Below are 57,671 nucleotides of genomic sequence, written 5' to 3' on the forward strand. Positions count from 1 at the left end.
TATTTACTTTGGTGTTTTGAGCGGCTTTAAACGCAAGTGCGTGTTCGCGGCCGCCGCTGCCAATGACTAAAACATTCATGGCGAAAATTCCTATTTAAAGCGGTTTCTTAAATTTCAGCGTCATGCGGTCGCTTTCACCAATGGCTTTATATTTGTCAGCATCTTGTTCGCCGAGTCTTAAGCTTGGTGGTAGCGTCCATACACCTTTAGGGTGATCGGCTGTATCTTTTGGATTTGCATTTATTTCACTGCTTGCTACTAATTCAAACCCAGCTTGCTCAGCAAGGTCTACTACGTAGCTCTGCTTCATATAACCTGATGTTTTTTGATCTTCGTCAGCACGCTCTTCAGCTAAACGGTGTTCAACTAAACCTAATGTACCACCTGGTTTAAGGGCTTTATAAAAAGCTTGGAATGCACTTAATGCACCGCTTTTATCTTTGCCCATATACCAGTTATGCACATTACGGAAAGTTAAAACCATATCGGCACTGCCAGCTGGCGCAATATCTAAATGTGTTACAGGTGCAAACTCAGTAATTTTAACGCTACTAAAGCGCTCATCTTCAGCTACTTTTTGTTTAAAGCCCGCAAGAGAGCGTTGGTAGTAGCCAACTGATGAATCAGCAGGAAAGTGCGCGGCATAATAAGTGCCTTGCTCTTTTAGTGCTGGCGCTAAAATTTCACTATACCAACCACCGCCTGGCGCAATTTCAACAACTGTCATAGTTGGTTTAAAGCCAAAAAATGCCAGTGTTTGAGCTGGGTGACGATATTCGTCACGAACGCTGTTTTTAGCGCTACGTTCGCTTGATTGAAGTGCATGCTCAAGGCTCGATTCGTGGTTATGGCTAAGCGCCATAGTCGATGTCATCGTTAGTGTGGCTACAAGTAGCGATTTTAGCGCAAATTTCATTGTTTGTTCCTTCACATTATAATTTTAAATAGGTTATTGAATAATCAGAATACGTGAATTTATAGCAAACAAAAAGGGTTAAACCAACGTTTAACCCTTTGTGTGATTAGTGGCGGAAATGGCGCATACCAGTAAGTACCATTGCCATGCCAGCTTCATCAGCAGCTGCAATCACTTCTTCATCACGCATTGAGCCACCTGGCTGAATTACCGCAGTAATACCTGCGGCTGCTGCTGCGTCAATTCCATCACGGAATGGGAAGAACGCATCAGACGCCATAACTGAGCCTTTAACTTCAAGGTTTTCGTCTGCAGCTTTTATGCCTGCAATTTTAGCTGAGTATACGCGGCTCATTTGGCCTGCGCCTACACCAATGGTCATACCGTCACGGGCATAAACAATTGCGTTTGATTTAACAAACTTAGCTACTTTCCAACAAAATAGTAAATCTTTAAGTTCTTGCTCTGTAGGCTGGCGCTTAGAAACAACTTTTAAGTCGCCTTGCGTTACCATGCCTAAATCGCGGTCTTGAACTAAAATACCGCCGTTAACGCGTTTAATATCTTGGCCAGCTGCTTTACCTGTCCACTGTCCACATTCTAATAAACGAACGTTCTTTTTAGCTTCAACAATTTTTGCAGCGTCGCTCGAAATACTAGGTGCGATAATGACTTCAACAAACTGACGATCAACAATTGCTTGTGCAGTTGCTGCATCTAGCTCTCGGTTAAAGGCAATAATGCCACCAAATGCTGATGTAGGGTCTGTTTTAAAAGCGCGCTCGTATGCTTGTAGAATATTGTCCCCAATTGAAACACCACACGGGTTAGCATGTTTTACAATTACGCACGCAGGTACGTCAAATTCTTTAACACATTCAAGTGCTGCATCGGTATCTGCAATGTTGTTAAACGAAAGGGCCTTACCTTGCAATTGAGTTGCTGTTGCAACTGATGCTTCAGCAATGTCACTTTCAACATAAAAAGCAGCATCTTGATGTGAGTTTTCACCGTAACGCATATCTTGCTTTTTAGTGAACTGCATATTGATAGTACGTGGGAATTTAGTCTCTACAGCAGCTTCCTCGGTGTAATCAGGAACCATTTTACCGAAGTAGTTAGCAATCATGCCATCGTATGCGGCAGTGTGCTCGTAAGCCGCAATCGCTAAGTCAAAACGTGTTTTATACGTAGTAGAGCCATTGTTGTTTTGCATTTCGCTAATAACACGGTCGTAGTCGCTCGCGTTTACCACGATTGTTACGTCTTTGTGGTTTTTAGCGGCTGCACGAACCATTGTAGGGCCGCCAATATCAATATTTTCAATAGCATCTTCAAGGCTGCAGTTTTCTTGAGCGACTGTATTCGCAAAGGGGTATAAGTTAACTACAACTATGTCGATAGCAGAAATGTTGTTATCTGCCATTACGCTTTCATCTTGTCCGCGACGGGCTAATATGCCGCCGTGAATTTTTGGGTGAAGAGTTTTTACGCGACCATCCATGATTTCAGGGTGGCCTGTGTGATCTGATACTTCAGTCACTTTTATGCCGTTATCAGCAAGTAGTTTACATGTGCCGCCAGTTGATAATATATCAACGCCTTGCGCTTCTAGTGCGCGGGCAAATTCAACAATACCGGTTTTATCAGACACACTTAATAGTGCGCGACGAATGGGACGATGAGTATCCATTGTAGTTTGATTTCCTCAGTTAATGAGCTAGCTTAGAAGCGGGCATTTTAACTGATTACAACTCAAAAAACGACTTATAAAGCGCCGATGAGGGTGAGCATTTTGCAACACGGCTATTAAACTACGGGCATAAAAAAAGCACCCTAGGGTGCTTTTTTAATAATTAGCTGTGATAAATCACAGCCAGCATATTAGTTCATGCCGTATTTTTTAAGCTTTTTACGTAAAGTACCACGGTTGATACCTAGTAAAATTGCTGCACGAGTTTGGTTACCACGTGTATATGTCATCACTTCTTCAAGTAATGGCGCTTCTAGCTCTGAAAGAACAAGGTCGTAAACGTCTTGCACATCTTGACCGTTAAGCTGCTTTAAATAGTGGTGAACAGCTTTTTTTACTGCATCACGCAATGGCTGCGGTTTCTCGTGTGACTGAACATGAGGGTTAGTGATAAATGGAGAAGTCACGTTTTGTTCGAACATTATTAAGTCTCTTTCTTTCTTAGTTAGCTGCTAGTGTTTTAAAGTATTGCTCTAATGCGACGACCTGTGCTTGTGGGTTGTCGAGCGCATTAAATACTCGCCTAAACTGACCATCACTGTCATGGGTTTGCAAATACCAAGATACATGTTTGCGAGCAATTCGCGCTCCCATTGGCTCACCGTAAAACAGATGGAGGTTTGTTAAATGCTCCATTAAAATACTGCGCACCTCTGCAATAGCAGGCGGCTGTAAGTGTTCCCCAGTTCGCAAATAGTGGTCTATCTCCCTAAATATCCAAGGGCGACCTTGGGCGGCTCGGCCAATCATAATGGCATCTGCACCCGTATAGTCTAAAACCTGTTTTGCTTTTTCTGGTGATGTAATATCACCATTGGCAACAACAGGGATCGACACTGAACGTTTTATATCCCTAATCGTGGCGTACTCAGCATCACCTTTGTACATACATGCGCGCGTACGCCCATGTACAGCAAGTGATGCAATGCCATAACGTTCAGCTATTCTCGCAATCTCTACACCATTACGGTTATCCGGATCCCATCCTGTACGGATTTTAAGTGTCACAGGTATATCAACAGCATTAACGACTGCATCAATAATCTCTTCCACAAGTTCAGGAAACTGTAATAAGGCAGAGCCTGCGAGTTTCTTGTTCACTTTTTTTGCTGGGCACCCCATATTGATATCTATGATCTGTGCACCGTTAGCAACATTGAATTGTGCGGCCTGCGCCATAAGCTCAGGATCTGCTCCTGCAATTTGCACAGCGCGTATACCCGACTCACCGCTGTGATCCATACGGTTCATCGACTTTTCCGTTTTCCAAACCTTAGGATTAGACGATAGCATTTCAGAAACAGCTAGCCCTGCGCCTAAACGACGGCAAAGTTGTCTAAATGGTCTGTCTGTAATGCCAGCCATTGGCGCGACAATTACATTATTCTCAAGTTGGTATTTACCGATACGCACTATATTCAATAGGCCTCTTTTCAAGGGGCGCTAAGTTTACGGTTTTTTTCACAAAAATCAAAGGCTATAAATTGAACAAAAGTAACTTTTTTTTGCCCTTTTCGTATTGACATTTGATAACCACATGACAAGTAGGTTGATTTGTTTGAAATTTATACAAGTTTTATTTTTTACACAATAATCAGAAAACTTTTAATATGTAAAAAAATAGTAAAGCCTGTTAAATACAGGCTTTACATGCAGGTTTTGAGTTAATGCTCTAAATTTGGTTGTGCAGTTTATTACGCTTTTTTAGTGCCACTTACTCGAGTCCAATCACCTTCAACGGCAATGTCATCTAGTTCAATAAACGGTGCATAAATATCAGCAACTGATTGTGCTTGTTCTTCTAAAATACCCGACATGGCAATTTTTCCACCTGGCTTTAATAAACCTAAAATTACACTGTGCAATTCGCGAAGTGGCTGGGCTAATATATTTGCCACTACTATGTCGGCGGTAAACTCAGGTTGGTTTTCTGGAAGGTATACTTCAAGTTTGTCTGCAACGCCATTACGGTTAGCATTATCGAGGCTTGCCTCAAGCGCTTGAGGATCAATATCAATCCCAATCATGCGCTCTGCGCCTAGTTTTATAGCTGCAATACCTAAAATGCCTGAGCCACAACCAAAATCAACAACCGTTTTACCTGTTAGATCTTGGCTTTCTAACCACTTAAGACATAAGGCCGTTGTTGCATGTGTGCCCGTACCAAAGGCAAGGCCAGGGTCAAGCAGTACATTTACTGCATCAGGATCTGGAATGTCGCGCCAGCTTGGACAAATCCATAGCCTTTCACCAAATTGAATAGGGTGGAAGTTATCCATCCATTCACGTTCCCAGTCTTTATCCTCAAGCTGCTCTATTTTGTATACTAAATTGTCTTTTAGTTCATCATGGCGTTTCAATAACGCAACGACTTCATTCATATCGTGATTAGCTTCAAACAAGCCAATTACTGTTGTATCAGCCCAAAATACAACGGTGCCAATTTTGGGTTCGTAAATAGGGGTGTCTTTTGCGTCAATAAAGGTTACTGAAGCACTACCCGCTTCCATTAATAGGTCACTTACTGCATCTGCTGTTGCAGCATTGGCGTTAATACGAATTTGGATCCAAGCCATGATTATTTCCTTCAAATAGAAAAAAGGCCGCTATAGCGGCCTTTTTAGTTTATATAGTAGCGCTAAATTATTTAGCGTCTAAAAAGCTTTTCAGTAAATCTGAGCGAGAAGGGTGGCGTAATTTACGCAGCGCTTTCGCTTCTATTTGACGAATACGTTCACGTGTTACGTCAAACTGTTTACCTACTTCTTCTAAGGTGTGGTCGGTATTCATATCAATACCAAAACGCATACGTAGTACTTTAGCTTCACGGGCTGTTAGGCCTGCAAGTACATCGTTAGTCGCGCCACGAAGAGACTCCATTGTTGCCGAATCAATTGGCGAATCAATAGTTGTATCTTCGATAAAGTCACCTAAGTGAGAATCTTCATCATCACCGATTGGTGTTTCCATTGAAATTGGCTCTTTAGCAATCTTAAGTACCTTACGGATTTTATCCTCAGGCATCATCATGCGTTCTGCTAATTCTTCTGGATTTGGCTCACGACCCATTTCTTGTAACATTTGACGAGAAATACGGTTAAGTTTATTAATCGTTTCAATCATATGTACTGGAATACGGATTGTTCTTGCTTGGTCAGCAATAGAGCGAGTGATTGCTTGACGTATCCACCACGTAGCATAAGTAGAGAACTTATAACCACGGCGATATTCAAACTTATCAACTGCTTTCATCAGACCAATGTTACCTTCTTGAATTAAATCCAAGAATTGTAAGCCACGGTTTGTATATTTTTTAGCTATTGAGATTACAAGACGTAAGTTAGCTTCAACCATTTCTTTTTTTGCACGGCGTGCTTTCGCTTCACCAATGCTCATTCGACGGTTAATGTCTTTAATACGCTCAATGCTTAAACCTGTTGTTTGTTCAATAACAGATAGTTTATTAATGCTACGAATGATTTCTGGCTTAACTTCTTCAAGTTTAGCTGAATACTTTTCGTTACCTGAAATTTCTAAATCTACCCATGAAGCGTCAGTTTCGTTGTTAGCAAAATGCTTAACGAATGTTTTCTTCGGTAATTTAGCAATTTGTACAGCTTGTTTCATGATTAGACGTTCTTGAACGCGAACACGATCCATCATTTCACGCATGTTATTTACCATGCGGTCAAACTGTTTAGGTATTAATTTAAAGGTTCTGAAAAGCTCACCAATTTCAAAAATGGCGGCTTGTGATTCAGGATGCGAACGACCTTTAGCTTCAAACGTATCACGTGCTTTATTGTATAAATCACGTAAATTTTCAAAATGAATGCGCGCTTCTTCAGGATCTGGCCCTGTGTCTACTTCTTCTTCATCTTCGTCATCGCTATCAGCATCATCTTTGTCATCTTTATCGTCATCAAGTTGCTTAGCACTTAATTCTGAACCGATATTAGTTGCTGAAATTGGCGCTGTATCTTCATTAGGATCGATAAATCCAACGATGATATCGCTTAAACGCATTTCTTCAGCTTCAAACTTATCCCACTGCTCTAGCAGGTAAGTGATTGCTTCAGGGTACTCTGCAACAGAAATCTGTACTTGGTTAATGCCTTCTTCGATACGTTTAGCGATTACAATTTCGCCTTCACGTGTAAGAAGTTCAACAGTACCCATTTCACGCATGTACATGCGAACCGGATCCGTTGTACGGCCGATTTCTTTTTCTACAGTCGCAAGGGCTGCAGCGGCAGCTTCAGCTGCGTCTTCGTCTGTCGTTGTTTCTTGCATCATTAATTCATCAGCATCAGGCGCGTTTTCGCTAACCTTGATACCCATATCATTAATCATGCTTATGATATCTTCTACTTGATCTGAGTCTATAATGTCTTGTGGAAGGTGATCATTTACTTCTGCAAAAGTTAAGTAGCCTTGCTCTTTACCTTTTTGAATCAGAAGTTTTAATTGTGACTGAGGAGTTGGATCCATAGAGATTGTTTCTTCCACTCTGATAAGTTGATACAACAGGCGCCATCATGTAGTTTGCATTAAAGCCAACTAGAATAATGTGACGCAGTGAATAGCACAGTATAACAGTTTAAATCAATTTTGACTAGGGTCTGTTGGTCTTTCAGGATTAAAGTTTGTTCTATCCAAGGGTGGTTTAATCGCGGCGCGAGGTTTGTAACCTAGTGGGCTAAGTAAAAACCGAGCAACAAAGAGTAAACCTCCCTTGGGTCGAACCCAAAGGGCAGCGCGTGTTTGGCATTTATGCTGCGTTATCGCCTATTTATGTGGAATAACCACACTACATAGGCTCTGCCTTGTCTAAATACCAAACACACTGCTGTAAACTTAACCTCGAAAGATAAACAGACCCTAACTGTTAGTGGCTTTTAACGCTGTCATTAACAAATGACACTCAAGTCTTTCGTCGCTACTAAGGCCTTGAGTCTTGTCCTTTATTAATAGGGTCTCGAGTCGATAATTTAAACACTGATCTTCAATAAACTTGAAAGTATTTTTAAAAACCGTCTCTAAACGCTCTTCATTTATGTCGTGTTGCCACGTTGCAAGCTTGATTAAGGGCTCGTAATCTTCAGTTCCTCTAAAAAATTCGAGTAGTTGCGCTGTGGTAATGCTTTCTTTTTCTAAAGCTTGCTCTTGTAAGCGTAATAATAGCCCTATACCAGCAATATTCATTTGTGCGAGTTCAGGCAAATATGGCACATTTTTAGCCAAATTAGGATGTTGAATTAAAATACCAATCGCTTGACGCATTGGTGTTATTTTAAACTTACGTTCAATCGAATGCTGTTGCTTTGGGGTTTTTAAACGGTTATTTAATTGCTCACGTGTTCTTCCGATTAAACGCCCTAATTGTTCAAGAATGTTTTCTTGATAAAATTCACTTGGGATTTTTTCAATGAGTGGAAGTGCTGCACTGAGTAATTTAGCTTTTCCTGAGTCGAGTGTTAAATCAACTTCTTGGCTTAATTTATTAAACAATACTTTGGTAAAGTCATCTGCTTGGCTTAGGCGCGATTCGAATTGCTCCTTACCTTCTTTTTGTACAAGAGAGTCAGGGTCTTCGCCATCGGGTAAAAAAGTAAATTGCAGTGCTTTACCGTCATTTAAATAAGGAAGTGCGTTTTCAAGCGCCCTCCAAGCTGCATCACGGCCAGCTCTGTCGCCATCGTAACAACAGATTACTTTATCTGTTGTTCTAAACAGCGTATGCATGTGCTCGCTTGTTGTTGCGGTACCTAGTGATGCAACGGCATATTCAATCCCTTGCTCGGCTAAGGCAACAACATCCATGTAACCTTCCACAACCATTACATGCTCAAGTTTTTTATGGGCTTGCTTTGCTTCATAAAGTCCGTAAAGCTCAAAGCCTTTATGAAAAATTCGGGTCTCTGGCGAGTTTAAATATTTTGGCCCTTGGTCGGCTTGCATTACACGCCCACCAAATGCAATAACGCGTCCGCGTTTATCGCGAATAGGGAACATTAATCGGTCGCGGAAAAAATCAAATTGTCTGCCTGGTGTTTTTTCTGAAGCTAGCTTTAATTCAACTAATTGCTCTTTTTGTTCTTTATTACGGCCAAGCTGAAGACATAATCCATCCCATTCGCTGGGGGCGTAGCCAATCATAAACTTTTTAACTGTTTCACCACTTAAACCACGGCCTTTTACATATTCAATAACGGCGGCAGAATTACTGTGGTGTTTTAATTGGTGCTGATAAAAGCGCGCAGTATGAAGCATTAAATCGTAATCAGAGCGCTTTTGCGCAGCAGTACGTTCTGGTGCTGAGTTTGTGCCTTGTTCTCGAGGTACTTCTAAGTTAAGCATGCTTGCTATTTCTTCAATAGCATCTACAAACTCAAGCTTTTCATACTCCATTACAAACGAAATAGCATTACCATTAGCGCCACAACCAAAGCAATGATAGAACTGTTTGTCTTGCGATACGGTAAATGAGGGCGATTTTTCGTTATGAAATGGGCAACAAGCTTGATAATCCTTACCTGCTTTTTTTAGACCTACTTTTGAGTCTATCAGGTCGACAATATCGGTTCTGGCAAGTAAATCGTCTATAAAGTTACGTGGGATCTTTCCAGCCATTAGTAAAATACAGTCCTGAAATAATAAGAAGAATAACGAATATGAAATTTACTTTTTTATACTTGCTTGATGCAGAGTATAACGTGCTTTAACTTACCAAAATGATAACAAAATAAATAGGGAAGCTATAAAAAATTTCATTTTAAAGTAACCTAGTAGGTGTACTTTTTATTAAAGTTAAAAACAAAGAAACCGAGCGCAAGGCTCGGTTCACTTCAATCATACTTTAATGTATGTGGGAGTATTAGGCAGTTAATCGTTGCTTAATTAAACCAGAGATTTTGCCCATATCGGCACGACCTTCGGCTTTGCTTTTGATTATACCCATTACTTTACCCATGTCTTGCATACCTGCTGCGTTAGTATCAGCAATAGCCGCATCAATGAGAGCAATGATTTCTTCTTCACTCAATTTTTGAGGTAAGAAAGTTTCAAGCGCCACTATTTCATTGGCTTCAATATCAGCTAAATCATCACGCCCAGCATCTTTGTACTGAGTGTAAGAGTCACGACGTTGTTTAACAAGCTTCACTATAACGGAGGTAATACCTGCGTCGTCTAGTTCTATGCGCTCGTCAATTTCACGTTGCTTGATTGCAGCAAGTACCATACGAATAGGGTTAAGACGTTGTTTGTCTTTAGCTCTCATCGCATCTTTTTGCGCATCTTTTAGCGTTATTAAAAGGCTCATTTATACAAGACCTAATATATTAGTATAATTTAACGCGACGTGCGTTATCACGAGAAAGTTTTTTCATGTGACGTTTTACTGCAGCAGCTTTTTTACGCTTACGCTCAGCTGTTGGTTTTTCATAGTGCTCGCGACGACGAACTTCTGAAAGGATTCCTGCTTTTTCACATGAACGCTTGAAGCGACGAAGTGCTACGTCAAACGGTTCGTTCTCTCTTACTTTAATTACTGGCATTAAAAATTCACCTACCTAAATTATGAGCGTTGCTCAAGTTGATCAAACATTGATCAAGTGGTTCAAAAATGGTGCGGTATTGTAATCCGAAGCAACACCACATGTAAAGGACAATATTAACAGAAACGCATCATGTAAAACAGTATTAATTTGCTTGGCGCTGGTAGAGTTTGCAAAACACTTGGCCTGCCTTTTTTTCTTTAATTAACAACCAGTTGCTCGGGTTCTTGAAGGTGGTTAACTCTGTTTCTACTTCAACATAAATTAATGCATCATCGCTTAACCATTGGTTTTTTTCTAATAAATCGCAGGTTGTTTGCGCTAAATCTTTACGAAATGGTGGGTCAACAAATACAAGATTAAACGCTTCGTTTGTGTTTTTTTGCTCTAAAAAGGAGAGTGAATTAGTATGTTTAACGTATGCGTTGTCGAGCTTTAAAGTGCTAATGTTTTGTTCTAATTGCTTGGCAGCTGACGAGTCGAGCTCGATAAATGTGGCGTTTTTTGCAAATCGAGATAGCGCTTCAAATCCTAACCCACCAGAACCTGCAAAACAATCAAGTACATTTGTGTCACGCGTATCTTGCATTAGCCAATTAAATACAGTTTCTTTAATTCGATCGGTAGTAGGTCTTAAGCCTTCTACATTTTTAACAGGGAGTTTTCGGCCTCGAAATTGGCCACTAATCACTCTAATAAAGCCATCACTGGGCTTGTTAGTAGCTTTATTTTGCATTGTTTTTTTTCTCATTTAGCTCACTAAAAAATGGTATATGGTATCTAGCTCAGATAATATTATGGGTGATTACGTGTAGCTTCATTTTTCAACCGTATTAAAAGTGTTACTATTGAACACTTACGTTTTGAATGGTTGTATTTATTAGCAACTATTGCTGGGCATTGCCAAGCTATTTCAAATTTTAGTTTATCAGATTTTTATAAGTGGTTATTAGCAAGTATGACAAAAAAAAGTAAATTCATGTCGTGGCTCGGTTTTGGCAAGTCAGATAAAAAAGAAGCAGAGCAAAAAGCAGCCGCTGATAAACAACAAGCATTAGCGCAAGAAGAAGCGCAGAAGCTAGAGCAAGAAAAGCTTGCGCAGCAGGCTGAAACTGAACGCTTACAAGCAGAAGCCGAAGCAGAGCGCTTAGAGCAGGAGCGTATTGCTGCTGAACAAATTGAAGCTAAACGTTTAGAGCAAGAAAAGCTAGCACAGGAGCAAGCTGAAGCTGAATGTTTAAAAGCAGAAGCCGAAACAGAGCGCTTAGAGCAGGAGCGTATTGCTGCTGAACAAATTGAAGCTAAACGTTTAGAGCAAGAAACGCTAGCACAGGAGCAAGCTGAAGCTGAACGTTTAAAAGCAGAGGCCGAAACAGAGCGCTTAGAGCAGGAGCGTATTGCTGCTGAACAAATTGAAGCTAAACGTTTAGAGCAAGAAAAGCTAGCACAGGAGCAAGCTGAAGCTGAACGTTTAAAAGCAGAGGCCGAAACAGAGCGCTTAGAGCAGGAGCGTGCTGAAAACGCAGAAAAGATTGCAATTGAGCAGGCCAATGCTGAATTACTTGCAAAACAACAAGCTGATGCAGAAGCGCAAAGACAAGAATATGCACAACGTTTAGCCGATCAAGAAACGCAGATGCAATTAGAGCAAGAGCGATTGGCTGCAGAAAAAGTAGAGACTGAGCGACTAGATCAAATACGCCTTGAAAAAAAGGATGAAGCTGTAAAGGCTGAAAAGCTTGCAATAGAGCAAGCGAATGCTGAGTTATTAGCAAAAGAACAAGCAGATGCTGAAGCACAAAGACAAGATCAAGCAAAACGTTTAGCAGAACAAGAAGCGCAAATGCGTTTAGAGCAGGAGCGCATTGCTGCTGATAAAGCAGAAAGCGAGCGCTTAGAACAAGAACGTATTGCGGCTGAAAAAACTCAGAGTGAGCGTTTAGAGCAAGAACGCATTACTGCTGAAAAAGTAGAAAATGAGCGTTTAGAGCAAGAACGTATTGCTGCTGAAAAAGCTCAGAACGAGCGCTTAGAGCAAGAGCGCATTGCGGCTGAGAAAGCAAAAAACGAGCTTTTAGAGCAAGAGCGCATTGCGGCTGACAAAGTTGAAAATGAACGTTTAGAACAAGAACGTATTGCGGCTGAAAAAGCAGAAAATGAACGTTTAGATCAAGAGCGCATTGCTGCTGAAAAATTAGAAAATGAGCGTTTAGAGCAAGAGCGCATTGCAGCGGGAAAAGCAGAAAACGAGCGTTTAGAACAAGAACGTATAACAGCAGAGCTTGCAATTGAAGAAGCTAAAAAAGCAGAAAAGCCGAAAAAAGAAGGGTTTTTCTCTCGTCTTAAAAAGGGCTTGTTAAAAACTCGCGTTAATATAGGTTCTGGTTTTGCATCTATTTTTAGTGGTAAAAAAATAGATGACGAATTATTTGAAGATCTTGAAACACAGCTGCTCACCGCCGATTTAGGCGTTGATACCACCATGAAGTTGATTGATAGCTTAACTGATGCTGCAAACCGTAAGCAGTTAAAAGATGGTGATGCGCTTTATGAGTTAATGAAACAAGAAATGGCGGCGATGCTAAAAACGGCTGAACAGCCTTTAGTAATTACCAAAGATAAAAAGCCATTTGTTATTTTAATGGTGGGCGTAAATGGCGTTGGTAAAACAACGACTATTGGTAAGATGGCTAAGCAATTTCAAAGCGAAGGTAAGTCGGTTATGCTGGCTGCTGGCGATACGTTTAGAGCGGCTGCTGTTGAGCAACTTCAGGTTTGGGGTGAACGTAACAGCATTCCTGTTATTGCACAGCATACGGGTGCAGATAGTGCATCGGTTGTTTTTGATGCATTCCAAGCTGCAAAAGCACGTAATATAGATGTGTTAATTGCAGATACAGCGGGTCGCTTGCAAAATAAAGATAACTTAATGCAAGAGCTTGAAAAAATAGCTCGTGTTATGAAAAAAATTGATCCTGATGCGCCGCACGAAGTGATGTTAACCATTGATGCTGGCACAGGTCAAAATGCAATTAGCCAAGTGAACTTATTTAATCAATGCGTTGGCTTAACTGGTATTACGCTTTCAAAACTTGATGGAACTGCAAAGGGTGGTGTTATTTTTGCGGTTGCAGATAAGTTTAATATTCCAATTCGTTACATTGGTGTTGGTGAAGGTATTGATGATTTACGCGCTTTTAAAAGCGATGACTTTATTGATGCGTTATTTAGCCAAGATGAGGACGACGTTTAATTTACCAAAAGAGGGAGCTTGCTCCCTTTTTAATTGCGAGGAATACCAATTTTATTAGTAAACTAATTGAATTGGCATAATAAAAAGATGATAAATTTTCAGCAAGTAAGTAAGACTTATCCTGGAGGGCACCGCGCCCTCGAAAAAGTTAATTTTCATGTTAAACCGGGTGAACTTGCCTTTTTAACCGGCCACAGTGGTGCGGGTAAAAGTACGTTGCTTAAGTTAATTAGCTTAATGGAACGTCCATCGGCAGGCAGTGTATTTATCAACGGTGTTGATTTAAATAAAGTAAACTCGCGTCAAATTCCTTATGCTCGCCGTGATATAGGTATTATTTTTCAAAACCACCGTTTACTAGAGCGCTATACTATTTTTGATAACGTGGCACTGCCTCTTATTATTGAGGGTACTCACCATAAGCAAATAGCTAAACGTGTTCATGGTGCGCTTGATAAAGTAGGCCTGATAGACAAAATAAAATGTCATCCGTCTATGCTCTCTGGAGGCGAGCAGCAACGTGTTGGTATTGCCAGAGCAATCGTAAATTCCCCGCCAATTCTGTTAGCCGATGAGCCTACAGGTAACCTAGACCCTGAGCTTTCAATGGAAATCCTAAAGCTGTTTGAGGACTTTAATAAACACGGCACCACTGTTCTTATAGCGACGCATGACTTAGGTTTGGTTGCACGTATGAAGTACCGCAGTCTAACCTTAAAAGATGGCCGCATGCTTCAAGATCCGCTCGCTGAGGGAGCACTATGAGTTTACTTTTTAAAAGTCGTCAAAATAGTAACGACAAGCAAAAAAAATCAGTATTAGCTGGCGGTTATTTTTTCATTATTAATATTTTTCGCCAAGGTGTTCATAGCTTAGGTGAAATGTGGCGTACGCCGCTTGCATCTATGATGACTATTGCTGTACTTGGTTTGAGCCTAACGTTACCTGCAACACTTTATCTCGTTGTTAAAAACGTCCAGCAAGTAAGTAGTGGTTTTGAAGAAGCGAGTGAAATATCGTTGTTTGTAAAAGAAAGTATGAACGAGCAAGAAACGCAAACATTAGTAAAGCGTTTAGCACTTTATCCAGAAGTGGAAAGCGTTGAATTTATATCAAAGCAAAAAGCATTAACTGAATTTAAAGACGTATCTGGCTTTGGGCAAGCTTTAGAGTACTTAGATAAAAACCCATTACCTGATGTGGTACTTGTTACTCCTACAAAACGTCACAGACACCCAAATGCCGCTAAAGTACTGCTAACTAAATTAGAAAGTGAACGTGAAGTTGATTTTGGTAAGCTCGATATAGCGTGGCTAGAGCGTTTAAATGCATTACTAGATTTACTGAAAGAAAGTGTAATAACCATCGCATTATTACTGCTTACCTCAGTGACGCTTATTATTGGTAACACCATCCGTTTGTCGATCATGGATAAAAAAGAAGAAATACAAGTAATGAAGCTAGTCGGCGCAACTAACACCTTTATACATGCCCCATTTTTGTGGACCGGTATTTGGTATGGTGTAATAGGTGGTTTATTTGCCTTTATATGCGTAGGACTAATGATGTGGTGGCTTTCAAGCGCTGTGAGCAGTGTAGCGGGTGTGTATCAAACAAGCTTCTCGTTAATTGGATTATCGCTTAATGAGCTCGGCTTTTTAGTGTTACTTGCAACAAGCTTAGGATTTGTAGGCTCGTACCTTTCTGTAAATCGATATATTAAAGAAATAGAACCCGATAAAGTATAAAAAATCCTGCAAACTATAAGTGAACCAACCCAGCTTGATATGCGTATCGTACCGAACTGGGTTGTACCTCCTGTTATTAAAACTGTCATATTTATGTACTATCCTCCCATGAAGTAATGAGTTGTAAATAAGGTGATGCAGCGAGGTTAACCTGCTGCAGCCCCTCAATTCATCACTTATTCAGTCGCTTGTAGTAGACTAAACACATACTAAAAACTGCTTGATTTATACTTTAAAAAAGTTTTAAATTGGGGTTAGCACTCTTAAAGAAAGAGTGCTAAGATAGTTTCAAATGTTTATCACCGAGGTGAAAAATGAGTAAAGATTTATACGCAATGGCACTTACAGTCGGACAACAAAGCGCAAGCATGGACGGTTACCTTCAAGCGGTAAGCACTATTCCTATGCTTAAAGTTGAACAAGAGCAAGAACTTGCTAAAAAACTTCAGGAAGAAGGCGATCTTAGTGCTGCCAAGCAACTCATTATGTCGCATTTACGCTTTGTAGCGCATATTGCTAAAGGCTACTCGGGATACGGCTTACCACAAGCTGACCTTATTCAAGAAGGTAATATAGGCCTGATGAAAGCGGTTAAGCGTTTCGACCCTAATGTGGGTGTGCGTTTAGTATCGTTTGCAGTGCATTGGATTAAAGCCGAAATTCACGAGTTTGTGCTTAAAAATTGGCGCATAGTTAAAGTTGCAACCACTAAAGCGCAACGTAAATTGTTTTTTAATCTTCGTAAAAATAAAAAGCGTTTAGGTTGGTTTAATCAAGCTGAGGTTAGTACCGTTGCTAGCGAGCTAGGTGTGAGTGAAAAAGAAGTACGTGAAATGGAATCGCGCATGAGCGGCCAAGACATGGGCTTTGACCTAACGGGCGACGATAACGACGACGCACCAACAAGCACGTACTCTCCAGTACAATATTTAACAGATGGCGCAGCTGATTTAGCTGACGACGTTGAACAAGAGCAGTGGAAAGAGCAAGCGCATACTCGTTTATTTAGCGCACTTAAAACACTAGACGAGCGTTCACAAGATATTGTTAGCGCACGTTGGTTGTCTGATGATAAGGCGACTCTTCAAGAGCTTGCACAAAAGTACAGTGTATCTGCTGAACGTGTTCGCCAGCTTGAAAAAACAGCGATGAAAAAGTTACAAAGCGCTATGAGCTAATATTGCTCAAGCAGCAAATTTAAAAGCCCTGCATTAAAATGCGGGGCTTTTTGCTTTCGCGTAGGTTGGTTTGAGCGAAGCGAAACCCAACGATAAAATATCTAATCAAGTAATACCGATGCGCTGCATATTGAATGGTTAGTTTATCATTCGGATATAGCTTTATTTAAAGCTTATATCACCGAGCACTAATCTCTTTTCCCTCAGCTTGCGCCAACTGAATGTATTTACGCTCAACCAGCTGCGAAACCGGCACGAGCTCAAAACCTTGCTTAGTTAGCTCGGGTAAGGCATGACGTAAAAATTCGATTGTTTCTGGGTAGGGATGAGCAATTGCAATAGCGGAATTATGGATGGTGGCTAGTTGTTTTAATTCTTCAAGCCTCAGCTGGAGTTGTTCTGGTGTAGTTATATTGTCTAAGAACACTTGGCGACTAATATTAGCAACACCTAAAAAGTTAGCAGCATTTTGTGCTTGGCTTAACTCGGTTGTACGGCTATCTAAAAAATATAAATGGCGCTTTTTAAGTACTTCCATTGTCCACTTCATAGCTTGGCTTTTTTGCGTAAGCGCTGAGCCCATGTGGTTATTAACGCCCTTTACTTGCGGTAAACTAGCGAGAGCTGTTCCTAGAGTTTGCTGAAGCTGCTCTTTATTCATATTTAAAGTAAGCGCGCCAGGTCCGAGTTCTTTACCGTTAAGTGCCTGCATAGGTACATGAAGTAATAACTCTTTATTTGATTGACTAGCAAGCGTTGCAAAAATTTGCGAATAAGGAGTATGGGGCAAAATTGAATACGACAATTGCCCTGGTAAGGAAAGGAACTCTAAGTCCCGTTGATGATAGCCTATATCGTCTATCACTATTGCTATTTGTTTAGCGCTAATTGTTGTTGAGCTAAAACAAATAGCTAATATTAGCCATTTTATTATTTTCACGTTTATAGTTTTTATTATCTTTTTAGCTTTGTTTAACAGCTTATACAAGCTATTGCATGCTGAGTAATTGTTTTGCTTTAACTAATTGTAAATCTGCTAAGTTACCAGTAAGTAATTGCGCTTTACTGTTAGTGTGTTCATTTTTTATTATAACGGCTTTATTACTTTGTGAAAGGTTTGTTTGATTAACCGCCACATCTGGGGTTATTCCTATACCATCAATCGATTTACCTAACGGTGTGAAGTATTTAGCTGTGGTGAGCTTTAATGCAGTGTTGCCGTCACCTAGAGGAATGAGCGATTGTACAGAACCCTTCCCAAAAGATTGACTGCCAACAACGGTTGCTCGTTTATTATCTTTTAGCGCTGCTGCAAGTATTTCGGCTGCAGAGGCTGAGTTTTCGTTTATAAGCACAACAATGGGGGCATTTTTTAGAATGTCTCCACGCTTTGCATAAAATGCTTGGTTGGCATCGTAAAAACGTCCTTTAGTAGTCACTATAGTGCCACTTTGTAAAAATAGGTCTGATACCGCTACTGCGCTTTGTAATGTACCCCCTGGGTTATCACGTAAATCAATTACTAAGCCTTTAAGTGGGTAACCAAAGTGGCTTTGCAGGGCAGCAACTTGCAGAGCAACCTCATGTAATGTGTGGTTAGAAAAATTATTGATAGCTATATAACCAGTACCAAAATCTAGAAGTTCGCTTGTTACGCTTTCGAGGTTTATTTGGCGGCGTGCTACATGAAACGTGAGTGGGTTTTTATTGTTATCACGACTTATAATTAGCTCTATATTTGAAAATTTACTGTCTCTTATTAGTGTTGCTACTTCATCGATTGTACGGTTTTGGGCTGCTTGGTTGTTTACACTGACAATAATATCGCTTGGCAAAATACCCGCTGCTTTTGCGGGGGAGTTATTAACTACATTAACAATAGTCATATTCTCGTCGATATTTTTAACCTCAATACCAATACCTGTATAGCGCCCGTTTGTGTTATCAAATAATGAGGTTAGTTCGTGCTCATTTAAGTACTTAGAGTAAGAGTCGAGCTTTGAATATAAGCGCTCAAACTGTTGGCTATTATATTTAATGTGGTGGCTATTTTGTAAGGTGAGATCTTCAACATAGTAGGTATGGATGTTAAAGAGTATTTCGTCTATTTGTTGTCTTTTAAGATCTTTAATCGAGCTTGCTAGTGCGTTACTAGAAAAAGCGATTAAGGTTAGTAGTACAAGTAAATACAGACTTTTATAAAAGCCTGTATTTTTTTTATCAATAGTAATTACTGCAGTTTTTTTAGTTGTCATCAGCTGCTCCAGAGCGGTGCAGCGATTTATTTAATTAAATGCGTTTGCACCATTTTACAGGATTTACTGCGCGTCCTTTGTGGCGTATTTCAAAGTATAGACCAGAACTAGCTTGTCCGCCGCTTTGGCCAACTAAAGCAAGGGTTTCGCCTTCGCGTACCATGTCGCCTACATCTCTTAGCAGTGTTTGGGCATGACCATATAGGCTCATAAAACCTTCACCATGGTCTACAACAATTACCCAACCATAGCCCTTTAGCCAATCGGCAAATACAACTTGGCCATTATGTACGCTATTAATATTAGTGCCTTCTTTTGCACCAATTAATACGCCTTTCCAATCAATACCACCATGTTTACGTTGGCCGAATGTGTGCTCTAACTTGCCTTTGCTCGGCCAGTCCAATTTACCTTTGTTTTTATTTAGGCCCAGTAATTCAATTTTCTGTGTTTTTTCTTTTTCGAGCTCTTCAATTGTTGCTACCAAAGTTTGTTGGTTTTCTTTTAAATAGTTTATTGAACTTTTGGTGCTGTTGAGCTGAGCTTGTAAATTTTTAAGATTAGCTTGGCGTTCACTTTGTGCATTAAGCAATGCAGTTTGACGTCTTTTTTGCTCATCAAATAAAAGCGCTAGTTTTTCTTGTGTTTTAACAAGCTCTTTTTGGTTTTGTACTATTTGCTTTTGAAGGTCTTTTAGATCTTCAATTTGTTCAATACGGGCTTTATTTAAGTAGTTGTAATAACTAAGTGTGCGCTCAAATTTTGCAGTGTCTTCTTGATTTAACAGCATTTTAGAGTAGTCGTCGCCACCGGCCATATAGGCGCTTTTAAGTTGCGCGGCTAAAATTTTCTGAAATTGAGTGTGCTTTTTATCGAGCTCATCGGCTTTATTTTGTAGCTCTTTTTGCTGTGTTTTAGTTTCTTTTACTGATTGCTCTGCCATGTTAAGTGCTTTAGCATTTTTAGCTATATCGAGTTCATGGCTTTTTAGGTTTTTTTGTAGCGACGCTATTTTTTTTCTTTGGGCGTTATACTCAGCTTGGCTTTGCTCAAGTGCATTTTGAACTTCTGATAAGTCTTTTTTAGTACGATCTTCATTAGCAACTGCAGATGCAGTCACTAATGAAGTTAGTATTAAACCGCACTTAATTAACCGGTTAATACGTCTATTCATGTGTTATTTCAACATCATGATAGGCGTACCAGTCATTTCGCTTGGTTGCTCCATGCCCATTAAGTGAAGCATTGTAGGGGCTACATCGCTTAATGCTTTACCTTGCATAGGCTCTGCATCGCGACCAACATATATAAAATGTACCGGTTCACTAGTGTGGGCAGTATGCGCTTGGCCTGTTTTAAGATCAGCCATCTGCTCAGCATTACCATGATCGGCTGTTATTAGTGCTTCACCACCAAACTCTTCAAGTGCATCAACAACACGTCCGATACAGCTATCTACAGCTTCACAAGCTTTAACAGCAGCTTCAAATACACCAGAGTGACCAACCATATCGCCGTTAGGGTAGTTACAAATAATAGCATCGTATTTACCGCTTTTAATTGCTGCTACTAGTTTGTCGGTTAGCATTTCTGAGTTCATTTCAGGTTGTAAGTCGTAGGTTGCAACTTGCGGCGAAGGAATTAGCTCGCGTGTTTCGCCTTTAAATTCACTTTCGCGCCCGCCACTAAAGAAAAACGTAACGTGTGCGTACTTTTCGGTTTCTGAAATGCGAAGCTGTGTTTTGTTATTTTTTTCAAACCACTCACCAAGTACGTTTACTAACGGTGTTGAACCAAAGGCAATAGGTGCATCTATATCGGCTGCATACTCTGTCATCATTACAAATGCACTAAGCTCTGGCGTTCTTTTTCTTGCGAATCCATCAAAATCAGGCTCAACAAAAGCGCGAGTAATTTCGCGGGCTCTATCTGCTCTAAAGTTGGCAAAAATTAGAGTGTCGCCATCGTTTATTGAAGCAGGAGCGGCGCCTGTTGGTGTAATGGTTGTAGCGGCCACAAATTCGTCGTTTTCGTCGCGTTCGTACGCTGCATTAAGTGCCTCTACGCCGTTATCAAAATTAAAGTCACCTTCAGCTAATGCAATTACGTTGTAAGCTTTTTCTACGCGGTTCCAACGGTTGTCTCTGTCCATTGCGTAGTAGCGGCCAATAAGTGACGCCAAACGACCGCATTTAAGTTCGCTAAATAACGCTTCAATACGTTCGATTGACGCTTTAGCACTACGTGGAGGTGTATCGCGGCCATCTAAAAAGCCATGAAAGTAAACTTCTTTAGCGCCACGTTTTGCAGCAAGTTTTATGCTAGCAACTATGTGGTCTTCATGGCTATGCACACCACCTGGGCTTAAAAGACCCATTATGTGAACTGCTTTTCCTGCACTTACCGCTTTATCTATGTTTTCAACTAAGGCTGGGGTTGAATCAAATTCGCCATCGTTAATTGCTTTAGTGATACGGGTAAAATCTTGATAAACAATGCGACCAGCACCCAAGTTCACATGGCCAACTTCTGAGTTACCCATTTGACCATCAGGAAGACCAACATCTAAACCCGAAGCTGATATTAATGTGTGTGGCCGTGTGGCCCATAAATTGTCTAATACCGGTGTGTTAGCTGCAAGAATAGCATTACTTTGCGTATCTTCGCGGTATCCCCAACCGTCTAAAATCATTAATACCAGTGGTTTTTTATGCTCTGTCATAATAGCTCCTGAAAATTAGTATCTGTTGATGGATACTGTGCACCTAAAAGGTTTATTAGCGTGGTTTTAGCATACCGTGTTTTTAAGCTAGGATCAGCATTGAAAACAAGATATTAAATTTTTTCACTTATACCTCATTGACTAACCTGAACTCTGCTTGAGATAGATTTATTATCCAGAGTTCTTGTTAACTATATATGGGGGACTTTATCGTTTTTTAAACGTCTCTAAGTGCTCCTAAACTCGCATTTTAGGTTGGTTTGGGTATACTTGCGTGGCTAAAGTACAAAATCCTTAAAATATTAGGGCGTGTTGCACTTTGGTGGTTGAATTTGCAGCAGTATGTTTGGTTTTTAGGCAAGGCAGAGCCTATGAAGTGTGGTTACTCCCCATAAATAGGCGATAACGTAGCATAAATACCAAACATACGCTGCCCGTTGGGTTCTTTCTAGGGACTATTACCTCTTTGTTGCTCGGTTTTTACTTAGCCCACTAGGTTACAAATCTCGCGCCGCGATTTAATCGCCCCTAGATTGAACAAATTTCAATCCACAAAGGCCAACACGCCCTAGGTTTAAAACATAATTTCATAGTGGAAGTAGAATGGATCAATATATTGAATTTATTACAAATCATCCCATTTTAAGCCTTGCTTGGGTTGGTATTGTTTTCCTTATTGTTAGTGGCTGGATAAAGAGTAAGCTTTCAGCTGTTCGTCAAATAAATCCTCAGCAGCTTACGTTACTTATTAACCGTGATGACGGTCAAGTAATCGATATACGTGCGCAAAAAGAGTTTAATGCAGGGCGTATTTCTGGTGCTGAGCACTTAAGCCCAGAGAATGCGAAAAAATCTGACTTTTCAAGCCTTGAAAAGTACAAGACTAAACCCATTATAGTTGTATGTACTACAGGTATGACTGCCCAAGGTACTGCAGCCGCTATGAGTAAAGCTGGTTTTGAACGAGTTTACTTATTAGCAGGTGGCATGGGTGCGTGGCAATCTGCCAGCTTACCAACTACAACAGGTCGCTAATCAGTTTAGCTAGGCCGATAGAGGATTTATTATGAGTAATGTTGTTTTATACACCAAGGCGTATTGTCCATTTTGTCAGCGTGCTCTTTCGCTTTTAAACAGCAAAGGCGTTGAATACACAAATTATGATATTGGTGTACAGCCTGAGCTACGCGATGAAATGATTGCCAAAGCAGGTGGTGCAAGCACAGTACCGCAAATTTTTATTAATGATGAACATATCGGTGGCTGCGACGACATGATGGCTATTGAAGCGCAAGGTAAACTTGACGCTAAGCTAAACGCTTAATTTAATTATAATAACGAACAAGTTAGGAATAACAATGAACGAAGAAAATCAAAACGTAGCAGCTGCAGAAGCCGGCGCACAATTTACTATTCAACGTATTTACACTAAAGATGTATCGTTTGAAACGCCAAACTCTCCGGCCATTTTTCAAAAAGAATGGACGCCAGAAGTTAAGCTAGACCTAGATACACGCTCTAACAAACTAGACGAAGGTGTATTTGAAGTTGTTTTAGCGCTAACTGTAACCGCTTCTCTTGGTGAAGAAACTGCGTTCTTATGTGAAATTCAACAAGCAGGTATTTTTACTATTGCTGAAGTTGAAGAAGTGCAACTTGCGCACATGCTAGGTGCATTTTGTCCTAACGTGTTGTTCCCATATGCACGTGAAGCTGTTTCAAACCTTGTTAACCGTGGTACTTTCCCACAGCTTAACCTTGCGCCAGTTAATTTTGATGCATTATTTGCACAATACATGCAACAACGTACTGCGCAAGCTGACCAGGCTTCAGCAGACGCATAACTTATGAGTACAGCAACTACAGCTGTTACTGTATTAGGGGCGGGGTCTTACGGCACCGCCCTTGCTATTTGTTTAGCCCGAAATGGTCACCATGTGACACTTTGGGGACGAAATAGCGACGACGTTGCCACGCTTGCAGCTGAGCGGAAAAATCAACGTTACTTACCTGATGCTCCTTTTCCAGATACTCTTACTCTTGAAGCTAACTTACAACATGCCGTTGCTAGCAGCGCTATTGTACTTGTTGTTGTGCCAAGCCATGCTTTTGGCGACACACTTGCGCAGATCAAACCTGCATTGCAAGACGGTGCCAAAGTAGCGTGGGCAACTAAAGGGCTTGAGCCTAATACTGGACGTTTGTTACAAGAAGTGGCTTTGCAAGAATTGGGTGATGATATTCCACTTGCGGTACTGTCGGGCCCTACGTTTGCAAAAGAAATGGCGATGGGCTCACCTACAGCTATTTCAGTGTCTTCTACGTCGCCTGAATTTGCTCAGCAGCTCGCTGATTTACTTCATTGTGGTCGCTCATTCCGTGTGTATAACAATGATGATTTTATTGGTATACAGCTCGGTGGTGCGGTTAAGAATGTAATTGCCATTGGTGCCGGTATTTCGGACGGTGTTGGTTTTGGCGCTAATGCGCGTACCGCACTTATCACCCGAGGCCTTGCAGAGCTTACTCGTTTAGGTTGCGCTCTTGGTGCTAAGCCAGAAACCTTCATGGGGATGGCAGGCCTTGGCGATTTAATACTAACGTGTACAGATAACCAATCACGTAATCGTCGATTTGGTTTAGCGTTAGGTAAAGGCGAAAGCGTTGACGCTGCTATTGAATCAATTGGTCAAGTAGTTGAAGGCTTTAGAAATACCAAAGAAGTGTATTTATTAGCGCAGCGTAGCGGTGTAGAAATGCCGATTACCGAGCAAATTTATAAAGTGCTTTATGAAAATAAAGATATGAAAGAAGCTGCAATGGCGCTATTAGGCCGAGAGCAACGTTCTGAATAATTTTATAAGCGTTTATAAAACTAAAAAACCGACGTTATGTCGGTTTTTTGTTGTTTAGCTCAAAGCTATTTACTGCGCGTTAGGAAAACCCAACTGGCGCCACGACTCGTAGACAAACACAGCTACTGCGTTTGACAAGTTCATGCTGCGGCTATTGGCTTGCATAGGAATACGCACACGCTGCTCTTTTGGCAGTGCTTGGATCATATCGTCAGGCAAGCCGCGAGTCTCTGGGCCAAATACCAAGCAGTCACCCGCTTCGTAACTTGCTTCATGGTGAAACTGACTACCTTTGGTTGTACATGCATATATTTTTTTTGGTTTACATTTTTCAAGGTAATCTTCAAATGAGGCATGGCGTTGAACATGACTAAATTCATGATAATCAAGTCCTGCACGTTTCACGCGCTTATCGTCCCACTCAAAACCTAGCGGCTCAATTAAATGTAATGCATAGCCGGTATTGGCACATAGGCGAATAATATTACCAGTGTTAGGCGGTATTTCAGGTTGGTATAAAACAATATCCAGCATAATGAGCCTTATAAAATAATCTGTAGTTTGACGAAGGGCAGTATACACGAAACCTTTTAAAAAAATGATATACTCACACTATTGAATACTCCTAATTATCGGATTAAAACGTGCATAACCGTAGCTACGAATTTTGGGTTAAAACTTCAAGCATTGTTACCATGGTAATGGTTAGTTTAATGATTGGCGCAAAAACATGGGCCTGGCTGGCTTCTGGCTCTGCCTCAATGCTTGGCTCGTTAACTGATTCGTTAATGGATATTACTGCCACCGCCATGAGTTTTTTAGTGTTAGGTTACGCACTGCGCCCAGCAGATGATGACCATAGGTTTGGGCACGGTAAAGCTGAAGCACTTGCTGGACTTGGGCAAGCCGCGTTTATTGCAGGCTCAGGTTGCCTACTTGCTTTTCATGGTATTGAGCGATTATTTAACCCTATACAGTTAAGCCATTCTTTATTAGGTGTGTGGGTAAGCATTTTTGCTATTGCGTGTACGTTGGTCATTGTATTTGTACAAAACAAGGTGGTTAAATACACCGATTCAATTGCTATAAAAGCCGACTCAGTACATTACAAAGGTGATTTAATATTAAATGCCGCTGTGCTATTAGCTATTTTGTTAGCTTATTATGGTGTGTTGTATGCCGATCCTGTTTTTGCGATAGGTGTAGCGGGTTACTTACTTTATAACAGCTGGGATATTGCTCGCGATAGTGCCGATCATTTAATGGATAAAGAACTGCCAGATGATGAAAAGCAAAGCATATTTGATATAGCCAGAGCCCATGCTGATGTACATGGTGTGCATGATATTCGTACTCGCCAAGGCGGAAAAGTTAAGTTTATCCAAATGCACTTAGAGCTTGATGATCATTTAAGTTTGATTCGCGCGCACAATGTGGCTGATGAAGTAGAGGCAATGCTTAGCGAACGTTTTGAGTCTGAGGTAGATATACTGATCCACCTCGACCCTTTGTCGGTACTTATTAAGCCGTCACCGACTCACAAAACTGATACAAGCTCTTAAGCAATGGCTGGCGTATTTCATCACGTTCAAAAAACAGCTCGTGTTTAGCGCCTTCAAAGCTTTTAAGTACCGTGTTTACGTGCCTGTTTGCTAATTTATATTGGGCATTGTTATCAACCACTTCGTCGTTTTGTGCACTGGCAATATAAAGTGGAATAGTCACACTTAAGTTATCCACCGAAGTTATAAATGCAAACGTCGCATTTAGCCAGCCGTAAGTAACACCGCCAAGCTGTAGTAATGGCTCTTCTTGATATGTTTGCCTAAATAGCTCGTAACGCACTGGGCTGCTGGTTAATACATTTGTAGCAAACTCATCGGGTATGTAATCGGTTTGCCCTAGTGCGTAATTGTCTTTTTGACCCAAAAGGGTAGCGGTACTTGCTATTAATTTAGCTAAAGGCTTTGGTGTGTTTTTTGTATAAATATCAAGCATAGGCGCTGATAAAAACGCGCCACTAAAATTGTGTTCAAAATGCGCAAGGTAATCAAAAGCAATAGCGCCGCCCATTGAATGACTCACTAATACCTTTTTACCTTGCCAATGAGTATCCACTATTTGTGTATTAAATACGTTTAGGTCTGCGCTGTAATCTTTAAATTCATTAACATGGCCTTTGTGCTTATTTAGTAGGTGGCGATAAGAGCGGCCTTGTCCTTGGTGATCGGCTATGAATATGGCAAAATTATTGTTATACAGCTCCCATAACAACTCTTTATATTTATCTAACCCTTCAAGGCGCCCAGAGCTTATTACAATGGCATTTTTGGCTTTATCTGGTATGGCATAAGCATAAAATAATTGCCCGTTAGGCGTATCTAAATAAGCTTTAATTAGCGTATTTTTATAAAAGTTATTAATTGTTATTTGATTACTTTTAAGCTCACGCTCACTACTATAAAACATGCTTTACTCTTTTATTAATGGCAAGGTTATATTAGCACACAAGCCACCTAGTTCTTTATTTGATAATACTAAACTGCCGCCATGCGCAGTAATAGCATTTTTAGCAATCGCCAGACCTAACCCCGTGCCACCACTTACGCGATCCCGCGCATCTGATTGCCTAAAAAAGGGCTCGCAAAGCTTACTCAGTTGGTCATTTGGCACACCAGAGCCATCATCACATATTTCTATATAAATGGCATCTGTGTGCTTTAGAGTAATGCTAATCGTATTATTTGCGTATTTAATGGCGTTGCGAAGTAGGTTTTCAAGCGCACTGGCAATAAGGCCTTCGTCGCAATTAATATTTACGTCTACAGCGCCCACTATATTTAGCTGCTTATTATTTTGTTTTGCTTCAAACTGCGCATCGTTAATAACGTGATCTACAATTATTTGTAATGATTGTTTTTGCAGTGAAAGCGCTTGGCTTTTTGCTTCTAAGCGAGAAACTTGCAGCACGTCGGCAATCATCTTATCGAGTTGGTTTGCTTCTTTTTCTATGCGTAATAAATACGATTGGCTAACGTCGTTAGCTTGCATTTGTGCAAGCCCGGTAGCCATTTTTAAACGTGTAAGAGGCGATCGTAATTCATGTGATATGTCGGCTAATAAGCGTTTTTGTGAACTAATTAAAAGCTCTAACTGATTAGCCATGCTGTTAAAATCTCGCCCTAGTATTCCCAGCTCATCTTTTCGGTTTACAGAAATGTCGGCTCTTGCGCTTAGGTTACCCGCTGATAGTTTAATTGCCGCTTTTTTAAGACTATTTATAGGGGCTATTAAATTACGGCTAAATACAAAGCTTAAAATAAGAGATGCAACAATTGCGATGACTATTTTCATCCAATTAGGCATAAGCTTAAAGCGCATTATTAGTGGGGGTTGATGGTTAATATCTATTTCATAAAGATAAAAACTCCCTTCAGGCACGTTTATATTAACAGGGCCGAAGGCTTGATATTTTTCAGTGAAAATAATTTGCGGTGACATATTTTGAGTGAAGTTTAATAAACTTAAGTCGATGCTCTCTGGCACCTCTTTACTACTAAGAGAGTCCTCGCTTTGAGCTGCGCTTAAGTATAAAAGTTTACGCTTTGATAGGCGAGGGTGTACTAATATTTCGCTTAGGCTGCGCTTATGTTTAATAGCAGTGCGCTCAATACTTTTGGCGGTGTATATTAGGTTTTTTTTCATTGGGCCATAAAGTGGCTCGTTAGATACCGCATTAATAGCGGTTATATTACTTAAAAATATAAGCGCTGCTACGGTGCCGATTATAGTTAACCAAAACCAAATAAATACTTTAAAAAACAGGTAGTGCCCAGGGTGTTTTAACCAAGCAAAGTAAGTGCTTTTATTCGCCTTGGATAAAGACATAACCCGTACCTCGCATTGTTTTAATTCGCTCACCTGGAATATGCTCAGCTATTTTTTTACGGATATTACTTACATGCATATCGATAGAGCGATCAAAAGAAGCTAAACGCCTGCCTAGTACTTCTTCGCTAATTTGCTCTTTACTAACCACTTCGCCTGCATTTTTACACAATAGCGTGAGTATTTCGTACTCTGTACCAGTAAGGGTCAGTGTAGAGCCGTCGATTGAAGCCTCTCGCGCAGCAAGGTTAACAGTAATACCATTAACGAGTAACTTATTCGTTGTAGCTGCATTTAAGCTATTAATGTGCTCTATACGGCGTGTTATCGCTTTTACGCGGGCTAGTAATTCACGATGATTAAAAGGCTTTGGAATGTAATCATCAGCGCCTAGCTCTAGGCCAAAAATACGGTCAAAGTCTTCACCTTTTGCAGTAAGCATTATGACCGGTGTGAGTTTTGTTTGCCTAAGTTGTTTAAGCACTTCAAAACCATCAAGCGTTGGTAGCATTACATCTAGCAATATAAGGGCGTAGTCATTTGCTTGTGCTAGTTTAAGGCCTTGCTCACCGTCGTGTACGCTTTGTATTTCAAACCCTTGGGCAGTTAAATATTCACTTAATAGCTCGCAAAGGCCAGTGTCGTCATCAATCATTAATAGTTTCATTTACAAACCCTTAGAGTTGTTTATAGCGTTATTTTACCCGCTAAATAGTGCAAAGGTGAATCTTTACACAACCTTTACACTGCTTTGCGTTACTTTGCATTGAGTTAGGTATAGTTAACTCAGTTGATTAAGCAGTTACAAACAACCGAACTGAACCAATAGTTAAACCAAATAATTAAGGTAATGATTATGACTAAATTAAACACACTTTCAAAATTAGTACTTATCTGTGGCTTAGCAACAGCAACGCTTGGTGCTGGTAGCGTATTAGCTAAAGGCGACGGACATAAACAAGGCCATTCTCAAGCTCGCTTTTTACTTTCTGAGCGCGGCGTTGAAAAATTAAGCTTAACAGATGAGCAGCAAACTAAGCTAAAAGCTATTTTTGAAGCGCAAAAAACACAAATGAAAGCGTTGCGTGGCGACGATAAAGAAGCCCGTAAAGCGATGCGTGAAGCGCATAAAGCTAAAATGGATGCGTTACTTTCGGCGGCAACATTTGACGAAAATGCAGCAAAAGAGCTATTAAATGAACGCCGCGAAAAAGGTGAGCAATTTGGTTTAATTAAACTAAAAACGCAGCACCAAGTAATGCAAGTTCTTAACGCTGAGCAAAAAGAGAAGTTTGCTAAAATGCAAAAGCGTATGAATAAAAAGCATCGTAAGCAAAAAGACTAATCGTTCAATTATATTGAACACTAAAAAGCCAGCATCGCGCTGGCTTTTGTGCTTTTAAATGAAAAGTTCAGCGTTTATTTAAAAAAGTCATCTTCATTTTTAGCCAGCATAGCTTCAATATCTTCAATCATGTCTTGGCTAAACTCTTCTGCGGACGTGATTGGTGCAGAAATTCTGTTATTTTCAAACGACCATTCACCTAAATCAATTAGCTGACAGCGTTTTGAGCAAAAAGGACGAAATGGGCTTTGCTCTGACCATTCAACTTTAGTTTTACAGGTTGGGCAGTTTACAATAGTAGGCATAATTTACTCTTTACAATCTTTTTCTGCATTTTACATTACTTAGATATGAGTCTCTAGGTATAAGTAAGGCTCTGAATTTAGTGTTCAGAACCTTATCACTTTTACTATGGACCTTTAAAAATTAGTCACACGATTAATTTCACCAAGGGATGTAAGGCCATCGGCTGCTTTGCGTAAACCAGATAAACGTAAATTATTAAATCCGGCTTTAAGTGAAACGTCAGCTATTTCAAGCGAGTTACCACCGCGCATAATAATTTGGGCAATTTCAGGGGTAATTTGCATTACTTCGTAAATACCCACTCGGCCTTTATAACCATCGGTACAGCTATCACACCCTTTAGGCGTATATAACGTCATTTCTTCAATTTGCTTGGCGCTAAATCCTTGGCGAGCCAGTTCTTCACTCGGAAGTTGTTCTGGCGTTTTACATTTAGGGCACAAACGACGTGCTAAACGCTGGGCTATAATTAAGCTGATCGAACTTGCTACGTTATAAGCCGGCACACCCATATTTAATAAACGGGTGATTGTTTCCGGCGCTGAGTTTGTATGCAATGTTGATAAAACCAAGTGACCTGTTTGCGCCGCTTTTATTGATATTTCTGCGGTTTCTAGGTCACGTATTTCACCTACCATAACTACATCAGGATCTTGACGTAAAAATGCACGCAGTGCATTGGCAAAAGTCATATCGGCTTTAATGTTAATTTGTACTTGGTTTACACCTTCAAGGTTAATCTCAACCGGATCCTCCGCAGTACTAATATTTCGCTCTGGCTGATTTAATATATTTAAACCTGTGTATAGCGATACTGTTTTACCAGAACCGGTTGGCCCTGTTACAAGTATCATCCCTTGAGGCTGGGCAAGCGCGTCCATGTAGAGCTTTTTCTGCTCAGGCTCATAGCCTAATACATCAATGCCTAACATAGCGCTTGATGAATCAAGGATACGCATTACTATTTTTTCGCCCCACAAGGTAGGCATGGTACTTACACGAAAATCGATACTTTTGCGTTCAGTAATTTTTAGCTTTATACGACCATCTTGTGGTTTGCGTTTTTCGGCAATATCAAGTCGCGACATTACTTTAATACGCGCAGAAAGCTTGGTGGCTAATGTATTAGGTGGGCTTGCCACTTCATGCAAAATGCCATCAATACGAAAGCGAATACGGTACTTGTGCTCGTATGGCTCAAAATGTAAATCAGAGGCGCCTTTTTTAATGGCATCCATTAAAATTTTGTTGATGTATACGATGATAGGCGCATCATCTTTATCGTCATCTTGTGGTGCTGTATCTCTTTGACTTTCTGAGTCTAAATCAGCAAATTCTTGAAACTCGTCATCAGTTAGATTTAAGCTGCCAGTGGCATCTAGCAATTGCTCAATTTTGTTATCGAGTTGAATATAATCAACAACAACAATTTCGCATGAAAGACCGGTACTAAACTCAAAGTTTTCGAATGCGCCGTAATCTGTTGGGTCTGATGCTGCTATATAAACTTTTCGATCTTTTTGAACAAGCGGTAAAATGTGATGTTTACGTATGAGTTTTTCTTTTACGAGATCGGCCGGGATTCTTGTAGGATCAAAGTCTTTTAAATCAAAATAAGGTACGCGAAACAAATCAATACATTGTTCAGCTAAATCTTTACTATCGATTTTTCCACATTTAGAAATAAGCTCAGCTGTTGAGGCAAATTCATTTTGTTTGTTTTTAACCGTGTCGGCATCAATGCGGCCAAGGGTTATAAATTTTCTCAATAACGGTGAGTTAATATTCATTGCGCACCTGTTTTATTCCTTCAATAGTAAGCAATTTATCAGAAAAAAGAAGGTGATTACATCACCTTTCATTCTTTGTTGTGATTTTACTAACTAAAATACGAGTTTGTGTGAGTTAGGACAGTGTTAATGTGAGTTAGTTTTGTTGTGTAATGCATATTGTAGGTACTTTTTATGAAGATCAACAAGTTCTATATGCACTAGGTTTAAACTACGGTCGTTATCTAAAACATCATCCGCTTTTTGCTGTTTATCGGCACGTGACATTTGCGAGGCAATAATACTTTTAACTTGCTCAATACTTGTGTTGTCACGTTTTGTTGTACGCGCTATTTGTACTGAGGTTGGTACGTCAATAAGTAAGGTATGGTCGCAATATTTATCAAGGTTGTTTTCAAATAATAAAGGCGCTACTAAAACAACATAAGGGCTAGTTGCATTATTTAAATCGTTTAGTATTTTTATCCGTATAAGAGGGTGCAGCAACGCATTAAGCCATTCTTTGTCACTGTTGTTAGTAAATATTTTTGCGCGCAATTCTGCTCTATTTATTGTGCCATCAGGCAATAAAATATCTTTGCCAAAGTGGGCTGTAATCGCTTTTAGCCCTTTGCTATTTGGGAGTACTACTTCACGCGCAATTATATCGGCATCAACTATTGTAATACCAAGTTCTTCAAACATATTGCTTACGGCTGTTTTACCACAGCCAATACCACCTGTTAAACCTAATACCCAGCTGTTTACTTTAGTTATTTGTTCACTCATTTTAATAACCAATTAAATTAAAATAAGCGCCTTGAATTTGGTTGCCCCAAAGCATTGCAATCCAGCCAGCTATCGCTAAATAAGGCCCAAAAGGGATAGGGGTCGCTTTGTCTTTACCTTGTATACTTAACAGTGCAATACCTATAATGGCACCCACTACGCTCGAAAGCAGAATAATAGTAAGTAATGACTGCCAGCCAAGTAATGCCCCAAATACAGCGAGTAGTTTAAAATCGCCATAGCCCATGCCTTCTTTTCCGGTTAGTAACTTAAATAACCAAAACACGCTCCACAAACTTAAATAACCGCAAGCCGCACCAATAATGGCATCGGTTGGTGTAATTGTGTAACCCATTACAGAGGCAATAAGTGCAAGCCATACAAGCGGAAGTGTAAGTTGATCTGGCAGCAGCATGTGGTCAATATCAATAAAGGTCAGTGCTACTAAAATCCACGTTACAAAAATATATAATAAAGCTTGCTCGGTCGCACCAAAGCTATAGGCAACAATTAAACTTAATAGGGCAGTAATTAACTCTACAGCAGGGTAACGAGCCGAAATAGGATTACTGCAGCTTGCACATTTACCTTTAAGTGCTAACCAACTAATAATAGGAATATTCTGCCAAGGCTTAATGGCATTTTTGCATTTAGGGCAGGTAGAATTGGGTTTTACTAAGTTAAAAGGCTCATTACTGCTTGGCTTAGAGTTACCTGGTTTAGGGGGATTTTTATTAAGCTCATCATCTAGCAATATACGGCATTCGCTTTGCCACTCACGTTGCATCATCAGCGGTAAGCGATAAATAACTACATTTAAAAAACTACCAATACATAAACTAATTAAGCCAATAGTGGTTAAATAAAACCACAGCTGGCTTTGCATTACTTCTATAATACTTTGCATTTGTTTACCTAAAACTAAAAATTCTTTAATAACACAATTAGGAAGGCGCGATATAAAATCGCTGCTACATGTGCGGCCCTTTAAAATCGCAAGGTTGCTTATATTTTTCCAAAGAAATTAAATCACAGAGCCAAGTTGGAAAATAGGTAAGTACATGGCAACAATCAAACCACCAACAAGTACACCAAGTACAGCCATAATAAGTGGCTCAAGCAAGCTCGATAGGCCATCAACTGCATCATCAACTTCTTGCTCGTAAATAGTGGCTACTTTTGCGAGCATGCCATCTAGTGAGCCAGACTCCTCACCAATTGCGACCATTTGTATTACCATATCAGGGAATATTTTTGAGTTACGCATTGCCCAGTTCATTTGATTACCAGAGCTAACCTCTGCTTTAATATCTAAAATAGCGTAACGATAAACAGCATTACCTGAAGCGCCTGCAGCAGAATCAAGCGCATCAACCAACGGCACACCAGCAGCAAACGTAGTCGAAAGAGTTCGTGCATAGCGAGCAACAGCCGCTTTATTTAAAATCATGCCAATAACAGGGAGCTTAAGTATAGCTCGGTCGGTTGCATCTCTTAATTTTAAACTTCGCAGTTTTGCTTCTTTAAACGCGTATCCAAAAGCAAACATTCCAATAAGAATCACCCACCAATACGCTTGCATGAAGTCAGATATACCAATTACAAATAAAGTAAATGCAGGAAGTTCAGCACCAAAACCTGCAAAAATATCTTGGAACTGGGGTACTACAAATATTAATAATATGGAGGTAACAATACCTGCAATAACTAATACCGAAATAGGGTAAAACATGGCTTTTTTAATTTTTGACTTTAATGCTTCAGACTTTTCTTTATAAATAGCAACACGATCAAATATTCTATCAAGCGCACCCGATTGCTCGCCCGATGCTACTAGGTCACAATATAAATCATCAAAGTAGCGGGGGTGTTTTCTAAGCGCTGTAGATAATGGTTGACCCGCTTTTACTTCATCGGCAATAGTCTCCATTAGTTTCCTGATACTTTTATTAGTCGAACCAGTACCAATCATTTCAATTGATTGTATTAGCGGAACGCCCGCCATCAACATAGTTGCTATTTGGCGAGTAACGAGAGCGATATCCTTTGGCGTTATTTTTTGAACACTTTGAATGCCAAATAATGGTTTTGCTTTACGCTTTACTTTTGAGGGAGTGATACCTTGCTTGCGAAGCTGAGCTTTTACTAATGCAATACTATTCCCGGTAAGCTCACCTTCAAGTTTTTTCCCTCGGGCACTTACACCGACCCACTGAAAAGTATCGAGGCCTTTATCTTGTTGTTTTTTTGCCATTAAGAGTACCCAGCTGAATTTGGTTTAAAACTTCATTATTATAAGCATAACTTAAACTAATGATTCTTGGTAGAAAAGTTAGTCGCTTTAAAATCGTTGCCCAACAGACCAAAACCTAGGTCCGTAAATATAGCCCTTATCAGGGTCAATATTATTATAAATACTTATCGCTTTTTGTAAGTAAAGGTACCATGCAAAAATAAATAAAATGGCTATTAAAGCTTTTAAGTATTTATTTATGGAAATGCTTTGGTTGTTTTTTTTATTAATTCTTCCAAGTAGCAACCCCCACATGATAAATAAGAGTGTTTGCGAAACCGGCATTACATGCACACCAGAAAATAGTGAGTATGTAATTCCTATAGCAAAAGAATAAAAGAGACTTTCAGTAATGATATCTTTTTTATGACATTTCAAATGTGTTATAGCTTTTTTAAAGGTTGTACAAACAACTGCTAAAATACATATAAGAGCGATAAGACCCCATTCATTTAAAATTTCAATTAACGAATTATGAGGATGGCTAAAAGGAGCTGAACTCCCAAGTGACATTTCAAACACTCCAGGACCATTGCCTATAAATAAATGCTTTAAAGATAGGCTTGAAATAGTATTAAACCATAAATCAATACGGCCCGAGGTGGATGTTCGTAGTATTTCGGCCCCCCCTTTATTTAATGAGTCCAGAGCATAAAAAGCAATGCAACTTAATATCAAACAGGCTAATGCAATAAACACTTGTTTTTTTAATGTTGTTTTTAAAGCAAGAGCAAAAATAGAGAAAGCTAAAAATGAGAGTAAAGCCCCACGAGCTTGCCCAATAAATATAAGTAATAAGTTTAAAAATAAAATAATAAATACAACACGCTGAATGCTTTTAAACCTTAGGAGTAGCACCAAAAATGGAAGAATAAACACCTGTACTTGGTTAAAAAAACGAATGTTAATAAAACCGGAGTAGATTATGTAGGGGTTTAAGGGCTGTTGTTCAAATAGCGTAAAAATTATATTAAGTAGGCATATTAAAATGAGGCTTGTATGAGTTATCAGTAATGCATAAATAATAAATAAAATAGATTTTTTATTATTTATAGTACCTACATAACACATAGTTAAAATAAGTAGACTTATATGAAATGTGTAAAGTAAGCTAAAACTTTGCTCCGCACTCATTAATGCAGATGAATAACCACAAAAGATAAAAACCGAAAATAATATTCCATTTTTTTTGTTTAGTGCCAGCTTAAAAGTAGGCTCTTTATTGCCTATAAAAGAAGTAAGCCCTATAAGGCTCATACTAAGTAAAAAAGCTATTTGGGTGATACGTTGGTGATTATGGTAATCGTATGAAATTATGGGTATTAAAGGTATTAGCGTACATAGAAAAAACAAGCTGATAAGCGATGATTTTATTATTTTTACTATATTCATAAATGCTGATTCTTACGCATTAAAAAAGCGCCAAATTAGGCGCTTTTGGTAATCAATAAATGATTAAGAATGAGGACAGCTTTTAGGAGCTAAAGCTTTGCCTTCGGCGCTAGTTATAGCAGATGTTACACATGACCACTCTCCAGTCGAGCTGCGGTTCCATGTAAGTATCGCTCCAGAGACTTGTGTTGGAGCGCTTACTATTTCACAAGCAATTGATGTTGCTGTCGTAGAAATTGTACAGTTTTTAGTTGGTGATTTAAGTCCAATTACATCAAGAGTTGGAGCACCTGCTTCACCGTTGTTTTTTGCTATTTCAAAACCAGTTCTACCAGCTGATATTTCAGCTAAACCCGCAGTTAATTTAGATGTAGCTTGGTAGTTTGAGTAAGCAGGCAATGCAATTGCAGCAAGAATACCGATGATTGCTACTACAATCATTAATTCAATTAGGGTGAAACCCTGTTGTTTTTGAGTCATTGTTTTCATGTTTCCTCTCCTAAAGGATAGATTTTTGTAACTTAAATCACTTAAGCGGCAAAATGCCTCACTTAATTTAACTGATTTACTTTACGGTTTTACTTAAAATTAATTTTATTACACTTTAGCTTTAGAGTATGAAACACAAAAGCCGTATGTGAATTCATTATGTTTAGTACTAACTATAAAAGTTTACTAAGTGCACTACATGTTGTAGCAACAAATAGTATAGGCATAAAGTAAGTAGTTTAGTTGCTTTAGTTTTTAATTTTATTTTTAAAAATAAAGAACAACTAAAGGTTCTAGTTATTTATGATTAACTTTTAAATAAAAGTAATAAAACAGTATTAGTCTACCATTTTATTTCAGTAATTAGCACGTACATTTTCTATAAAAACCACTTTATTTAACAAAATGTTACAAAGTAAGCCTTTCGGGTTATTTAATGCTTTTTTGCTTAATTTGTCAACTGATTAGAGATTTTAAAGTTTTTCAGTAGCTTTAAAATTGCTCAAAACGCATCGATAAATCGATTGATTGTAAGTTTTTTGTTAACGCCCCGCTTGATATAAAATCGACGCCTGCTTGTGAATAAGTTTTGAGCGTTTCTAGGGTCATATTGCCTGAAACCTCTAATTTGGCACGCTTATTTGTTAAAACTACGGCTTGTTTAATTTGCTCTACGCTAAAGTTGTCGAGCATTATTATATCGGCGCCGGCATCAATAGCTTGCTTAAGTTCTGGGAGTGATTCTACTTCTACTTCGACAGGTTTGTTTGGGTGATTTTGTTTAGCTTGAGCAACGGCTTTGTTTATTGTGCCACAAGCCGCTATATGATTTTCTTTAATTAAAAATGCGTCAAATAAACCAATACGGTGATTTGCACCCCCGCCACATTTTACTGCGTATTTTTGAAGAGCGCGCATACCAGGTATGGTTTTGCGTGTATCGAGTAGTTGCGTTGTTGTGCCGCTTAGCTCTTTTACATAATGTGCTGTAGTAGTTGCAGTGCCTGACAGAGTTTGTACAAAGTTAAGTGCAGTACGTTCGGCAGTGAGTATCGAACGTGCTGAACCAATAGCGGTAAATAACGTGCTGTTTGCTTTAACCGCGTCGCCATCATTTATAAGTACGTTAACCTTAACGCTTGGGTCTACTTGTTTGAATACTTCAAGAATGATGTCTTTTCCGCAAAAAATGCAGTCTTCGCGAGTGATTACTTTGGCGTTGGCTTGCTCGCTCTGAGGGATAAGCTGCGCGGTAATATCTCCGTCTTGAGCTGTTTGATAATTTAAATCTTCGTCGAGTGCAAGAGTGACAAGTTGGCTAACTAAAGAGTGCGGGATAGACATAATAAAAGCTCATAAGCGTTAATAAATTAAGCAAATTTTACTATGTTTATAAAAGAAAGAGAAGCGATTGCCTTTTCGCTAATATAAAGATAAGCGCTTGAAGTAGATTCGTACCTACGTATGGGTTTGAATTATCTGTAGGTGAGGTTTTATACCTCGCTTGTTACTATCATTTTTTTAATAAATCCATTAGCATCAGTGCTATGTATATCTTGATATTTATATAATAAACGTATCATGAAAATAGATTTAGACGGTGTTTTAAGTACGGTAGCGCAGCGGCCTTGTTCGCATTTTGATGAGCGCCCTGATGAGGCTGATATTTCTTTATTGGTGATTCACAATATATCATTGCCAGCAGGGCAGTTTGGTACACCTTTCGTTGATGAGTTATTTATGGGTAGCATTGACTGCAATGCTCATCCGAGTTTTAGTGACTTAAAAAATTTACGTGTATCGGCCCATTGCTTTATAAAGCGCACCGGTGAGGTTATACAATATGTGCCTTTTGAAAAGCGTGCTTGGCATGCTGGGCAATCTGAGTTTGAGGGGGTACCTGCTTGTAATAACTTTAGCATTGGCATTGAGCTTGAAGGTACCGACACCACGCCATATTCTTTAGCGCAGTACAAAACATTAACTATTATTAGTAAATCTATAATGCAACGCTATCCAAAAATTACCCCTTCGCGTATTGTTGGGCATTGCGATATTGCCCCTGGGCGTAAAACCGATCCTGGCAGTAGCTTTAATTGGCCATTGTTTTTTAATATGCTTGAACAACTAAGTTGAGAGAGTTATTCCCATGATTTTAGTTTCTATAATAATTGCATTAATACTAGAGCGCTTAGGAGCTCGGTCTAATTACTGGCAGATAAGTTATTACGCAAATGGTTATTTAAATCGCTCTAATAAATTACTTGGTGATAAGGGCTTATTTAGCTCAGCACCGGGCTTTTTAATTTGGCTTTTACTTCCAGTGATTGCGATGGCACTAATTTATTGTTTGTCAGATTTTGTATTGTGGCAGTTGGGCATTAATATCGCGGTGCTTTTGGTTTGCTTTGGTTGTGCTAAGCAGCGTGCTTTATATAAGTCGTACTTGAATGCGTTAACGCGAGATGATGGTACTGCTGCATCTTTATATGCGTTGCAAATAGGTCAAAAGCGTACAGAAGACGAAGAAAGTGGCGAAACCTTTGGGCAAACATTGGCATGGGTAAACTTTAGATTTTACTGCGCGGTTATTTTTTGGTTTGTTGCTTTAGGCGCGCCAGGTGCGGTTTTATATGCGCTGGTACGTACTTTAGCTGATTTAGTACGAGAAGATCATAAAGTAATATTTGCTAAGCGTTTTAAACTTATACATAAACTATTGTTTTGGCTCGACTGGTTACCTGCACGCATTACAAGCTTTGGTTATTTAGTAATAGGTAACTTTAATAAAGGCACAAGCTGTTGGCTACGTTACGTACTTAACTTTAAATCTCCAAACCGAGAAGTAGTAACATGTACTGCGCTGGCTGCAGAGCAAGTTGAAAAGCGTTATTACGGCTGTACCTACGAGGCCACTTGTATGATTAAGCTTGTTAAGCGCAATGTATTATTTTACTTAGTACTTATAGCACTACTTACATTATTTGGTGGACTGTCTTAAGTTAATACCTTTTTAATAAAGTACCTTATGCAATGTAAGGTGCTTTAATCTCTTCCTGCAATTTTTAAACACAATAAAATAGAGCTAATATTCTAATTCCTTCTGGTCAGACCAATTGTTTTCATCCTATTAACGTTATAACAATTTTTGTAAATTGCGCATTGTTTAATCTTCGTTCAAAATGCGTTACGCTACTTTAATTGCTCAAGTTACCTGTAAATTGACAGCTAATAAGGTTTTTGATACCGTATTGAAAATTTTTGGTATGACCAATTTACCTTTTGGGTAAATCATACTACTCAAAGCCCCGCTTTATGGGCTCTTGGTATTTATACAACGCGGACGTTGATTCATGTCTTTAAAGATCAAAGCAGCAAAGTTATCTGATGTTATTTTACAGCAACTCGAGAACATGATTCTTGAAGGCTCGTTAGCACCAGGTGAAAAGTTGCCACCAGAGCGTGAACTAGCAAAGCAATTTGAAGTGTCTCGCCCGTCACTGCGTGAGGCAATTCAAAAATTAGAAGCGAAAGGTTTAGTTACGCGTCGCCAAGGTGGCGGCACGTTTGTAAAAAATCAGCTCGAAGAAGGGCTTACTGATCCACTTTTTGATTTGATTAGTAAACACCCTGAGTCGCAGTTTGATTTACTTGAATTTCGTCATGCATTAGAAGGGATTGCTGCTTACTACGCGGCACTGCGCGGGACCAGCAACGATTTTAGCAAAGTGAAAGAAAGCTTTGATAAAATTGCCCTAGTTAATGATGATTTACAGCAAAAAGCAAAAGCAATTAATGCATTTCACTTTAGCGTGGCAGAAGCTTCGCATAATGTGGTGTTACTGCATTTAGTAAGAGGCATGAAAGCGCTGCTTGAGCAAAATGTATTGCAAAATTTAACTGTTTTATTAAAAAAGTCAGATATTAGCAGTCAATTAGCCCAACACAGGCGTTTATTAATGGATGCCGTTATTGACGGTAATCCAGAACAAGCCCGTTTAGCAAGTAATGCGCACTTAGCATTTATAGAAGAAGCACTACTTGAAGCAGGCAAAGAACATTCGCGAATTGAACGTAGTTTAAGACGCACTAAACAAAATTAAGTTAGTACATAACTACTTTGAACACACAAATTAAGTAGCTGTGATATTAAATTAACAATATTCGTATTTTAAACATAAGGAAACCTCCATATGTCTGAAGTCAATAAAATTGACGTAGACGCGCTAGAAACACAAGAGTGGTTACAAGCTCTTGAATCAGTTGTGCGCGAAGAAGGTGTTGAACGAGCTCAGTTTTTACTTGAGCAAGTATTAGAGCAAGCCCGTTTAGACGGCGTTGATATGCCAACGGGTATTACCACGAACTACGTTAATACTATTCCTGTAGATCAAGAACCTGCTTACCCGGGTGATGTAAATCTTGAGCGTCGTATTCGTTCAATTATACGTTGGAACGCGATTATGATCGTTCTACGTGCATCTAAAAAAGATCTCGACTTAGGCGGCCATATGGCGTCTTACCAATCATCTGCTGCATTTTATGAAGTGTGTTTTAACCACTTTTTTAAAGCGCCAAATGATGTAGACGGTGGTGACTTAGTTTATTACCAAGGTCATATTTCTCCTGGTATTTATGCACGTGCATTTGTTGAAGGTCGTTTATCTGCTGCACAACTAGATAACTTCCGCCAAGAAGTTGATGGCGAAGGCTTACCATCGTACCCACACCCTAAGTTAATGCCTGAATTTTGGCAGTTCCCTACGGTATCAATGGGCTTAGGTCCTATTTCGTCTATTTACCAAGCGCGCTTCTTAAAATACTTAGATGGTCGTGGCTTAAAAGATACTAAAAACCAACGTGTATACGCGTTTTTAGGTGACGGTGAAATGGATGAGCCAGAATCGCGTGGTGCTATTTCTTTTGCTGCACGTGAAAAACTAGATAACCTTTGTTACTTAGTTAACTGTAACTTACAGCGTTTAGACGGCCCAGTTATGGGTAACGGTAAAATTATTCAAGAGCTAGAAGGCTTGTTTAAAGGCGCTGGCTGGAACGTAATTAAACTAGTGTGGGGCAGCGGTTGGGATATTCTTCTAGCTAAAGACACAACGGGTAAATTACTACAGTTAATGAACGAAACTGTTGATGGCGATTACCAAACATATAAAGCTAAAGATGGCGCGTACGTACGTGAAAACTTCTTTGGTCGTTACCCAGAAACAGCAGCACTTGTTGCTGACATGACAGATGACGAAATTTTCGCGCTTAAGCGTGGTGGTCATGAGTCATCAAAATTATTTGCTGCATTTAAAAAAGCAGAAGACACTAAAGGCCGCCCAACTGTAATTCTTGCTAAAACTGTAAAAGGTTATGGCATGGGTGAAGCAGCTGAAGGTAAAAACATTGCGCACCAAGTGAAAAAAATGGACATGTCGCATGTTGCGCATTTACGTTCACGCCTTGGTCTTGATGATTTAGTATCTGAAGAGCAACTTGCAGAACTACCTTATTTAGAGCTTGAAGAAGGTTCACCTGAGTATAAATACCTACATGCTCGTCGTGATGAACTTAAAGGTTATACACCTAAGCGTATTCCACGTTTTAGTGAAAAACTTACGTTGCCAGAAGTAGACGCGTTTAAGCCGCTACTTGAAGAACAAAAACGTGATATTTCTACGACTATGGGCTTTGTTCGTGCACTTAATATCTTATTAAAAGATAAAGGCATTGGTAAAAACATCGTACCAATTATTGCCGATGAAGCACGTACATTTGGTATGGAAGGTTTATTCCGTCAAATCGGTATTTATAACCCGCATGGCCAAAACTATACGCCACAGGATCGTGATATTGTTTCTTACTATAAAGAAACTGTATCTGGGCAAGTGCTTCAAGAAGGTATTAATGAGTTAGGTGCAATGTCGTCATGGGTTGCTGCTGCAACTTCATACAGCACTAACGATTTACCAATGATCCCATTCTACATTTACTACTCTATGTTTGGTTTCCAACGCGTTGGTGACATGGCATGGATGGCGGGCGATCAACAAGCACGTGGTTTCTTATTAGGTGCTACTGCGGGTCGTACAACGTTAAATGGTGAAGGCTTGCAACACGAAGATGGTCACAGTCATATTCTTGCTAATACGGTTCCTAACTGTATTTCATATGACCCAACTTACGCGTTTGAAGTAGCTGTTATTGTACAAGACGGTATTCGTCGTATGTACGGTGATGACCAAGAAAATATTTACTACTACCTAACGCTTATGAACGAAAACTACCATCAGCCAGCTATGCCAGAAGGCGCTGAAGAAGGTATTCGTAAGGGTATTTACAAGCTTGAAAGTTACGAAGGTAAAAAAGCCAACGTACAGCTATTAAGCTCAGGTACTATTATGACTGAAGTACGTAAAGCCGCTACGATTCTAAGCGAAGAGTATGGCATTGCGTCTGACGTGTTCTCTGTAACGTCTTTCAACGAATTAACGCGTGAAGGCCAAGATGTTGAACGTTTCAACATGCTTAATCCTGAAGGCGAGCAAAAAACAGCATTCATCACAAGTGTATTAAACGACTCTGTGACTGTTGCAGCAACGGATTACATGAAAAACTACGCAGAACAAGCGCGTTCATTTATTCCAAGCAGCAACTACAAAGTGTTAGGTACCGATGGTTACGGTCGTTCTGATAGCCGTGAAAACCTACGTCGTCACTTTGAAGTTAACGCGGGCTACGTTGTTGTTGCTACGTTATCTGAACTTGCTAAACGCGGTGAAGTTGAGAAGTCAGTAGTTGTTGAAGCTCTTAAAAAGTTCAACATCGACACTAACAAACTTAACCCACTGTACGCATAAGAGGTTTGCAATGAGTATTGAAATTAAAGTACCAGATATTGGTGACGACGAAGTAGAAGTAACCGAAATATTAGTAAGCGTTGGCGACAAAGTAGATGTTGACCAATCATTATTAAATGTTGAAGGCGACAAAGCATCAATGGAAATACCTGCTTCGCAAGCGGGTACAGTTAAAGAAATTAAAGTAAACGTTGGCGACACCGTTACAACTGGCTCTTTAGTATTTTTGTTTGAAGACGAGAGTGAAAGCACTGGTGAAGAAAAAGCATCAGCCGCTGCTCCAGCTAAATCTGAAGAGGCAGCACCTGCTGCTTCTACAGGTTCTTCAACTAAAGAAGTAACCGTACCAGATATTGGCGATGATGAAGTTGAAGTAACTGAAATCATGGTTGCTGTTGGCGACACCGTTTCAGAAGAGCAATCTATCTTAAACGTGGAAGGCGACAAGGCAGCAATGGAAGTTCCCGCTCCATTTGCCGGTATAGTTAAAGAAATTAAAGTCGCCGCTGGCGATACAGTTAAAACAGGCTCATTAGTGTTTGTTTTTGAAGTAGCAGGAAGTGAATCTGCAGCACCGGCTAAAGAGTCGGCTCCTGTAGAAGCGCCAGCAGCTAGCTCAGCAGCAAATGCAGCACCAAGTACTAAAGACGTTAATGTACCTGATATTGGTGGCGATGAAGTTGAAGTAACTGAAATTATGGTTGCAGTTGGCGATACGGTTGAAGAAGATCAATCAATCTTAAACGTTGAAGGCGACAAAGCTGCAATGGAAGTACCAGCTCCATTTGCAGGTACAGTTAAAGAAATTAAAGTAGCCGCTGGCGATAAAGTATCGACTGGCTCATTAATTTTTGTATTTGAAGTTGCAGGCAGCGCGCCAGTAGCAGCACCTGCACCCGCTGAAAAATCAGCACCTGCAGCTGCGGCTAAAACTGAGTCGGCACCGGCTCAAGCGGCACCAGCAAAAGCAAGTAATGAAAGCTTCACAGAAAACAGCGCGTATGCTCATGCATCACCTGTTGTTCGCCGTTTAGCGCGTGAGTTTGGTATTAACCTAGCTAATGTTAAAGGCACTGGTCGCAAAGCCCGTATAGTTAAAGAAGACGTGCAAAACTATGTTAAAAACTTAGTTAAGCAAGTTGAGTCTGGTCAATTGTCAGCAGGTAGTAGCGCTGGTGGTAGCGAGCTTGGTCTTATTCCATGGCCTAAAGTTGATTTTGCTAAGTTTGGCGAAATTGAAGAGCAAAAGCTGTCTCGTATTCAAAAGCTATCAGGCAAAAACTTACACCGTAACTGGGTGCAAATCCCACATGTTACACAGTTTGACGAAGCTGATATCACAAGCCTTGAAGTATTCCGTAAAGAGCAAAATGTGCTTAGCGAGAAGAAAAAGCTGGGTGTTAAAATTACGCCACTTGTGTTTGTAATGAAAGCAGCTGCAAAAGCACTTGCTGAATTTCCAAAATTCAACTCATCGCTTTCCGCAGACGGCGAAAGCTTAATCCTTAAAAAGTACATTAACATTGGTGTTGCAGTTGATACGCCAAACGGTTTAGTTGTACCAGTGTTTAAAGATGTTGATAAAAAAGGCATTATTGAACTATCACGCGAATTAATGGAAGTATCTGTTAAAGCACGTGACGGGAAGCTTACATCGTCTGATATGCAAGGTGGTTGTTTTACTATTTCTAGCCTTGGCGGTATTGGCGGTACGGCATTTACGCCGATTGTTAATGCACCAGAAGTGGCTATTTTAGGTGTGTCTAAATCTGAAATGAAACCTAAATGGAATGGCAAAGAGTTTGAACCAAAACTAATGGTTCCGCTGTCTATGTCGTACGACCATAGGGTTATTGACGGAGCACTTGCTGCACGCTTTACTGTGACTCTTGCAAGTTACATGAGCGATATTCGCCAATTGGTGATGTAATCGCTGGACAATGAATAGAATCAAATCCCAGCCAGTTGTTTTTAGCTGGGATTTTTACCATTTGCAATGATACAATCTTTGCACAAATTTGTGATCTGCTCTCACTTTCTGCCTTGCAGAAACATGGCAGTTAAACTTTAGGGCAGTGTCCCGTTCAAACAATTAAGGTAATAGCATGAGCAACGAATTAAAAACTCAAGTTGTTGTACTAGGCGGTGGTCCTGGTGGTTACTCTGCGGCATTCCGCGCTGCTGACTTGGGCTTAGAAGTTACATTGGTAGAATCTCGTGAAACATTAGGCGGCGTATGTCTTAATGTTGGTTGTATTCCTTCAAAAGCACTTTTACACGTAGCTAAAGTGATTGATGATGCAGCTGAAATGTCATCTCATGGTGTTACTTTTGGCGCACCAAAGATCGATCTTGACCAAGTTCGTACTTGGAAAGATTCTGTAGTTGGCCAGTTAACTGGTGGACTAGAGGGCATGGCTAAAATGCGTAAAGTGAAAGTTGTATCTGGTTACGGCAAATTCACTGGCAGCAATACTTTAGTAGTTGAAGGCGAGAAAGACTCTACAACTATCACGTTTGATAACGCGATTATTGCAGCAGGTTCTAAACCAGTTAACTTACCTTTCATCCCACAAGATGACCGTGTAATTGATTCAACTGGCGCGCTAGAGCTTAAAGATGTACCAGAAAAGCTACTTGTACTTGGTGGTGGTATTATCGGTCTTGAAATGGGTACGGTTTACCGTGCACTAGGTTCTGCAATTGATGTTGTAGAATTTGCTGACCAATTAGTTCCAGCAGCTGATAAAGACATTATCAAAATTTACCAAAAATACGTAAGCAAAAAATTCAACGTAATGCTTTCAACTAAAGTTGTTGGTGTTGAAGCTAAAAAAGATGGCTTATACGTAACGTTTGAAGGTAAAAATGCACCAGCAGAACCTGTACGTTACGACAAAGTGCTTGTTGCAGTTGGCCGTACTCCAAACGGTAACTTACTTGATGCTGAAAAAGCGGGCGTAAACGTTGATGAGCGTGGCTTTATTAATGTTGATAAGCAATTACGTACTAACGTAAGCCATATTTTTGCAATTGGTGACTTAGTTGGCCAGCCTATGCTTGCGCATAAAGCGGTTCATGAAGGTCATGTTGCTGCAGAAGTTATTTCTGGTCAGAAGCATTTCTTCGACCCTAAATGTATTCCTTCGATTGCGTATACTGACCCAGAAATCGCTTGGGTAGGTGTTACTGAGAAAGAAGCAAAAGAGCAAGGCCTAAAAATTGAAACTGCGGTATTCCCGTGGGCAGCATCTGGCCGTGCTATTGCATCATCTCGTACTGAAGGTTCTACTAAACTTATTTTTGATAAAGAAAGTGGCCGTATAATCGGTGGTGCTATGATCGGTATTAACGCGGGCGAAATGCTTGGCGAAATCGGTTTAGGTATTGAAATGGGTGCTGATGGTGAAGACTTAGCGCTTACTATCCATGCTCACCCTACATTGAATGAATCAATCGGCCTTGCAGCTGAAATTTTTGAAGGTTCGATCACTGACTTACCAAACAAAAAAGCAGTTAAAAAGAAGTAATTTAACTTTTTAGCATTTGTTTGAAAAACCCAAGCCTGGCTTGGGTTTTTTTATGGGTGAAAGAGCAGGTTTTAAATTACAGTGTTTTAATTATGTGTAGGTGCGGCTTTATGCCGCGTTTTTTAAATTCAAAAAATTGAGCGAGGTATGCTCCGACTACGAGATGGGAGTTTGCTGTGGTTGGGGTGACGTTTGTTGTAGTCGCGGCTTTATGCCGCGCTTGTTAAATTAAAAACTTGCGCGAGGTAAACTCGCGACTACGGGTTTTTATTACTGATTGCTAAAATTCTCGTCACAGCCCTCACATATCTATTATCACCAAATATAGCTACAATGCGCGCCTAATTAATTGAAGGTAAATACAGTGAAAAACTCAGTTTTGGCATTACGCGCTCAGCAAATAAGTGAATCTCGCCGTGAATTCAATGCGCGAGGCGGTAAATTAGATCGCTGTGAACAATGCTTAATAGCCAAACATTACTGTATTTGTAAAGGCGTTGAGCATGCTCAGTGCGACGCTGCCGTATGTTTACTAATGTACCATAATGAAAGTTTTAAGCCTTCTAATACAGGGCGATTAATTGCTGAAATTGTTCCTAATAACTATGCGTTTAGATGGGATAGAACAGACCCAGATCCTGCTTTTTTAGCTTTAATAAATGATCCCCAATATCAACCAATGGTAGTGTTTCCTGCTGAAGACGTAGAAGAGGGCAGAGCAATTACTGAAGTGAATATTGAAGAAGGTAAAAAGTTACTATTTATATTTTTAGATGGTACGTGGCGCGAAGCTAAAAAAATGATTCGTAAAAGCCCTTATCTAGATAATTTACCGGTACTTTCTGTCACTGCTGATAAACTATCTGATTACCGCTTACGTGTTGCCCCTCATGCGCATCAGCTAGGTACAGCTGAAGTAGGTATTATGGTGTTAGCACTTGCGGGAGAAATGGATGCATCTTCTAAATTAGAACAGCATTTTATTAAGTTTCGTGATGCGTATTTGCTTGGTAAGCGCAATAAAGGCCGACCGCTAGAAGAATAGCTTTACGCAGTTAAGCGAAAGCTTGCTGCTCTTTTAAGTGAGCAAGTGCTTTATTTTGAATTGCTCTGAAGCCTTCTTCAGATGTTAATTGTAAAACCGTATTATATAATTGGCTTACGCTATTGTGAGCCTGAATAAACGAGGTGCAGTCCTCACCAATCATATCCTTAGCCTCTTCGACTCGCTTTAAAAAGTAACAGCTAATATCGGTTTTTCCCTTAAAGTGAGTAGTCGCAATAGCGTTTGCTATTCTATTAAGCTGATAACTAAATTCATCAGGTCGAGAACCCTCACCCCATTTACTAATAGAAATATCGCTTTCTAACTGGATAATTACGTTAAGTATGTTTTTAAACTCACTCATTGGCATATTTAAAAAGTTATAACCTTTGGGGCTAAATAAAGCTTTATACGGATTTTCGTTGGGAGTTTGGGCACTAAAAACACCAATTGGTTTTGCTGTACTTGCGTCTGATACTTTACATAAAAAGGTATTGCTTTGCGGCATTTTAAAATTCATATCCATTGAGTATTTATGATCCTTGCGTTACTTAGTTATCGGCGCAATTAATGAAAAACTTAGCGAAATTTAAAATATTAATAAAGTATTTGAAGGTATTAATATTGATTAGCTGGGATGCAGTATTACCCTGCAAAAGTTAGTGGTAGTTGCTTAGATCTTTACTAAACCCAAATTTTAGGCAAAGAAAAGCGCGCTCTATCTCTAGGCGCGCTTGCGGAATCTTCTAATTTTCTGCATCCTGCAATTGAACTTAATCAACTCCAATTTTTACTAATCCATGTTTATTACTATATTACTTTTTAGTTCTATGTAATGTAGACCATCCGGGCCTGTATCCTTAAATTCCTAAACATCCTGTAGGGTAAATACTATTACCAAATCCTTAATTACACTTCCTAGTGTATCCCTATTTTAACCAATCCATTGTGTTGCCTTAAAGGCCTGTCCATTTATTCCTTAAACATCCTGTTAAACAACTTAGCCGTGTTGTTATCCTTTTCGCATCTTCCTGACGCTGTCCTTTTTACAACATCGCGTTGTGATACTCATCCTGAGCCTGTCCTAAAATCCGTGTTGTCCTGGTAACCTAATCATTGGTTGGTTGAGTAAGCAGTCCATTTCCTTTTACTCAATAAGCGTCATTGCTTGGTTGATGCGTAAATTATAGTGCAATAGAGCAACTAAAATAGGGATAAAACTACATTCAATTAGTATTTATGCAATAGTAATAATGTAAAAGTTCAATTAATACAGGTTGTTAGGTTGTTTTTGTGTGTTTTTTATCTTGATTTTTACTCATTAGCTGTCACATCCGTGAGACATCTCTTACACTGCATTTCCTTTTTGGGCGTTATTTACATATTTACATTTATTTAAAGTGTGCACTTTTTGAATGAGCGCGGTAGAATTCGATGATAATAACAATTATTTAGGTGAAATAATGAAGACAGTATTTACACTTGTTTTAGGGTTAGCAGCATCGGCACCAGCCTTTGCAAGTGACGTTGTTAATATCTATTCTTTTCGTCAGCCGTTTTTGATTCAGCCAATTTTAGAAGATTTTACAAAACAAACGGGAATAAAAACCAATGTTGTTTTTGCTAAAAAAGGGTTAATTGAGCGTGTTAAACGTGAAGGTAAACACAGTAAAGCCGATTTAGTATTAACCTCTAATTTTAGTGCTCTTATTCAATTAGAAGATTTAAAATTAACACAAACTATAAAAAGTGACAGTGTAAATAATAACGTGCCTGCAGCTTTTCGTGACGGTGATGGCCAATGGGTTGCGCTTACTAAGCGAGTGCGTAATGTGTATTCATCAAAAGAGCGAATTGGTGCGTTACCTAAGCTCACTTATGAAAATTTAGCAGATCCTAAATACAAAGGACAAATTTGTACGCGGTCAGGCAAACATCCATATAACTTAGGTTTAGTGGCTTCTATGATTGCACACCATGGTGAAGCGCAAACCAAAGAGTGGCTTGAAGGTGTTAAGGCTAATTTAGCACGTAAACCTCAAGGTAACGATCGTGCTCAAGTTAAAGCAGTTAAAGAAGGTTTATGTAACTTGGCATTAGGTAATAGTTACTACCTTGGTAAAATGCTAGAAGATAAAGAGCAAAAAGGTTGGGCAGAGGCCGTAAATATTAACTTTCCGAATCAAACTAATCGTGGCTCACACATAAATGTGTCGGGTGCGGTTATTACCAAATACGCTAAAAACCCTGAAAATGCGTTAAAGCTCATAGAGTATATGACCGACAGTAAAGCACAAAACATGTATGCCTCATTAAATATGGAGTATCCAGTTAAGACGGGTGTTGAACTATCAAGTTTGGTTGCCTCTTGGGGTAGCTTTAAAGAAGACAGCTTGCCACTTGATGAGATTAGTAAATATCGTCCGTTAGCGCTTAAGCTAATTGATGAGGTGAAGTTCGATCTTTAATGACTAATAAATTTAAGCTGTCTAAATGGCAGCTCTTTGCGTGGTCGACTGGCTTAATTCTATCGGCCCCGTTGTTTTTTCTTCTTTTTGAATCTCTACAAGGTAGCTCTGAGGTGTTTTCTCACCTGTGGGATACCGTGCTTTGGGATTACATAACCAATACCGTATTGCTTGTTTTAGGTGTTTGCGTCCTTAGCTGCGCCATAGCTTTGCCACTTGGGTGGCTAACGGCTTACTGTAGTTTCCCGGGTAAAAAACAGTTTGAATGGGCACTTATGCTACCCCTTGCTATGCCCACCTATATTATTGCCTATGTATACACTGATTTATTAGATTATGCGGGTCCGGTGCAAATAGCACTGAGAGAATGGTTTGGCTGGCAATCACCTAATGACTATTGGTTTTTTGATATACGTACATTACCCGGCGCCATCGTTATGATTGCCTTGGTACTTTATCCGTATTTATTTTTGATTTTTAAAACGGCTCTTCGCGAGCAGTCGTTCAAATTAGTACAAGCTAGCCAGTTAATGGGGTTATCTCCTTGGCAAAGCTTCTTTAAAGTAAGCTTAGTACTCTCTCGTGGAGCTATTGTGGCGGCTCTTGCGCTTATAAGTATGGAAACCATGGCTGACTTTGCAACAGTGAGTTACTTTGCCGTAAGTACATTAACGACTGCCGTATACGATACGTGGTTTGGTTATTACTCACTTACAGCGGCAGCTAAAATATCGGGTGTGATGTTATTACTGTTATTTTTGGCATTAATGGCAGAGCGCTTTAGTCGTCGTAACCAAGCGGTATTTGAGCGCCAATCAAGTGTAAATAGCGAATCTCTCTATGTATTAAAAGGAAAGTCAGCTTGGCTCGCAACGGCATTTTGCAGCTTTATTTTACTTATCGCGTTTGTGATCCCTATTGCAGTACTTATAAATTACGCCATTACCTACTTTGATAAAGCATGGAATGTAGAGTTTTTTAGTTACGCTTGGCAAAGTTTAAAAGTGGCTGGGGTTGTGAGCCTAATAACGATTACGTTGAGTATTTTTGTCGTTTTTTATCAGCGTGTGGCAAAGCAAACGTATCCGCTTATTCCCGGGCGTTTAGCAAGCACAGGCTATGCGTTGCCTGGCACAGTACTCGCTATTGCGGTTTTGTTACCTCTTACATTGTTAGAGAACACCATCAACACAGCGCTCGAGCCGTATAATTTAGATATTGGCTTACTGCTTACAGGTAGTATTCTTACTATTATTATTGCTTATATTGTTAGGTTTTACGCCATTGCACACGGAGCAATTGAGTCGAGTTTTTTACGTATTAGCCCATCACTTGATATGGCAAGCCAATCAATGGGTAAAAGCCAAGGGCAAACGCTGCGTTTAGTGCACCTACCTTTACTGCGAAGAGGATTACTTACTGCTGCGTTATTGGTATTTATTGAGTGTATGAAAGAACTGCCAGCTGCGCTATTGCTCAGACCGTTTAATTTTGAAAGCTTAGCTACTCATGTATTTCAGTATGTGAGTGACGAGCAGTTAGAGCTTGCTTCTATATCGGCATTATTTATTGTTATTGTTGGGTTTATTCCTTTGTATTTTATTAATCGTTCTATGGAGCAGCGTAGTTAAATGAGTAGTTTAATTTTACAAGGCGTGAGCTATCACTATAACGGTACAAAGGTTATTCACGATTTAGATTTAACAGTGGGTAAAGATGAAATTGTTTGCCTACTCGGAGCGAGTGGGTGCGGCAAAACGACCACGTTAAAAGCGATTGCAGGTTTAATTGAAGCTAAGCAAGGGTCTATTTTTATAGACGGTAAATTAGTGAGTGATGAGCAATCGTTTGTCTCGCCTGAGCACCGTAACATCGGCATGATGTTTCAAGATTATGCGTTGTTTCCGCATTTGACGGTGGCAAATAATATCGCATTTGGGCTTAGTAAAATGAGTAAAGCTCAAAAGCAGCAACGCGTAGATGAAATGCTTAAGCTGGTACATTTAATTGGCTGTGCTGACAGGTTCCCGCATCAGTTATCGGGTGGTCAACAGCAACGCGTAGCTATTGCTCGTGCATTAGCTTATAAGCCTAGTTTATTGCTACTTGATGAGCCCTTTTCAAATATCGACACACAAGTGCGCTTTGAATTAATTGCCGATATACGTCGAATTATTAAGGCAACTCAAGTGTCTGCTGTGTTTGTTACACACTCAAAAGAGGAGGCGTTTGCGTTTTCAGATACACTTGCCATTATGCATCGCGGTAAAATTGAGCAACAAGGCACGCCCGAGCAGCTTTTTGCAGCTCCATGTTCAAAGGAGGTTGCAGAGTTTCTGGGTCAAGGCATATACTTGAGCGCAGAAGTATTAACAGCAACTGAATACAAAACACCATTTGGTTTAGTCGAATCTTATATTGAGAGTAAGCAAAACGTAAGCGTAGGGCTTATATATGTGCGCCCTCATCAAATAGAATTAGTGGCAGATAACCAAAGTGACAAACTCAGCAAGCGAGCTACAATCATAAGTCGTCGCTTTATTGGTTCGGCGTATGTTTATTCACTTGTTATTGATAAACAAGAAATTGAAGTTGCTGCACAATATGGCCAGTCATTTGAAAATAATGAGCAGGTTATAATAAAAATAAAACCTCACACGGTGAATTTTTTCGAATCGTAATTAATTTGTTATTCGCTGTGTTTTTATCTGTAAAACTAAGGAATAACAATGGCGCAAGCGCAGTCAGGGATTTGTGCTGAAGCAAACTTACACGGTTTGCACTTATTTTTTAATGTGTTTGATGGTCAAGATGAATCACTTCGCGCAAAGTTAAAACAAGTAAGCGCCATTGAAGAAGAATTTAGCGATCAATTTTCAGAATCAATGCTCTCTTGTATGGTTGCTATTGGTGCGCAGTATTGGCCGCATATCCTCCCTGAATACATCCCAAGCGAATTACAGAGCTTTCCTAATATAAACCATAGCGATCATCAAATGAGCGTACAACCGTGCGATTTATTTGTGCAAATTCGCTCTGACCGTGAAGACGTTAACCATTTATTTGCGCTGCAAATTTTAAAACTATTTGCTCCCGATGTTGAGCTGGTGGAGCAAATTCGTAATTTTCGCTTTTTAGATGGTCGTGATTTTAATGGTTTTATTTATGGTGGCGACACCGCACATGGAAGAAAAAAGCGCGCTACGGCTTTAATTAGTAGCCCTGGCAATTTTGAAGATCAGGGGAGTTATATTCATGTACAGCGCTATAAGCATGACTTAACTATGTGGCAGCACTTATCATTGAGCGAGCAAGAACAAATAATGGGGCGTACGCGCCTTGATAACACGCTAATTACCCCCGCGATCGAAACCAGCCATGCTTCGCGAAGTGAGCTAAAAGACGAAGACGGACAACCGCTATTATTAAATCAGAGCATGCCTTATGGCGATGTGTATGAGCAGGGAATGTTATCAATTACATGCTCTTGTACGGGCACCGCATTTGAAAAAGTACTTAATAGTCGTTTAGGGGAAGGGGATTGTTACGACCACTGGCTTGATTTTACTCAAGCCGATATGGGTTCTGCTTTTTTCGCGCCTTCAGTCGGGTTTTTAAAACAAATTTAGTTTGCTATTAAACCGTATCAAATAAAATGCGAACACGTTCAAGTGTTACATCTATTTCAGATATTTTAGCAGGAGCGATAAAAATAGTATCGTCGCCTGCAATTGTTCCTAGTACGCCATCTGCTTTACCTAATGAATCTAATAAACGAGCGATAAGCTGAGCGGCGCCTGGACTGGTACGAATAATGATCATCATTTCGTTGTGCATAATGTCGATTACTAATTGGCGTAATGGGCTTTTAGCCGTAGGTACACCCATTTCAGCAGGTAAGCAGTAAACCATTTCTTGTTTGGCGTTACGTGTGCGTACAGCACCAAATTTACTTAACATGCGCGATACTTTACTTTGGCTTATATTGTCAAAGCCTTGATCTTTTAATGCATCAACTATTTCGCCTTGAGAGCCAAAATTTTCTTCTTTTAATAGTGATTTAAATGCTTTTACCAGTGCTTCTTGTTTATCTTGTGGTTGCATAGTCTTTATTCGTTTTTGTTATTTATGCCGCAAATTCTACACAAAAATGAATAATTATGCAGCAGTTGTTTAGTTAACTTGCCAGTTTGATGCGTTAAATCACAAAAGTTTACGACTATGGTCGAAAATATACTTGAAATAGACAGGATAAATTTGTTTTTAGTCGCTAATTTCATTATCTTAAGAGCCACAAATGTTTCCTACCTCAAATTACGGAGAATTCCAATGAAAGTTGCTGTATTAGGTGCTGCAGGCGGTATCGGCCAAGCGTTGTCTTTATTATTAAAAACAGGCTTACCAGCTGGCTCTGAATTATCACTTTATGATGTTGCACCAGTAGTACCAGGTGTTGCGGTTGACCTTTCTCACATCCCAACAGATGTTAAAGTAGCAGGCTTTGGCGCAGACGAATTAAACAAAGCGCTTGAAGGCTCTGACATCGTTCTTATCCCAGCGGGTATGCCACGTAAACCAGGTATGGATCGTGCTGATTTATTTAATGTAAATGCTGGTATCATCAAAACTTTAGCTGAAGGCATTGTTGCTAGCTGTCCTAAAGCGTTAGTAGGTATTATTACTAACCCAGTAAATGGCACAGTTCCAATCGTTGCTGAAGTATTCAAAAAAGCAGGTACTTACGACGCTAAACGCGTATTCGGTATTACTACGCTTGACGTTATTCGTTCAGAAGCATTTGTTGCTGAACTTAAAGGCGTAGACGTAGCAACTGTGAAAGTACCAGTAATTGGTGGTCACTCAGGCACAACCATTCTTCCTCTACTTTCTCAAGTTGAAGGTGTTTCTTTCACTGATGAAGAAGTTGCTGCACTTACTCCACGTATCCAAAATGCGGGTACTGAAGTTGTAAATGCTAAAGCAGGCGGTGGTTCAGCTACGCTATCTATGGGTGCTGCTGCAGCTCGTTTTTGTATGTCTTTAGTTAAAGGCCTACAAGGTGAAGAAGTTGTAGATTACGCTTACGTTGCTGTTGAAAATGGCGATGCAGAGTACTTTGCACATCCAGTACGTTTAGGTAAAAACGGCGTAGAAGAAATTCTTTCTTACGGCGAACTAAGCGCATTTGAAACAAAAGCAAAAAATGACATGCTTGAAACACTGAAAAAAGACATCAAAGAAGGTGTTGATTTCATGGCGTAATAGCCAAAGTAGAATAACAAAAAAGCCTGCATTTGCAGGCTTTTTTATTGCTCAGAATTAATTTCACACTGTGTAACTAGTTAAAACTAGTGGTCGCGGTCAACCGCAATACGAGCAAGGCTTATGAGTGCTTGCTTATAGTCAGACTCAGCTAAAAAGTCTAAACACGCAATAGCTTTGTCAGCTTCAAGCTCTGCTTTTTGCATTGTAAATTCAAGCGCATTAGTTTGCTTTAGTGCCGATAAAATTTCTTCTAAATGCTCCATACCATTACTATGCTCTATTGCATCACGAATAAGCTGCGTTTGCTGCTCGCTACCATGTTGCATAGCATAAATAAGTGGAAGCGTTGGTTTGCCTTCAGCTAAATCATCACCAATGTTTTTACCCAACTGCTCAGCATCTGCATTGTAATCGAGTACATCGTCTACTAGCTGAAACGCAGTACCTAAATGCATACCATATAGGTTTAGTGCATCGAGAGTAGTTTGGTCTTGCTCAGTAATAATGGCAGCAAGGCCTGTCGCTGCTTCAAACAACTTAGCTGTTTTAGAGTAAATAACCTGCATATAACTGGCTTCGGTCGTATCTGGGTCGTTGCAGTTCATTAACTGCAATACTTCACCTTCAGCAATAATGTTTGTTGCATCGGCAAGTACTTGCATAACCTGCATTTTTCCAAGGCCAACCATAAGCTGAAATGAACGAGTGTAAATAAAGTCACCAACCAATACGCTAGCAGCATTACCAAATTCAGCATTTGCTGTAGGTGTGCCACGTCGTAAGTTTGATTCATCTACAACATCATCATGCAATAGCGTTGCTGTATGAATAAACTCAACAATTGTTGCAAGTGTTATGTGATCTTTACCCTGATAACCGAGCGCTTTGGCTGCTAAAATCGCGAGCATTGGACGAACGCGTTTGCCGCCACTGCTAACTATATATAAACCAAGCTGATTAACTAACGCCACATCTGAGCGCATTTGCGCATGTATAAGTTGATTGACGTCATTCATATCGCTTTCGATTAACGCCTGGATAGCTTTTATATCCATTGATCTCCGAGCCAATTTTTATGTGTGAACGGCGCAGATTGTACAACAAAAAATGCACTAGCTCGATATTTTGTGACGATTGATTGAAAAAACACTATTAAAGTACTTAATTTAGACTGAATTAGCCAAGATAACTGATTAATTGATAATCAATATACAGTTTATGATGTGCTTAGATATTAAGCTGTGAGGGTCATATTTGAGTACATTAATTTATTTCGACTAAGAGTTAAAAAGCGCTTGGCAAAAGGGCTAATTAATATAAAATGGGGTAAATATTGAATTGCTCTCAAAGCAGCTACTTTTTATTCATTTTAATTACAAAATAGGCTTGCTAGTTATTTCGCGTTAGCGTAAACTTCGCGCCCTATCGAAGAATATTTTAGTTGCGCCGATTTGAGGGTGCACAGACGGAGTTAATTATGTACGCGGTTTTCCAAAGTGGTGGTAAACAGCATCGTGTGACTGAAGGTCAAACGATTCGTCTTGAAAAATTAGACGTTGAAACTGGTGCGGCAGTAGAATTTGATTCAGTACTTTTAGTTGCTGATGGTGAGAAAATCGAGATCGGTGTACCGTTCGTAAACGGTGGCAAGATAACAGCTGAGGTTGTTTCACATGGTCGCGGTGAGAAGATTAAGGTTGTTAAATTTAGACGCCGTAAGCATTCTCGTAAGCAAATGGGCCATCGTCAATGGTTCACTGAAGTTAAAATCACTAGCATTAGCGCTTAATTAGAGGTACTTAGAAATGGCACATAAAAAAGCAGCTGGTAGTACTCGTAACGGTCGCGATTCAGAAAGCAAACGCCTAGGTGTTAAGCGTTTTGGTGGCGAATCAGTTCTAGCGGGTAGCATCATTGTTCGTCAGCGTGGAACTCGTTTCCACCCTGGTACTAACGTAGGTATCGGTAAAGACCACACTATCTTCGCAAAAGC

54 protein-coding genes (2 of these 54 running past the window's edge) are annotated in these 57,671 nt (G+C 39.8%); 24 read left to right on the forward strand and 30 right to left on the reverse strand.

What is annotated here, in order from left to right; all coding sequences use genetic code 11:
* From purD to rsmD, 11 genes are all read right to left on the reverse strand, one after another.
* Positions 1–79: the 5' end (the start) of a phosphoribosylamine--glycine ligase gene (gene purD, locus I6F42_RS06985; protein WP_197151590.1), read on the reverse strand. The gene continues 1,205 nt to the left of window position 1, outside the view; only the first 79 of its 1,284 coding nucleotides appear in the window; the start codon lies at positions 77–79; its stop codon lies off the left edge, out of view.
* 15 nt (positions 80–94) lie between these two features.
* Positions 95–916 carry a class I SAM-dependent methyltransferase gene (locus I6F42_RS06990; RefSeq protein WP_149593807.1) on the reverse strand — a complete coding sequence of 274 codons (822 nt, stop codon included), beginning with the start codon at positions 914–916 and terminating at the stop codon, positions 95–97.
* Between the two features lie 106 nt (positions 917–1,022).
* On the reverse strand, positions 1,023–2,609 hold the full coding sequence (gene purH, locus I6F42_RS06995) for a bifunctional phosphoribosylaminoimidazolecarboxamide formyltransferase/IMP cyclohydrolase (protein WP_007586526.1): 1,587 nt from the start codon (positions 2,607–2,609) through the stop codon (positions 1,023–1,025).
* A 191-nt stretch (positions 2,610–2,800) separates the two neighbouring features.
* Positions 2,801–3,091: a DNA-binding transcriptional regulator Fis gene (fis, locus tag I6F42_RS07000; RefSeq protein WP_002957804.1), complete on the reverse strand. Its 291-nt coding sequence runs from the start codon at positions 3,089–3,091 to the stop codon at positions 2,801–2,803.
* 19 nt (positions 3,092–3,110) lie between these two features.
* Positions 3,111–4,082: a tRNA dihydrouridine synthase DusB gene (gene dusB, locus I6F42_RS07005; RefSeq protein WP_010553368.1), complete on the reverse strand. Its 972-nt coding sequence runs from the start codon at positions 4,080–4,082 to the stop codon at positions 3,111–3,113.
* Between the two features lie 281 nt (positions 4,083–4,363).
* Positions 4,364–5,245 carry a 50S ribosomal protein L11 methyltransferase gene (prmA, locus tag I6F42_RS07010; protein WP_010553367.1) on the reverse strand — a complete coding sequence of 294 codons (882 nt, stop codon included), beginning with the start codon at positions 5,243–5,245 and terminating at the stop codon, positions 4,364–4,366.
* 67 nt (positions 5,246–5,312) lie between these two features.
* On the reverse strand, positions 5,313–7,160 hold the full coding sequence (gene rpoD, locus I6F42_RS07015) for an RNA polymerase sigma factor RpoD (protein ID WP_007586533.1): 1,848 nt from the start codon (positions 7,158–7,160) through the stop codon (positions 5,313–5,315).
* Positions 7,161–7,550: 390 nt separating this feature from the next.
* A complete protein-coding gene (dnaG, locus tag I6F42_RS07020) occupies positions 7,551–9,302 on the reverse strand; it encodes a DNA primase (protein ID WP_010553366.1) in 1,752 nt (583 codons plus the stop codon).
* 244 nt (positions 9,303–9,546) lie between these two features.
* Positions 9,547–9,993, reverse strand: coding sequence for a GatB/YqeY domain-containing protein (locus tag I6F42_RS07025; RefSeq protein WP_007586535.1), 447 nt, complete (start codon positions 9,991–9,993; stop codon positions 9,547–9,549).
* Positions 9,994–10,012: 19 nt separating this feature from the next.
* The gene (gene rpsU / locus I6F42_RS07030) at positions 10,013–10,228 is read right to left on the reverse strand and encodes a 30S ribosomal protein S21 (protein ID WP_002957797.1); all 216 of its coding nucleotides are present in this window, start codon (positions 10,226–10,228) and stop codon (positions 10,013–10,015) included.
* 145 nt (positions 10,229–10,373) lie between these two features.
* The gene (gene rsmD / locus I6F42_RS07035) at positions 10,374–10,979 is read right to left on the reverse strand and encodes a 16S rRNA (guanine(966)-N(2))-methyltransferase RsmD (RefSeq protein WP_033012751.1); all 606 of its coding nucleotides are present in this window, start codon (positions 10,977–10,979) and stop codon (positions 10,374–10,376) included.
* 207 nt (positions 10,980–11,186) lie between these two features.
* Here rsmD and ftsY point away from each other — a divergent pair, with 207 nt between their 5' ends.
* From ftsY to rpoH, 4 genes are all read left to right on the forward strand, one after another.
* The gene (ftsY, locus tag I6F42_RS07040) at positions 11,187–13,481 is read left to right on the forward strand and encodes a signal recognition particle-docking protein FtsY (protein WP_096058075.1); all 2,295 of its coding nucleotides are present in this window, start codon (positions 11,187–11,189) and stop codon (positions 13,479–13,481) included.
* Between the two features lie 87 nt (positions 13,482–13,568).
* Positions 13,569–14,246 (forward strand): cell division ATP-binding protein FtsE, encoded by a 678-nt coding sequence (gene ftsE, locus I6F42_RS07045; protein WP_007582842.1) that lies wholly within the window; start codon positions 13,569–13,571, stop codon positions 14,244–14,246.
* Complete coding sequence (gene ftsX, locus I6F42_RS07050; protein ID WP_007582840.1) at positions 14,243–15,229, forward strand: permease-like cell division protein FtsX; 987 nt, start codon at positions 14,243–14,245, stop codon at positions 15,227–15,229. The genes ftsE and ftsX overlap by 4 nt, the downstream gene beginning before the upstream one ends.
* A 314-nt stretch (positions 15,230–15,543) precedes the next feature.
* Positions 15,544–16,407: an RNA polymerase sigma factor RpoH gene (rpoH, locus tag I6F42_RS07055; RefSeq protein ID WP_197151591.1), complete on the forward strand. Its 864-nt coding sequence runs from the start codon at positions 15,544–15,546 to the stop codon at positions 16,405–16,407.
* Positions 16,408–16,585: 178 nt separating this feature from the next.
* Here the strand turns inward: rpoH and I6F42_RS07060 are convergent, their stop codons facing one another.
* Genes I6F42_RS07060 through gpmM form a run of 4 tightly spaced genes read right to left on the reverse strand, consistent with a single transcriptional unit; the run spans position 16,586 to position 21,384 of the window.
* Positions 16,586–17,347 carry a divergent polysaccharide deacetylase family protein gene (locus I6F42_RS07060; RefSeq protein ID WP_096058074.1) on the reverse strand — a complete coding sequence of 254 codons (762 nt, stop codon included), beginning with the start codon at positions 17,345–17,347 and terminating at the stop codon, positions 16,586–16,588.
* Between the two features lie 49 nt (positions 17,348–17,396).
* Positions 17,397–18,662 carry a S41 family peptidase gene (locus I6F42_RS07065; RefSeq protein WP_010553362.1) on the reverse strand — a complete coding sequence of 422 codons (1,266 nt, stop codon included), beginning with the start codon at positions 18,660–18,662 and terminating at the stop codon, positions 17,397–17,399.
* Positions 18,663–18,696: 34 nt separating this feature from the next.
* Positions 18,697–19,836: a murein hydrolase activator EnvC gene (locus I6F42_RS07070; protein WP_010553361.1), complete on the reverse strand. Its 1,140-nt coding sequence runs from the start codon at positions 19,834–19,836 to the stop codon at positions 18,697–18,699.
* Between the two features lie 3 nt (positions 19,837–19,839).
* Complete coding sequence (gene gpmM / locus I6F42_RS07075) at positions 19,840–21,384, reverse strand: 2,3-bisphosphoglycerate-independent phosphoglycerate mutase (protein ID WP_007582830.1); 1,545 nt, start codon at positions 21,382–21,384, stop codon at positions 19,840–19,842.
* 603 nt (positions 21,385–21,987) lie between these two features.
* Between gpmM and I6F42_RS07080 the strand changes: the two genes are divergently transcribed.
* The 4 genes from I6F42_RS07080 to gpsA are packed head-to-tail and all read left to right on the forward strand — an operon-like array spanning position 21,988 to position 24,239.
* Positions 21,988–22,419: a rhodanese-like domain-containing protein gene (locus I6F42_RS07080; protein WP_002957784.1), complete on the forward strand. Its 432-nt coding sequence runs from the start codon at positions 21,988–21,990 to the stop codon at positions 22,417–22,419.
* A 31-nt stretch (positions 22,420–22,450) separates the two neighbouring features.
* Positions 22,451–22,708 carry a glutaredoxin 3 gene (gene grxC / locus I6F42_RS07085; protein WP_002957783.1) on the forward strand — a complete coding sequence of 86 codons (258 nt, stop codon included), beginning with the start codon at positions 22,451–22,453 and terminating at the stop codon, positions 22,706–22,708.
* Between the two features lie 34 nt (positions 22,709–22,742).
* Complete coding sequence (secB, locus tag I6F42_RS07090; RefSeq protein WP_010553360.1) at positions 22,743–23,228, forward strand: protein-export chaperone SecB; 486 nt, start codon at positions 22,743–22,745, stop codon at positions 23,226–23,228.
* Between the two features lie 3 nt (positions 23,229–23,231).
* On the forward strand, positions 23,232–24,239 hold the full coding sequence (gene gpsA / locus I6F42_RS07095) for an NAD(P)H-dependent glycerol-3-phosphate dehydrogenase (protein WP_007582822.1): 1,008 nt from the start codon (positions 23,232–23,234) through the stop codon (positions 24,237–24,239).
* Positions 24,240–24,308: 69 nt separating this feature from the next.
* Here the strand turns inward: gpsA and trmL are convergent, their stop codons facing one another.
* Entirely contained in the window at positions 24,309–24,773 is a 465-nt protein-coding gene (gene trmL, locus I6F42_RS07100; RefSeq protein ID WP_007582820.1) for a tRNA (uridine(34)/cytosine(34)/5-carboxymethylaminomethyluridine(34)-2'-O)-methyltransferase TrmL, read from the reverse strand.
* A 161-nt stretch (positions 24,774–24,934) separates the two neighbouring features.
* Here trmL and I6F42_RS07105 point away from each other — a divergent pair, with 161 nt between their 5' ends.
* Positions 24,935–25,801, forward strand: coding sequence for a cation diffusion facilitator family transporter (locus tag I6F42_RS07105; protein ID WP_197151708.1), 867 nt, complete (start codon positions 24,935–24,937; stop codon positions 25,799–25,801).
* Here the strand turns inward: I6F42_RS07105 and I6F42_RS07110 are convergent.
* The 3 genes from I6F42_RS07110 to I6F42_RS07120 are packed head-to-tail and all read right to left on the reverse strand — an operon-like array spanning position 25,761 to position 28,794.
* Positions 25,761–26,708: an alpha/beta fold hydrolase gene (locus I6F42_RS07110; RefSeq protein WP_197151592.1), complete on the reverse strand. Its 948-nt coding sequence runs from the start codon at positions 26,706–26,708 to the stop codon at positions 25,761–25,763. The two genes, I6F42_RS07105 and I6F42_RS07110, sit on opposite strands and share 41 nt — an antisense overlap.
* Before the next feature lie 3 nt (positions 26,709–26,711).
* Complete coding sequence (locus I6F42_RS07115; RefSeq protein WP_197151594.1) at positions 26,712–28,127, reverse strand: ATP-binding protein; 1,416 nt, start codon at positions 28,125–28,127, stop codon at positions 26,712–26,714.
* On the reverse strand, positions 28,105–28,794 hold the full coding sequence (locus tag I6F42_RS07120) for a response regulator (RefSeq protein WP_197151597.1): 690 nt from the start codon (positions 28,792–28,794) through the stop codon (positions 28,105–28,107). The genes I6F42_RS07115 and I6F42_RS07120 overlap by 23 nt, the downstream gene beginning before the upstream one ends.
* 189 nt (positions 28,795–28,983) lie before the next feature.
* On the opposite strand from I6F42_RS07120, the gene I6F42_RS07125 reads away from it, so the two are divergent.
* Entirely contained in the window at positions 28,984–29,472 is a 489-nt protein-coding gene (locus tag I6F42_RS07125) for a periplasmic heavy metal sensor (protein ID WP_197151599.1), read from the forward strand.
* A 74-nt stretch (positions 29,473–29,546) separates the two neighbouring features.
* Here the strand turns inward: I6F42_RS07125 and yacG are convergent, their stop codons facing one another.
* The 8 genes from yacG to nadC form a co-directional block, all read right to left on the reverse strand.
* Positions 29,547–29,777 carry a DNA gyrase inhibitor YacG gene (yacG, locus tag I6F42_RS07130; protein ID WP_007586146.1) on the reverse strand — a complete coding sequence of 77 codons (231 nt, stop codon included), beginning with the start codon at positions 29,775–29,777 and terminating at the stop codon, positions 29,547–29,549.
* Positions 29,778–29,891: 114 nt separating this feature from the next.
* Positions 29,892–31,568 carry a type IV-A pilus assembly ATPase PilB gene (gene pilB / locus I6F42_RS07135; RefSeq protein ID WP_197118243.1) on the reverse strand — a complete coding sequence of 559 codons (1,677 nt, stop codon included), beginning with the start codon at positions 31,566–31,568 and terminating at the stop codon, positions 29,892–29,894.
* A gap of 126 nt (positions 31,569–31,694) precedes the next feature.
* Positions 31,695–32,336: a dephospho-CoA kinase gene (coaE, locus tag I6F42_RS07140; protein WP_197151602.1), complete on the reverse strand. Its 642-nt coding sequence runs from the start codon at positions 32,334–32,336 to the stop codon at positions 31,695–31,697.
* A 1-nt stretch (position 32,337) separates the two neighbouring features.
* Positions 32,338–33,243, reverse strand: coding sequence for an A24 family peptidase (locus tag I6F42_RS07145; RefSeq protein ID WP_197151605.1), 906 nt, complete (start codon positions 33,241–33,243; stop codon positions 32,338–32,340).
* A gap of 117 nt (positions 33,244–33,360) precedes the next feature.
* Positions 33,361–34,590, reverse strand: coding sequence for a type II secretion system F family protein (locus I6F42_RS07150; RefSeq protein WP_169044340.1), 1,230 nt, complete (start codon positions 34,588–34,590; stop codon positions 33,361–33,363).
* Between the two features lie 87 nt (positions 34,591–34,677).
* Positions 34,678–36,021 carry an O-antigen ligase gene (locus I6F42_RS07155; protein ID WP_197151606.1) on the reverse strand — a complete coding sequence of 448 codons (1,344 nt, stop codon included), beginning with the start codon at positions 36,019–36,021 and terminating at the stop codon, positions 34,678–34,680.
* A gap of 63 nt (positions 36,022–36,084) precedes the next feature.
* Positions 36,085–36,510, reverse strand: a complete 426-nt coding sequence (locus tag I6F42_RS07160; RefSeq protein ID WP_197151607.1) for a pilin — start codon at positions 36,508–36,510, stop codon at positions 36,085–36,087.
* 492 nt (positions 36,511–37,002) lie between these two features.
* Positions 37,003–37,854 (reverse strand): carboxylating nicotinate-nucleotide diphosphorylase, encoded by an 852-nt coding sequence (gene nadC / locus I6F42_RS07165; RefSeq protein WP_197151608.1) that lies wholly within the window; start codon positions 37,852–37,854, stop codon positions 37,003–37,005.
* A gap of 237 nt (positions 37,855–38,091) precedes the next feature.
* Here nadC and ampD point away from each other — a divergent pair, with 237 nt between their 5' ends.
* The 7 genes from ampD (at position 38,092) to I6F42_RS07200 (ending at position 47,945) form a co-directional block, all read left to right on the forward strand.
* On the forward strand, positions 38,092–38,646 hold the full coding sequence (gene ampD / locus I6F42_RS07170; RefSeq protein ID WP_197151609.1) for a 1,6-anhydro-N-acetylmuramyl-L-alanine amidase AmpD: 555 nt from the start codon (positions 38,092–38,094) through the stop codon (positions 38,644–38,646).
* Positions 38,647–38,659: 13 nt separating this feature from the next.
* Complete coding sequence (ampE, locus tag I6F42_RS07175) at positions 38,660–39,511, forward strand: beta-lactamase regulator AmpE (RefSeq protein WP_197151610.1); 852 nt, start codon at positions 38,660–38,662, stop codon at positions 39,509–39,511.
* Positions 39,512–39,863: 352 nt separating this feature from the next.
* The gene (pdhR, locus tag I6F42_RS07180) at positions 39,864–40,613 is read left to right on the forward strand and encodes a pyruvate dehydrogenase complex transcriptional repressor PdhR (protein WP_007586129.1); all 750 of its coding nucleotides are present in this window, start codon (positions 39,864–39,866) and stop codon (positions 40,611–40,613) included.
* A gap of 90 nt (positions 40,614–40,703) precedes the next feature.
* A complete protein-coding gene (gene aceE, locus I6F42_RS07185) occupies positions 40,704–43,370 on the forward strand; it encodes a pyruvate dehydrogenase (acetyl-transferring), homodimeric type (protein ID WP_010553346.1) in 2,667 nt (888 codons plus the stop codon).
* Positions 43,371–43,380: 10 nt separating this feature from the next.
* Positions 43,381–45,300: a pyruvate dehydrogenase complex dihydrolipoyllysine-residue acetyltransferase gene (aceF, locus tag I6F42_RS07190; protein WP_197151612.1), complete on the forward strand. Its 1,920-nt coding sequence runs from the start codon at positions 43,381–43,383 to the stop codon at positions 45,298–45,300.
* 175 nt (positions 45,301–45,475) lie between these two features.
* On the forward strand, positions 45,476–46,900 hold the full coding sequence (lpdA, locus tag I6F42_RS07195; protein WP_007586124.1) for a dihydrolipoyl dehydrogenase: 1,425 nt from the start codon (positions 45,476–45,478) through the stop codon (positions 46,898–46,900).
* A 364-nt stretch (positions 46,901–47,264) separates the two neighbouring features.
* Complete coding sequence (locus tag I6F42_RS07200) at positions 47,265–47,945, forward strand: tRNA-uridine aminocarboxypropyltransferase (RefSeq protein WP_197151614.1); 681 nt, start codon at positions 47,265–47,267, stop codon at positions 47,943–47,945.
* Between the two features lie 10 nt (positions 47,946–47,955).
* On the opposite strand, the gene I6F42_RS07205 is transcribed toward I6F42_RS07200, so the two are convergent.
* A complete protein-coding gene (locus I6F42_RS07205) occupies positions 47,956–48,471 on the reverse strand; it encodes a hypothetical protein (protein WP_007586114.1) in 516 nt (171 codons plus the stop codon).
* Positions 48,472–49,408: 937 nt separating this feature from the next.
* Between I6F42_RS07205 and I6F42_RS07210 the strand changes: the two genes are divergently transcribed.
* The 4 genes from I6F42_RS07210 to I6F42_RS07225 are packed head-to-tail and all read left to right on the forward strand — an operon-like array spanning position 49,409 to position 54,042.
* The gene (locus tag I6F42_RS07210; protein WP_197151616.1) at positions 49,409–50,413 is read left to right on the forward strand and encodes a Fe(3+) ABC transporter substrate-binding protein; all 1,005 of its coding nucleotides are present in this window, start codon (positions 49,409–49,411) and stop codon (positions 50,411–50,413) included.
* Positions 50,413–52,044, forward strand: coding sequence for an iron ABC transporter permease (locus I6F42_RS07215; protein ID WP_169060658.1), 1,632 nt, complete (start codon positions 50,413–50,415; stop codon positions 52,042–52,044). Before I6F42_RS07210 ends, I6F42_RS07215 begins: the two co-directional genes overlap by 1 nt.
* Positions 52,045–53,094 carry an ABC transporter ATP-binding protein gene (locus I6F42_RS07220; RefSeq protein WP_165722157.1) on the forward strand — a complete coding sequence of 350 codons (1,050 nt, stop codon included), beginning with the start codon at positions 52,045–52,047 and terminating at the stop codon, positions 53,092–53,094.
* A 48-nt stretch (positions 53,095–53,142) separates the two neighbouring features.
* Positions 53,143–54,042: a Dyp-type peroxidase gene (locus I6F42_RS07225; protein WP_197102117.1), complete on the forward strand. Its 900-nt coding sequence runs from the start codon at positions 53,143–53,145 to the stop codon at positions 54,040–54,042.
* Between the two features lie 7 nt (positions 54,043–54,049).
* Here the strand turns inward: I6F42_RS07225 and argR are convergent, their stop codons facing one another.
* Positions 54,050–54,517: a transcriptional regulator ArgR gene (gene argR / locus I6F42_RS07230; protein ID WP_002957753.1), complete on the reverse strand. Its 468-nt coding sequence runs from the start codon at positions 54,515–54,517 to the stop codon at positions 54,050–54,052.
* A 225-nt stretch (positions 54,518–54,742) separates the two neighbouring features.
* On the opposite strand from argR, the gene mdh reads away from it, so the two are divergent.
* Complete coding sequence (gene mdh, locus I6F42_RS07235; RefSeq protein WP_007586102.1) at positions 54,743–55,675, forward strand: malate dehydrogenase; 933 nt, start codon at positions 54,743–54,745, stop codon at positions 55,673–55,675.
* A gap of 86 nt (positions 55,676–55,761) precedes the next feature.
* On the opposite strand, the gene ispB is transcribed toward mdh, so the two are convergent.
* Positions 55,762–56,733, reverse strand: coding sequence for an octaprenyl diphosphate synthase (gene ispB / locus I6F42_RS07240; protein ID WP_010553338.1), 972 nt, complete (start codon positions 56,731–56,733; stop codon positions 55,762–55,764).
* Between the two features lie 422 nt (positions 56,734–57,155).
* Here ispB and rplU point away from each other — a divergent pair, with 422 nt between their 5' ends.
* Positions 57,156–57,467, forward strand: a complete 312-nt coding sequence (gene rplU, locus I6F42_RS07245) for a 50S ribosomal protein L21 (protein WP_002957748.1) — start codon at positions 57,156–57,158, stop codon at positions 57,465–57,467.
* A 16-nt stretch (positions 57,468–57,483) separates the two neighbouring features.
* Positions 57,484–57,671, forward strand: the 5' portion of a protein-coding gene (gene rpmA, locus I6F42_RS07250; RefSeq protein WP_002957747.1) for a 50S ribosomal protein L27. It continues 70 nt past the right edge of the window; 188 of the gene's 258 nt are visible here — the first part of the coding sequence; its start codon is at positions 57,484–57,486; the stop codon falls past the right edge of the window.

It is taken from the genome of Pseudoalteromonas sp. SWYJZ12 (genome assembly GCF_015864395.1).
Classification (GTDB): domain Bacteria; phylum Pseudomonadota; class Gammaproteobacteria; order Enterobacterales; family Alteromonadaceae; genus Pseudoalteromonas; species Pseudoalteromonas arctica.

What these genes read in the sequence shown, in the direction of transcription:
- ftsX (WP_007582840.1), top strand. Translation starts at nt 14,243, where the DNA reads ATGAGTTTACTTTTTAAAAGTCGTCAAAATAGTAACGACAAGCAAAAA.
- I6F42_RS07125 (WP_197151599.1), top strand. Translation starts at nt 28,984, where the DNA reads ATGACTAAATTAAACACACTTTCAAAATTAGTACTTATCTGTGGCTTA.
- dnaG (WP_010553366.1), bottom strand. Translation starts at nt 9,302, where the DNA reads ATGGCTGGAAAGATCCCACGTAACTTTATAGACGATTTACTTGCCAGA.
- grxC (WP_002957783.1), top strand. Translation starts at nt 22,451, where the DNA reads ATGAGTAATGTTGTTTTATACACCAAGGCGTATTGTCCATTTTGTCAG.
- purH (WP_007586526.1), bottom strand. Translation starts at nt 2,609, where the DNA reads ATGGATACTCATCGTCCCATTCGTCGCGCACTATTAAGTGTGTCTGAT.
- secB (WP_010553360.1), top strand. Translation starts at nt 22,743, where the DNA reads ATGAACGAAGAAAATCAAAACGTAGCAGCTGCAGAAGCCGGCGCACAA.
- I6F42_RS07215 (WP_169060658.1), top strand. Translation starts at nt 50,413, where the DNA reads ATGACTAATAAATTTAAGCTGTCTAAATGGCAGCTCTTTGCGTGGTCG.
- I6F42_RS07205 (WP_007586114.1), bottom strand. Translation starts at nt 48,471, where the DNA reads ATGGATATGAATTTTAAAATGCCGCAAAGCAATACCTTTTTATGTAAA.
- rsmD (WP_033012751.1), bottom strand. Translation starts at nt 10,979, where the DNA reads ATGAGAAAAAAAACAATGCAAAATAAAGCTACTAACAAGCCCAGTGAT.
- I6F42_RS07145 (WP_197151605.1), bottom strand. Translation starts at nt 33,243, where the DNA reads ATGCAAAGTATTATAGAAGTAATGCAAAGCCAGCTGTGGTTTTATTTA.
- I6F42_RS07225 (WP_197102117.1), top strand. Translation starts at nt 53,143, where the DNA reads ATGGCGCAAGCGCAGTCAGGGATTTGTGCTGAAGCAAACTTACACGGT.
- I6F42_RS07155 (WP_197151606.1), bottom strand. Translation starts at nt 36,021, where the DNA reads ATGAATATAGTAAAAATAATAAAATCATCGCTTATCAGCTTGTTTTTT.
- yacG (WP_007586146.1), bottom strand. Translation starts at nt 29,777, where the DNA reads ATGCCTACTATTGTAAACTGCCCAACCTGTAAAACTAAAGTTGAATGG.
- gpmM (WP_007582830.1), bottom strand. Translation starts at nt 21,384, where the DNA reads ATGACAGAGCATAAAAAACCACTGGTATTAATGATTTTAGACGGTTGG.
- ampE (WP_197151610.1), top strand. Translation starts at nt 38,660, where the DNA reads ATGATTTTAGTTTCTATAATAATTGCATTAATACTAGAGCGCTTAGGA.
- aceE (WP_010553346.1), top strand. Translation starts at nt 40,704, where the DNA reads ATGTCTGAAGTCAATAAAATTGACGTAGACGCGCTAGAAACACAAGAG.
- rpoH (WP_197151591.1), top strand. Translation starts at nt 15,544, where the DNA reads ATGAGTAAAGATTTATACGCAATGGCACTTACAGTCGGACAACAAAGC.
- I6F42_RS07210 (WP_197151616.1), top strand. Translation starts at nt 49,409, where the DNA reads ATGAAGACAGTATTTACACTTGTTTTAGGGTTAGCAGCATCGGCACCA.
- mdh (WP_007586102.1), top strand. Translation starts at nt 54,743, where the DNA reads ATGAAAGTTGCTGTATTAGGTGCTGCAGGCGGTATCGGCCAAGCGTTG.
- I6F42_RS07105 (WP_197151708.1), top strand. Translation starts at nt 24,935, where the DNA reads ATGGTAATGGTTAGTTTAATGATTGGCGCAAAAACATGGGCCTGGCTG.
- coaE (WP_197151602.1), bottom strand. Translation starts at nt 32,336, where the DNA reads ATGAGTGAACAAATAACTAAAGTAAACAGCTGGGTATTAGGTTTAACA.
- I6F42_RS07160 (WP_197151607.1), bottom strand. Translation starts at nt 36,510, where the DNA reads ATGAAAACAATGACTCAAAAACAACAGGGTTTCACCCTAATTGAATTA.
- pilB (WP_197118243.1), bottom strand. Translation starts at nt 31,568, where the DNA reads ATGAATATTAACTCACCGTTATTGAGAAAATTTATAACCCTTGGCCGC.
- argR (WP_002957753.1), bottom strand. Translation starts at nt 54,517, where the DNA reads ATGCAACCACAAGATAAACAAGAAGCACTGGTAAAAGCATTTAAATCA.
- ampD (WP_197151609.1), top strand. Translation starts at nt 38,092, where the DNA reads ATGAAAATAGATTTAGACGGTGTTTTAAGTACGGTAGCGCAGCGGCCT.
- fis (WP_002957804.1), bottom strand. Translation starts at nt 3,091, where the DNA reads ATGTTCGAACAAAACGTGACTTCTCCATTTATCACTAACCCTCATGTT.
- prmA (WP_010553367.1), bottom strand. Translation starts at nt 5,245, where the DNA reads ATGGCTTGGATCCAAATTCGTATTAACGCCAATGCTGCAACAGCAGAT.
- rpsU (WP_002957797.1), bottom strand. Translation starts at nt 10,228, where the DNA reads ATGCCAGTAATTAAAGTAAGAGAGAACGAACCGTTTGACGTAGCACTT.
- I6F42_RS07110 (WP_197151592.1), bottom strand. Translation starts at nt 26,708, where the DNA reads ATGTTTTATAGTAGTGAGCGTGAGCTTAAAAGTAATCAAATAACAATT.
- I6F42_RS07220 (WP_165722157.1), top strand. Translation starts at nt 52,045, where the DNA reads ATGAGTAGTTTAATTTTACAAGGCGTGAGCTATCACTATAACGGTACA.
- lpdA (WP_007586124.1), top strand. Translation starts at nt 45,476, where the DNA reads ATGAGCAACGAATTAAAAACTCAAGTTGTTGTACTAGGCGGTGGTCCT.
- rpoD (WP_007586533.1), bottom strand. Translation starts at nt 7,160, where the DNA reads ATGGATCCAACTCCTCAGTCACAATTAAAACTTCTGATTCAAAAAGGT.
- ftsY (WP_096058075.1), top strand. Translation starts at nt 11,187, where the DNA reads ATGACAAAAAAAAGTAAATTCATGTCGTGGCTCGGTTTTGGCAAGTCA.
- nadC (WP_197151608.1), bottom strand. Translation starts at nt 37,854, where the DNA reads ATGTCTATCCCGCACTCTTTAGTTAGCCAACTTGTCACTCTTGCACTC.
- I6F42_RS06990 (WP_149593807.1), bottom strand. Translation starts at nt 916, where the DNA reads ATGAAATTTGCGCTAAAATCGCTACTTGTAGCCACACTAACGATGACA.
- I6F42_RS07115 (WP_197151594.1), bottom strand. Translation starts at nt 28,127, where the DNA reads ATGTCTTTATCCAAGGCGAATAAAAGCACTTACTTTGCTTGGTTAAAA.
- I6F42_RS07070 (WP_010553361.1), bottom strand. Translation starts at nt 19,836, where the DNA reads ATGAATAGACGTATTAACCGGTTAATTAAGTGCGGTTTAATACTAACT.
- I6F42_RS07025 (WP_007586535.1), bottom strand. Translation starts at nt 9,993, where the DNA reads ATGAGCCTTTTAATAACGCTAAAAGATGCGCAAAAAGATGCGATGAGA.
- I6F42_RS07080 (WP_002957784.1), top strand. Translation starts at nt 21,988, where the DNA reads ATGGATCAATATATTGAATTTATTACAAATCATCCCATTTTAAGCCTT.
- rplU (WP_002957748.1), top strand. Translation starts at nt 57,156, where the DNA reads ATGTACGCGGTTTTCCAAAGTGGTGGTAAACAGCATCGTGTGACTGAA.
- I6F42_RS07120 (WP_197151597.1), bottom strand. Translation starts at nt 28,794, where the DNA reads ATGAAACTATTAATGATTGATGACGACACTGGCCTTTGCGAGCTATTA.
- pdhR (WP_007586129.1), top strand. Translation starts at nt 39,864, where the DNA reads ATGTCTTTAAAGATCAAAGCAGCAAAGTTATCTGATGTTATTTTACAG.
- I6F42_RS07065 (WP_010553362.1), bottom strand. Translation starts at nt 18,662, where the DNA reads ATGACAACTAAAAAAACTGCAGTAATTACTATTGATAAAAAAAATACA.
- trmL (WP_007582820.1), bottom strand. Translation starts at nt 24,773, where the DNA reads ATGCTGGATATTGTTTTATACCAACCTGAAATACCGCCTAACACTGGT.
- aceF (WP_197151612.1), top strand. Translation starts at nt 43,381, where the DNA reads ATGAGTATTGAAATTAAAGTACCAGATATTGGTGACGACGAAGTAGAA.
- ispB (WP_010553338.1), bottom strand. Translation starts at nt 56,733, where the DNA reads ATGGATATAAAAGCTATCCAGGCGTTAATCGAAAGCGATATGAATGAC.
- gpsA (WP_007582822.1), top strand. Translation starts at nt 23,232, where the DNA reads ATGAGTACAGCAACTACAGCTGTTACTGTATTAGGGGCGGGGTCTTAC.
- I6F42_RS07150 (WP_169044340.1), bottom strand. Translation starts at nt 34,590, where the DNA reads ATGGCAAAAAAACAACAAGATAAAGGCCTCGATACTTTTCAGTGGGTC.
- ftsE (WP_007582842.1), top strand. Translation starts at nt 13,569, where the DNA reads ATGATAAATTTTCAGCAAGTAAGTAAGACTTATCCTGGAGGGCACCGC.